Raw genomic sequence first — 57,671 nt, 5'->3', positions numbered from 1 at the left:
CTTGGATGCCTTTGTCGAGGAAACTCTCTACTTTGGCGCCGGTGAGGCCGCCGAGTCCCTTCAGAACAATTTGGAGGAAGACGCCATGGTCGCCTTTTTCGTTTTGCGGGGCGTCTTGACTGGTTTCGTCATAATCGACCCAGTAACGGTTGATCAGGCGCAGTTTCCAGCAGCAGTTGTCGTACTCGAAACCACCGAAGGCTTCCAGGGTACGGTTGCGGTTGTAGTCGTACTGCCAGCGGCTGATGACGTTCCATTGCGGCACGACCGGCCAGATCACCGAGAAGTCGTGCTGTACGATCTTGTAGTAGTCCTTCACGTAGCCAGGCTGGCCCGGGGTGCCGTAGTCACCGCCGCCCACTTGCCATGTACCGGAGTTCTGGTCATAACGAATCTGGTCATTGCGATAGCGATAGCCGGCGTTGATGACCTTGTTCGGGTTGTCTTCAGGCTGGTAATGGAACATCGCGCTGCCCGAACGGGGGCTGCGGGTGTCCGGGTCCCAGTTGTAATCGGCAGTGGTGCGCCAATCGCGGTTCCAGCGATATTCGTATTCCAGCGCGTAAGGAGAAACGTCAGAGTGCGCGTCTTCGCGGGTTTTTGCATCGATGCCCGGCAGCTGGACTTCGCGATCCTTGAAGTAGAAAGCCTGGCCGACGCTGATGCGTTGGCGCTCGAAGCCGTTTTCTTCGATCCAGCGGCTGGTCACGCCCAGGGACAGTTTGTTCTCGTCGCCGACACGGTCGGAACCAGAGAAACGGTTGTCGCGGAACAGCGATGCATAGCTGAATGTGTATTCGCTGGTGTCGAATACCGGAATGTCTTCCTGGTCCTTCTCGGGTACGTAGAGGTAGAACAGGCGTGGCTCAAGGGTCTGGTTATAGTCTTTGCCAAACCAGTTGGTCTTGCGGTCGAAATACAGGCCGCTGTCGATGCTTGCGATTGGCACGCCGCGGTTCTGGTTGCTGTCGAACGTGCCGTTGAGCCGGTCCTGTTCTGCAGTTTGCGCGGCAACCTGGCTTTTCCCGATGCTGTCCAGGTCCAGTTGGTACTGCGTGTACTGGTACTTGAGTTTTGGCGTCAGGAAACCGTAGCTTGCCTCCATCGGGTAGCTGACGGCTGGCGCCAGGTTGAGGCGATCGCCATTGGCGCGTGCCAGACCCTGAACGTTGGTGTCGAGGCGCGGCGATACATTGCCGTCTTCATCGGTGTAGGTGCCGTTCTTCAAGTCCCGGTCGAACCGCACGAGCTCAGTGTCATAGGTGAAACTCAGGCCGCCTGGACGCTCCGGCAACGCACCGTTGAAGGTGATCTGCGGCAAACGGTCGTACGGGGTGATGTTCGACACAGTCGCCAGTTGATACGCCTGGGCATTCACGCGGGCGGTGTAGCTGTCGCCACGGTAGGTAACGGCGCCCTGCTGGTTGACGTAGTCGGCACTCTTAACGCCAATCTGGTCGGTCTGCAGATCCTGGAAGTAATAGGGATCGCTGATCTTGGTGTAGTCGACCTGGGTCAGGACACGCGAGTCCAGACCACCCTTGTGCTGCCAGTTGTACATGTAGCGGGTTTTATCGTAGTCGCTCTGCTGCTTGCGATCGTCGTTCTCGTCGTTGAGGTACGCGGCGCCGAACTGACCTTCGCTGGACTTGGTCAGGTAGCGGAATTCGCCTTCCATCAACAGGCCGCGATCACTCATGTAGCGCGGGTACAACGTGGCATCGTAGTTTGGTGCCAGGTTGAAGTAGTACGGCGTGACCAGCAGGAAACCAGTGTCGCTGCCGCTGCCGATGGTCGGCGGCAGGAAGCCGGATTGACGACGGTCGTCGATCGGGAAGTAGATGTACGGCGTATACAGGATCGGAATGTCCTTGACCCGCAGTGTGACGTTGGTCGCCGTACCGAAGCCGGTAGCCGGGTTCAAGGTGATGTTGTTGCCCTTGAGCTGCCAGGCGTTGCTGTTCGGCTCGCACGTGGTGTACGTACCATCCTTGAGTCGAATGATGGCGTTCTCGGCACGCTTGGCGTACAGCGCGTTACCGCGGATGCGCGATTTGTGCATCACGTATTCGGCGTTGTCGACCTTGGCCTCACCGGTATCGAGCTGCACGTCGGCGTGGTCACCCACGATCAGTGCGCCGTTGTCGCGAATGCGCACGTTGCCGCTCAGCTCACCACGGCTCTCGGCCTGGTACAGGTTGGCTTCGTCGGCTTCGACCTGCATGCTGCCCTGGCGCATGACCACGTCACCGGCCAGGGTGGCGACTTGCTCATCCTGCTTGTAGCGGGAAGCTTTGGCGCCGATAAAGGTTGGGGCGTCACTTTTATTCGTCTTGTCATTCATGCCAGGACGAATCGGTTCGATATAGGAACCAGAGCAATAAGGACCGGTTTCGGCCAATTGTGCTGCAGTGAGCTGCTCGCGCGGAACCCAGTCGAGGTGGCTGTAGTCTGCGCTACGCGACTTGAGGCCACGGCCTTTGGATTCGGTGACCAGTGCTGGTTTGGCCCCCGTGTCTTCGCTGGCGCCCGTTTCGGCGGGTGCCTGGCCGGTGGTGCTGGCTGCGCTGCCCTCATGGACTGGGCGCGGAGGCAATGCAGCCGCCTGCGATTTTGGCGCACAATTCCAGGCACCCGAAGCAGAGACCGAGCAGTCATACTGTTCCGCGGCGACCACGAAAGGGCTGGCCAAGGGTTGCAGAGCCAGCAAACTGCCGGTCATCAACAACGGAAATTTTTTACGAAACGCGGGGGATTTCAATGCCATCTTAATAGTCCGGGCTTCCTGCGTGCCATCTGCCCGCGGTGTGGGCCGCACGCCTCTCGATGGTCTGAAAAAGATGCTGGATAATAAAGCATGACCCGCTTGACGGCTAGCGCCGTCGGAGACCCTTGCAATGCCTGACCAAGATCTACGTTTGCAACACCTGAAAGTTTGGCTCGATGAACAATTGGCAATCCTTTTCGCGCAACAGGGATGGGGTGCCGTACCCCCGGCCACGTTGACTGCGGCCAGCAGCGACGCGAGTTTTCGGCGCTATTTCCGTTGGGAAGGCGCCGGTAGGAGCTTGATCGTGATGGACGCCCCCCCGCCCCAGGAAAACTGCAAACCCTTCGTGGATATCGCTTTTCTGCTGGCGAAATCCGGAATAAATGTGCCGAAGATCTACGCCGAAGACCTTGAGCGCGGATTTCTTTTGCTTAATGACCTGGGCAACAAGACGTACCTGGACGTGATCGACAGCGCAAACGCCGACGATTTGTTCAAGGATGCCCTGCAAGCGCTGCTGGCATTCCAGCAGTTGCCGATGGTTGCGCCACTGCCGAGTTACGACGTGGCGTTGTTGCGACGTGAGCTGGAGTTGTTCCCCGAGTGGTACGTCAAGCATGAGCTGGGCATCGAGTTCGATGCGGCGCAGCAAGTCCTCTGGCAGCAGGTCAGCGATCTGCTGATCGACAGTGCTCTGGCTCAGCCGAAGGTCCTGGTGCACCGCGACTACATGCCGCGCAATCTGATGCTCAGCGAACCCAACCCCGGCGTGCTGGATTTCCAGGACGCCGTCTATGGCCCTGTCACCTACGACGTGACCTGCCTGTTCAAGGATGCCTTCCTCAGTTGGCCCGAGGAGCGCGTGCGCGGCTGGCTGGAAAATTACTGGCAGCAAGCAGCTGCGCTGGACATTCCGGTGCAGCCAGACTTCGAAGACTTCCTGCGCGCCAGCGACCTGATGGGCGTGCAGCGTCACCTCAAGGTGATCGGGATCTTCGCTCGTATTTGCCACCGCGACGGTAAGCCGCGTTACCTGGGCGATGTGCCACGCTTCTTTGCGTATATAGATGCAGTGATTGCGCGTCGTCCTGAGCTGGCTGAACTGGATGTATTGCTGGCCAGCCTGCGTGCTGGAGTGCCGGCATGAAGGCGATGATTCTGGCGGCAGGCAAGGGCGAACGCATGCGTCCCTTGACCCTGACCACGCCCAAGCCGCTGGTTCGTGCCGGTGGCGTGCCGTTGATCGAGTATCACCTGCGAGCCCTGGCGGCGGCGGGCTTTACCGAGATCGTGATCAATCATGCCTGGCTGGGTCAGCAGATCGAAGACTATCTGGGCGATGGCTCGCGCTACGGTGTGAGCATTCGCTACTCGGCCGAAGGTGAACCGCTGGAGACCGGTGGCGGAATCTTCCGCGCCTTGCCGTTGCTGGGTGACGAGGCTTTCCTGGTCGTCAACGGTGATATCTGGACCGACTACGACTTCAGTGTGCTGCATCAACCCATCACCGGGCTGGCGCATCTGGTGCTGGCCGACAACCCACCCCATCATCTCGCCGGAGACTTCAGCCTGGACGACGGCCAGGTCCGGGATGGCCAGCCGGACACCGCAACCCTGACCTACAGCGGTATCGCCGTGCTGCATCCACAGTTGTTCGATGGTTGCTCGGCAGGGGCGTTCAAGCTCGCGCCGTTGTTGCGCAAGGCCATGGCTGACGGGCAAGTGAGCGGCGAACGCCTGAAGGGGCTTTGGGTGGATGTCGGGACCCACGAGCGTCTGGCCGAAGCTGAAACCCTGATCGAAGCGAGCCGCTGACATGCTGTGGCCAGGGACTCTGATCGGAGCCGGAGCGGGCTTTGCCATCGCCAGCATTCCGGGAGCCATGCTCGGGGCCTTGCTGGGGCAGGTGCTGGATCGGCACCTGCACCTGCAAAGCTGGGCGCATTTGCGTGAAAAGCTCGGGGGTCGACCTGTCCTGCGCAACGACGAGTTGTTGTTTGTGTTACTGGGGCGCCTGGCCAAGTGTGACGGACGGGTAGTGGAGGGACATATCAAGCAGGCTCGCGCGGAGATGCGTGCCCTGGAAATGTCCGAATCGGCACAGCGCCGGGCGATTGCCGCGTTCAATCGTGGCAAGTCGGGCAGTGACCGGTTGCGTGGCCATCTGCTTCGGCTGAGAACTCAGCCATTTGCCGCAGAAGGGGTGTTGCGCGCTTGCTGGCGAATGGTTTGGGCCGATGGTCATGCGGGCATCCGCGAGCGTGAATTGCTGCTCCAGTGGGGCGGTTGGCTTGGGTGGAGCGAGCGGAAGGTCAAGGCGTTGGCGGCCGATTACGAGCCACAGCAGCGTCCGTTGGCCAACAGTGTTACTACCTATCAGGACGCCTTGCGATTGCTGGGTGTATCTGCCACCAGTGAGCCCGCCCAGATCAAGCGCGCCTATCGACGCCTGCTCAGTCGTCATCACCCGGACAAGATTGCCGGCAGTGGTGCAACCGCGTCGCAGGTTCGCGAGGCGACCGACAAGACGCGCGAGTTGCACAACGCCTATACGTTGATTCGACAGCGGCGGGATTTTCGCTAACAGCAAAGAGTTGCGTCGCCCAGGTGTGGATTTGCTGGAGAGCGGGGCGACTCAGTCCATCACTCCGGCGCATTCTGCGGATTTAGCCAACCCCGTACCCGGCGCACCAATTGTTCCTGTTGTGCCTTGTTATTGCCTGGCAAAGCCTTGAGCGAAACCTGGCTGAAGGCCGAAGTCTTCAAGCGTTTACTGGCTTGCAAGCGGGCCAGTGCCGCGTTGCGGTCCAGCGGCTTGTCCATATAGAAGAGGTCGGCGGTGGGCAGCTTTAGGGTTGGCGCGAGTTCGTCCAGTTCAGGTGCCGCCTTGGCCGGCGTCTGCGCGGCGACCATGACGAAGCGCTCGACTTGCGCCGTCTGCTTCTCGCTCAGATACCGCGCGGCCCAATAGGCACCGGTGCCATGCCCCAGCAGCACGATGCTGCGAGCGCTCTGCTGTTCGGCAAAAGCGATGGCCGCGTCGATGCGGGCGAAGATTCGCTCGGCGTCAGCCTTGCTTTGCTCGTCGGCGGTTTCGGCGACTGCCTTGTCCACCACCTCGGCTTCGCCGCCCGCCGCCTGTTCGATGGGGGCCGCGGTGGTTGAGTCTTTGCTGCCGACGTCTGGCGCCTTGGCTGCTGGAGCGGCCTCCACAACGCGCGGTGCTATGGCATCACTTTGCAGATCAGGCAAGGTGATACTCAGGCTGCTCCATTGGGCATCCGGCAATTGGCGGCGCAATGGGCCGATTGCTTGCGGCCAGTCAACGGTTTCGCCAGCGCCGGGGATGATAATGACTGCGCCTTTGGGGTCGGCGGAGTTGGCCGGCTTCCACAGGGCCAGGAACGTATCGCTGCCCGCTTGCAGTTGTTGCTGTTCCTGGCGCGCAATTGTTCGCTCCAGTGCAATCGCTTCTTCCTGACTACGCTCAGGCAACGGCTGGCGTTCGAGTGGTTTTTCTTCGGCGGGTTTTTCTGCTGCGGCAGGCGTCGGGTCAGCCGCCTCAACGGAAAAAGCCCATGGCAGGATCAGCGACAGGCACAATGCTGGCAGTGCCAGGCGGTAGACAGGGAGCATTGGATATTCCAGGCCAGAAGTAATTCCGGCAGCCTAATGGGTTGGTCAGTTTTTGTCAGTGTGTGAGAGTTCGATGATGCGTTTTCGCTGCCTGTGGGTTATCGGCTGTTTGTGGTTGCCCTTGATGGGCTGGGCGGCGGTCGCGCCACCAGCGCATGTCGCTCCATTGTCCGCAGGCCAGCAACAATGGCTGGCGCAGCAGGGCGATTTGCGGGTGGGTCTGGTGTTGCAAGCGCCCTATGCCCAGTACGACCGCCGCTTGCAGCGCCTGTCGGGGGTCAATGTCGAGCTGATGAAGTGGCTGGCCAGGTCGCTCAAGGTCGAACTGAGCTGGCGCAACTTTCCCGATCTCGAGCAATTGGAAGCGGCCGCGCGCGCCGGGGAAATCGACCTCGCCCCGGGGCTGACCCAGACCCCTGGCGGCCTGCGCCTCTGGCAGTTTTCCGATCCGTACATGCGGGTGCCGCAACTGGTGGTCAGCGACCAGAAAAGCACCGGTGCGGTGGAGCTGGAAAAACTCGACAGCCAAACCCGCGTCGCCGTGCGCATGCCCAGTGCTACCGCAGACTACTTGCGCGGCAACTATCCACATTTGAATCTGCAGGGCGTACCGGTCGAGCGCCAGGCGTTGCAACTGTTGCTGAGCCAGCAAGCCGCCTTTGCTGTGGTCGACGAGGCGCAATTGGGGCGCCTGTCCATCGAGCCTGAGTTCTCCGGGCTGGTGGTGGTCGGTGATATCGGCTTGCCACAGCTGCTGCGGGTGGCTACACGGCGCGACCTGCCGGAGTTGGCCGGTATTGTCGAAAGCGCGCTTCGGGCGATCCCGGCCAAGGACCTGGAGGCGCTGCACAACCAGTGGCTGCAACCCAAGTACCCACGGCTCAGCGAGTCCCCGGGGTTCTGGCAAAACCTCTGCCTGCTGTTGATGGTGCTGGCGCTCAGCGCTATGGCCATCGTGTTCTGGCAACGGCGTCAGCAGCACAGCCTGGAGCAACGACTGGCGGCGGCGCAGGCAGACATTGCCTTGCGCGCCGCCAGCGAAGAGGCCCTGAGACTCACGCAGTTTTCCATCGACCAGAGCACCGTCGGCATTCTCTGGGTGAATTGGGACAGCCACGTGCGCTACGCCAACCGCGCCGCCGAAACCATGTTGGGCTATCCGCCCGGTGGGATTATCGACCGGCCGTTGATCGAGTTCGAGCCCGACCTGCACATGGATCGCTGGTTGAACCTGTGGAGGCGCGCCAGGGCCAGCGACGACGCTCCGCAAAGTTTCGAAACCAATTGCCTGCGGGCCGATGGCAGCATCCTGCCGACCGATGTCTCCTTGAGCTTCCTGCGTTTTCGCGAGAGCGAGTACCTGGTGGTCTACCTGACCGATGTCACCGAACGTCGGCGCGCCCTGGCGGCGTTGCAGGAAAGTGAAGCGCGCTTGCAAGGGATTGCGGCGAATGTACCGGGCCTGGTCTTTCGCCTGGAGCGGGCGCCGGTGACAGGCCAGATCGACTTTGCCTACATCAGTGAAGGCAGCGAGAGTCTGGTGGGTTACTCGCCGGCGACCCTGGCCCATCGTGACAAAGGCCTGCGCAGCCTGGTGCATCCGGACGACAAGGCCAGTTATCACCAGACCCAGGACCATGCGCTGGACACTGACAGCGACTGGTCCTGGCAAGGCAGGATTCTCACACGCCAGGGCGAACAACGCTGGGCGGAAATCAAGGCGATTACCCGTCGACTCGAGGGCGGTGCCTACGTCTGGGATGGCATTGTTTGGGACATCAGCGAGAGCAAGCGCATCGAACTGGAATTGGCCAGCTCCCGTGAGCAATTGCGCGAATTGTCCGCGCACCTGGAGAGCGTGCGCGAAGAGGAAAAGGCGCGCATTGCCCGGGAAGTTCACGACGAGTTGGGCCAGATGTTGACGGTGCTCAAGCTGGAAACTTCCATGTGCGAGCTGGCGTATGCGCAGCTCGACCCCGGATTGAACGAGCGTCTGAACAGCATGAAGCGTTTGATCGCCCAGCTGTTCCAGCTGGTACGCGATGTGGCGACGGCGTTGCGGCCACCGATTCTCGATGCCGGGATAGCCTCGGCCATCGAATGGCAGGCGCGCCGCTTCGAGGCGCGCACGCAGATTCCGTGTCTGGTGCAGGTGCCGGAAAACTTGCCGGTGCTCAGTGATGCCAAGGCCATCGGCCTGTTTCGTATCCTTCAGGAAGCGCTGACCAATGTCATGCGCCACGCCCAGGCGCATACTGTCGAACTGACACTGGCCCTTGAAGGTGACGACCTGTGTCTGACCGTCAGCGATGATGGCGTAGGATTTGTCGCCGCGAGCGGCAGGCCAACATCCTTTGGGGTGGTCGGCATGCGCGAGCGGGTGTTGATCATGGGCGGGCAACTGTCCCTTGAGAGCGAACCGGGTGAGGGCACGACCCTGACTGTGCGAGTACCCCTGGATAAGGAGACGTAAGTGATCCGTGTACTGGTTGCCGAAGACCACACCATCGTCCGCGAGGGCATCAAGCAATTGATCGGCCTGGCCAAGGACTTGCTGGTGGTGGGGGAGGCGAGCAATGGCGAACAGCTGCTCGAGACCTTGCGGCATGTGCCCTGCGAAGTGGTGTTGCTGGATATCTCCATGCCGGGTGTCAACGGCCTTGAGGCGATCCCGCGGATTCGTGCCTTGAACAACCCACCGGTGATCCTGGTGTTGTCGATGCACGACGAGGCACAGATGGCGGCACGCGCCTTGAAGGTTGGCGCGGCGGGCTATGCCACCAAGGACAGTGATCCGGCGCTGTTGCTGACGGCCATTCGCCGGGTAGCGGCGGGAGGGCGTTACATCGACCCGGACCTTGCCGACCGCATGGTCTTCGAAGTCGGCCTGACCGATTCTCGGCCGTTGCACTCATTGCTTTCGGAGCGTGAGTTTTCCGTGTTCGAGCGCCTGGCCCAGGGCGCCAACGTCAACGAGATCGCCCAGCAACTGGCGTTGAGCAGCAAAACCATCAGCACCCACAAGGCGCGGTTGATGCAGAAACTCAACATCACCTCGCTGGCCGAGCTGGTGAAATACGCGATGGAGCACAAGCTCCTCTGAAGAACACCGCCGTCCTCCTGTAGAGCCAGGCTTGCCGGCGAAGAACGATGACGCGGTGTGTCGGATACACAGAGGTGCCCCGTTCGCCGGCAAGTCGGATCGCCGCACCGCTGGCCCCTACAGGGGATTCGCGCCGCCATATCCATTTGCGACATTCATGAGCAACCGTTTTTGCTTGTTCTTGCGGCTTGTAGCTGAAAGCTTGCCGCTGCCTCTATCCAAACGCGCCATCCTTGTAGGGCAATCCCTACCCCCAACCTTCCATCTGGCTGAGGCGAATCTCTCTTGCCCCCCGATTTGCGCAGGTTCCAGCGTCCACTAGGCTTAGTCCACAGCAGTCATCAACAACAAAGGTGTGGGTATGAGCCAGGTCGATTCAAGCGCAGGGGCCAATGATGTTCTGGTCAGCTTTCGTGGAGTGCAGAAGAGCTACGATGGCGAGAACCTGATCGTCAAGGACCTCAACCTGGACATTCGCAAAGGCGAATTCCTCACCTTGCTCGGGCCGTCCGGCTCCGGCAAGACCACCAGCCTGATGATGCTCGCCGGTTTCGAAACACCGACGGCGGGCGAAATCCTGCTGGCGGGCCGCGCCATCAACAACGTGCCGCCGCACAAGCGTGACATAGGCATGGTGTTCCAGAACTACGCGTTGTTCCCGCATATGACGGTCGCCGAGAACCTGGCGTTCCCGCTGACCGTGCGCGGTTTGAACAAGAGCGACGTCAGCGACAAAGTCAAAAAAGTCTTGAGCATGGTGCAGCTCGATGCGTTCGCCCAGCGTTATCCGGCACAGCTGTCCGGTGGCCAGCAGCAGCGCGTGGCACTGGCCCGCGCACTGGTGTTCGAGCCGCAACTGGTGCTGATGGACGAACCCCTCGGTGCACTGGATAAACAGCTGCGCGAACACATGCAGATGGAAATCAAGCACCTGCACCAGCGTCTGGGCGTGACCGTGGTCTACGTGACCCACGACCAGGGCGAAGCCTTGACCATGTCCGACCGCGTGGCCGTTTTCCATCAGGGTGAAATCCAGCAGATCGCACCGCCGCGCACTCTTTATGAAGAGCCGAAAAACACCTTCGTCGCCAACTTCATTGGCGAAAACAACCGCCTTAATGGCCGTCTGCACAGCCAGACCGGCGATCGTTGCGTGGTCGAACTGGGCCGTGGTGAAAAAGTTGAAGCCCTGGCGGTGAATGTCGGCAAGACCGGCGAACCCGTCACATTGTCGATTCGTCCGGAACGCGTGAGCCTCAATGGCTCCAGCGAGTCCTGCATCAACCGCTTCTCGGGACGGGTAGCGGAATTCATCTATCTGGGCGACCACGTCCGGGTTCGCCTGGAAGTCTGTGGCAAGACCGACTTCTTCGTGAAACAACCGATTGCCGAGCTCGATCCTGCGCTCGCTGTCGGCGACGTGGTTCCGCTTGGCTGGCAGGTCGAACACGTTCGCGCGCTCGATCCAATTCTAGAGGCGAACTGATCGCCCCGGCTTCAACAACACAAACCCTGCACGTGGAGAGAACAATAAATGTTGAGATCCCTGAAATTCACCGCTCTGGCACTGGGCATGATGGGGGCAGCAAGCGCAATGGCGGCTGGCCCGGACCTGACCGTGGTGTCCTTTGGCGGGGCGAACAAGGCGGCGCAGGTCAAGGCCTTCTACGCACCGTGGGAAGCGGCAGGCAACGGCAAGATCGTCGCAGGCGAATACAACGGTGAGATGGCCAAGGTCAAGGCCATGGTCGACACCAAGAGCGTGTCCTGGGATCTGGTAGAAGTCGAATCGCCAGAACTGTCCCGTGGTTGCGACGAAGACATGTTCGAGCAACTCGACCCAGCCCTGTTCGGCAAGACCGAGGACTACGTCAAAGGCGCCATCCAGCCATGCGGCGTGGGTTTCTTCGTGTGGTCGACCGTGTTGGCCTACAACGCCGACAAGCTGAAAACCGCACCGACCAGCTGGGCGGATTTCTGGGACACCAAGCAATTCCCGGGCAAGCGCGGCCTGCGTAAAGGCGCGAAGTACACCCTGGAGTTCGCACTGATGGCTGACGGCGTTGCGCCGAAAGACGTCTACAAAGTGCTGGCCGGCAAAGACGGTCAGGACCGCGCGTTCAAGAAACTCGACGAACTCAAGCCGAACATCCAGTGGTGGGAAGCCGGCGCACAACCACCGCAATACCTCGCTTCCGGTGACGTGGTCATGAGTTCGGCCTACAACGGCCGCATCGCTGCCGTGCAGAAAGAAAGCAACCTGAAAGTGGTGTGGAACGGCGGCATCTACGACTTTGACGCATGGGCCATTCCAAAAGGTCTGGATAAAGCACGTGCTGACGCGGCGAAGAAATTCATCGCCTTCTCGGTGCAGCCGCAACAGCAGAAGACCTACTCGGAAAACATCGCCTACGGCCCGGCCAACACCCAAGCCGTACCGTTGCTGGCCAAGGATGTCCTGAAGGACATGCCGACCACCCCGGAAAACATCGCCAACCAGGTGCAGATCGACGTCAGCTTCTGGGCTGACAACGGCGAGCAACTGGAACAGCGCTTCAATTCCTGGGCTGCGAAGTAACCACCACCCTTGTGGGAGCGGGCTTGCCCGCGATGGCGTCATCACCTTCAACATCCATGTTGACTGATACACCGTCATCGCTGGCAAGCCAGCTCCCACAGGTTGTTCGTATTAGAAAGATCGATTTCCGGAGTACGCCATGGCTATCGCCGTTCCCGTGAACGCGGGCACTGACCCCACCTTGAAGCAGCGGCTCAAGCATGCCGAGCGGGTCAACCGCTGGAAGGCCCAGGCGTTGATCGCGCCGCTGGTGCTGTTCCTGTTGCTGGTGTTCCTGGTGCCAATCGTGGCGCTGCTCTACAAAAGCGTGGGTAACCCGGAAGTGGTCGGCGGCATGCCGCGCACCGTGGCGGCCATTGCCAGTTGGGACGGCCGAGGCCTGCCTGCCGAACCTGTCTACAAGGCGGCCAGCGAAGACCTCGCCGAAGCGCGCAAGAATCAGACCCTGGGCGATTTGTCCAAACGCCTGAACATGGAGTTGGCCGGCTATCGCAGCCTGCTGACCAAAACCGCCCGCGCCTTGCCGTTCGCCACTGAACCGGCTTCTTATAAAGAAGCGCTGGAGGGCCTCGACGAGCGCTGGGGCGATCCGGCCTACTGGCAAGCCGTACGCCGCAACACCAGCAGCATTACGCCATACTATCTGCTGGCAGCGGTCGATCACCGCATCGATGATCTCGGTGAAATCGCCCCGGCCACCCCGGATCAGGCGATCTACCTCGACATCTTTGCCCGCACCTTCTGGATGGGCCTGATCATCACCGTGATCTGCCTGGTGCTCGCGTATCCCCTGGCTTACCTGCTGGCGAACCTGCCGTCGCGCCAAAGTAATTTGCTGATGATTCTGGTGCTGCTGCCGTTCTGGACCTCGATCCTGGTACGTGTCGCCGCGTGGATCGTCTTGCTGCAATCGGGTGGCTTGATCAACAGCGGCCTGATGGCCCTGGGCATCATCGATAAACCGGTGGAACTGGTGTTCAACCGTATCGGTGTCTACATCTCCATGGTGCACATCCTGCTGCCGTTCATGATCCTACCGATCTACAGCGTGATGAAAGGCATCTCGCCGACCTACATGCGTGCGGCGATTTCCCTGGGTTGCCACCCATTCGCCAGCTTCTGGCGGGTGTACTTCCCGCAAACCTATGCCGGTGTCGGCGCCGGTTGCCTGTTGGTGTTCATCCTCGCCATCGGCTACTACATCACCCCGGCGTTGCTGGGGAGCCCGAACGATCAGATGGTCAGCTACTTCGTCGCCTTCTACACCAACACCAGCATCAACTGGGGCATGGCGACCGCACTCGGCGGCCTGTTGCTTCTGGCGACCGTGGTGCTTTATCTGATTTACAGCTGGCTGGTGGGCGCGAGCCGCCTGCGCCTGAGCTAAGGGGAGAATGAAATGCTGAGTCCTTATATGTCGCCCATCGAGCGGGTGTGGTTCTACAGCTTGCGGATTCTCTGCGGCTTGATCCTGTTGTTCCTGATCCTGCCGGTGCTGGTGATCATCCCGTTGTCGTTCAACTCCGGCAGTTTCCTGGTGTACCCGCTGCAAGGTTTCTCGCTGCAGTGGTACCACGACTTTTTCGCCTCGGCGGAATGGATGCGCGCCCTGAAGAACAGCATCATCGTCGCCCCGGCCGCTACGGTGCTGGCCATGGTGTTCGGTACGCTGGCGGCCATCGGCCTGACCCGTGGCGACTTCCCCGGCAAGCCCCTGGTGATGGCGCTGGTCATTTCACCAATGGTGGTGCCCGTGGTGATCATTGGTGTGGCCAGCTATCTGTTCTTTGCGCCGTTGGGCCTGGGCAATAGCTTCTTCTCGTTGATCGTGGTGCATGCGGTGCTGGGCGTGCCGTTCGTGATCATCACCGTGTCGGCGACATTGCAGGGGTTCAACCAGAACCTGGTGCGTGCCGCGGCCAGCCTCGGTGCTTCGCCGCTGACGGCGTTCCGTCGGGTGACCTTGCCGTTGATCGCGCCCGGGGTGATTTCCGGTGCCTTGTTCGCCTTCGCCACTTCGTTCGATGAGGTGGTGGTAACGCTGTTTCTTGCCGGTCCTGAGCAAGCGACCTTGCCACGGCAGATGTTCAGCGGCATCCGCGAAAACCTCAGCCCGACCATCGCCGCCGCCGCGACGCTGCTGATCGCCTTCTCGGTGATCCTGCTGCTGACCCTGGAATGGCTGCGTGGGCGTAGCGAGAAACTGCGTACCGCGCAGGTCTAACGCCAAACACCGATTCACTGTGGGAGCGAGCCTGCTCGCGAAAGCGGAGTGTCAGTCGACTCAAATGTCGAATGTTCAGCCGTCTTCGCGAGCAGGCTCGCTCCCACAGTTGTTTTGTGTGGTTTTTTGGGGGGGCGTGGGTCATTCACGACCTGAATACCAGACAACACCCGATCCCCGACTACTCTATGTGCCCAGCTCCCACATCCATAAGAGGCTGCGCACATGGGTCTTTCCTCCTTCAAAATCGCTCACAAACTGATCACCGGTGCAGAGGCCATCGAGCAGCTATCGGCGGAATTGACGCGCCTGGACATCGACAATCCGCTGATCGTCACGGACGCCGCGCTGGTCAAGTCCGGCACGGTAGAGCTGGCGCTGGCACAGCTTGGCGGGCGCACCTATGAAATCTTCGACCGGGTGCTGCCGGACCCGGAAATCGCCATCGTCGAAGACTGCATGCGGGTTTATCGCGACGGTGGGCATGACGGTTTGATCGGCCTGGGCGGCGGCAGTGCCATCGACATCGCCAAAAGCGTGGCGGCCTACGCCGGTTACCACGGTGCGCTTGAAGATTTGTTCGGGATCGACCAGGTGCCGCGCAAGGGCCCACCGCTGATCGCGATTCCAACCACCGCTGGCACCGGCTCGGAAGTCACCAACGTGGCGATCCTTTCCGACAAGGTCGCGCAATTGAAGAAGGGCATCGTCAGCGACTACCTGCTGCCGGACGTGGCGCTGGTCAGCCCGCAAATGACTTTGACCTGCCCACGCAGTGTCACCGCCGCCAGCGGCGTCGATGCGCTGGTGCATGCCATCGAATCCTATCTTTCTGTCAATGCCTCGCCGATTACCGACGCCCTGGCCATCGGCGCCATCAAACTGATAGCCAAGGCGCTGCCCAAGGCCTACGCCAATCCGTCCAACCTGCAGGCCCGTGAAGACATGGCCACCGCCAGCCTGATGGCCGGCATGGCATTCGGCAATGCCGGGGTGGGTGCGGTGCATGCGCTGGCGTATCCGCTGGGCGGGCGCTTCAACATTGCCCATGGCGTGAGCAATGCCTTGCTGCTGCCCCATGTCATGACCTGGAACAAGATGGCCTGCGTTGAACGCATGCAAGATATCGCCGAAGCCATGGGGGTGAAGACCGCTCATCTGAGCGCCAATGAAGCGGCCGACAAAGCCGTGGAGGCCATGACCGCGTTGTGCGCGGCGGTGGAAATCCCCCAGGGACTGCGCAGTTTCGAGGTGCCCGAGGATGCCCTTGCGGCGATGGCCGTGGAGGCGGCGGGGATCGAGCGCCTGATGCGCAACAATCCGCGCCGGCTGAGTGCTATCGATATCGAGAAAATCTACCGGGCGGCCTACTGATCATCGCGCTTTCGGTGCGCCGGCCAAAGCAGGCGGTATACAATGCGCGCCATCGTGATTCTGCTCAGAAAAGGTGCGTCATGCAGCCCTTCGTAATTGCTCCGTCGATTCTTTCCGCCGACTTCGCCCGCCTGGGCGAAGAAGTGGACAACGTCCTGGCCGCTGGCGCCGACTTCGTGCACTTCGATGTCATGGACAACCACTACGTACCGAACCTGACCATCGGCCCGATGGTCTGCTCGGCGCTGCGCAAGTACGGCGTGACCGCGCCGATCGACGCGCACCTGATGGTCAGCCCGGTGGATCGCATCGTCGGTGACTTCATCGAAGCCGGCGCGACCTACATCACCTTCCACCCGGAAGCTACCCAGCACGTCGACCGTTCCTTGCAGCTGATCCGTGAAGGCGGCTGCAAGTCGGGCCTGGTGTTCAACCCGGCGACGCCGCTGGACGTGCTCAAGTACGTGATGGACAAGGTCGACATGATCCTGCTGATGAGCGTCAACCCGGGCTTCGGCGGGCAGAAGTTCATCCCCGGCACCCTCGACAAGCTGCGTGAGGCGCGGGCGCTGATCGACGCGTCGGGTCGTGACATTCGCCTGGAAATCGACGGCGGCGTCAACGTGAACAACATTCGTGAAATCGCTGCTGCGGGCGCCGATACCTTCGTTGCCGGTTCGGCGATCTTCAATGCGCCGAACTACCAGGAAGTGATTGAAAAAATGCGTTCCGAACTGGCGCTGGCTCGCCCATGAGTGGCTTTGAGCAGCTGTTCCCGGGGCGCCTGCCACGGCTGGTGATGTTCGATCTGGATGGCACCTTGGTCGACTCGGTCCCGGACCTGGCGGTGGCTGTGGACAAGATGCTGCTCAAGCTCGGTCGCGCACCGGCAGGTATAGACGCGGTGCGTGAATGGGTGGGTAATGGCGCGCCGGTGCTGGTGCGCCGTGCCCTGGCCGGCGGTATCGACCATTCGACGGTCGATGGCGCCGAGGCCGACAGTGCGCTGGAGATTTTCATGCAGGCCTATGCCGATAGCCATGGCTTGACCGTGGTCTACCCCGGTGTGCGCGATACCCTGAAATGGCTGCAAAAGCAGGGCGTCGAGATGGCACTGATCACCAACAAGCCGGAGCGCTTCGTCGCGCCGCTGCTGGATCAGATGAAGATAGGCCGATATTTCAAGTGGATCATCGGCGGCGACACCCTGCCACAGAAAAAGCCTGACCCGGCTGCGCTGTTTTTCGTGATGAAAATGGCCAATATCCCGGCCTCGCAATCCTTGTTCGTCGGCGACTCGCGCAGCGATGTGCAGGCGGCGAAAGCGGCGGGGGTCAAGTGCGTGGCCTTGAGCTACGGCTATAACCACGGGCGTCCGATCGCCGAAGAGTTGCCTACCCTGGTAATCGACGACCTGCGCAAGCTAATTCCCGGTTGCCTGGACCCGGCCGCTGAGATAACGTTGGCCGACGCTGTTCAACCCCCTTCTGGAAACGCCATCGTGGTGGTCACTCGCAAACTCTGGATGAAAGTCATCAAGGCCCTGGCCCGCTGGCGTTGGCGCGCCTGACTGATCCTGGCCGGTTGTCCGGCGCGTTTGCATACCTGACTGTTTGACCCTCAAGCCACGAGGCACCTCATGATCCGCGAAGAATTCCTGCGTTTGGCCGCTGCCGGCTATAACCGCATCCCGCTTGCCTGCGAAACCCTGGCCGACTTCGACACGCCGCTGTCGATCTACCTGAAACTGGCCGACGAGCCCAACTCCTATTTGCTGGAGTCGGTGCAGGGCGGCGAGAAGTGGGGCCGTTACTCGATCATCGGCCTGCCGTGCCGCACCGTGCTGCGGGTGCATGACCATCACGTCAGCGTGACCATCGACGGTGTCGAGACTGAAAGCCACGATGTAGAAGACCCATTGGCCTTTGTCGAAGCCTTCAAGGCGCGTTACAACGTGCCGACCATCGCCGGCTTGCCGCGCTTCAACGGCGGTCTGGTGGGCTATTTCGGTTATGACTGCGTGCGTTATGTGGAAAAGCGTTTGGGCAAGTGCCCGAACCCGGATCCGCTGGGCGTACCGGACATCCTGTTGATGGTGTCCGACGCCGTGGTGGTGTTCGACAATCTGGCCGGCAAGATGCACGCCATCGTCCTGGCCGACCCGGCGCAGGAACACGCCTTCGAGCAAGGTCGCGCGCGTCTGGAAGAGCTGCTGGAAAAACTCCGTCAGCCAATCACCCCGCGCCGTGGCCTGGATTTCAGCAAGCAGCAGGCGGCTGACCCGGTGTTCCGCTCCAGCTTCACCCAGAACGATTACGAAAAAGCCGTCGACACCATCAAGGAGTACATCCTGGCCGGTGACTGCATGCAGGTCGTGCCGTCCCAGCGCATGTCGATCGATTTCAAGGCAGCACCCATCGATCTGTACCGGGCGTTGCGTTGCTTCAACCCGACGCCTTACATGTACTTCTTCAACTTCGGCGACTTCCACGTTGTCGGCAGTTCGCCGGAAGTGCTGGTGCGGGTCGAAGACAACCTGATCACCGTGCGCCCGATCGCTGGCACCCGTCCACGCGGGGCCAACGAAGAGGCCGATGTGGCACTGGAAAAAGACCTGCTGTCGGACGACAAGGAAATCGCCGAGCACCTGATGCTGATTGACCTGGGCCGTAACGACACCGGTCGGGTCTCGGAGATCGGTTCGGTGAAGCTCACCGAGAAAATGGTCATCGAGCGTTACTCCAACGTGATGCACATCGTGTCCAACGTCACCGGTCAACTGAAGGCCGGCCTGACGGCGATGGACGCACTGCGGGCGATCCTTCCAGCGGGCACCTTGTCCGGCGCACCGAAGATCCGCGCGATGGAAATCATCGACGAACTGGAACCGGTCAAGCGCGGTGTCTACGGCGGCGCCGTCGGCTACTTCGCCTGGAACGGCAACATGGACACCGCCATCGCGATCCGTACGGCGGTGATCAAGAACGGCGAACTGCATGTGCAGGCCGGTGGCGGCATCGTCGCCGACTCGGTGCCGGCGCTGGAATGGGAAGAAACCCTGAACAAACGCCGCGCGATGTTCCGTGCGGTGGCCCTGGCGGAACAAACCCCGAACGCCTGATCCAAAAAAAACGCGGCACCTGAGAAGGCGCCGCGTTTTTTTGTACCTGCGGTTTACCGTGGATCAGAAGTCCAGCGCGACCCCAGCGGTAATCCCTTGCTGGGTAAAGTCATCGTCCTTGCGCAAGGTGTACCCGCCACGCAACGCAAGATCAGCCGTCAAGTTGTGGCTGACTCCCAGGCTCACGCGATTCAAATGGCTCTGTGGTGTATAGCCAGCAAGCGTGAAGTCGAGGGACGGCAAGCTATTGAGGGCGATGTTTACCTTCTGCACGTCATCTTCATACTCACGCTCGTAGGCGTATTCGCCAAACACTCGGGTCTGCGAGGTGATCTGGTACTTACCCTGCAACCCGGCGCCGAGACGTTTCGAATCGCGTTTCTGATCATCAAAGGTCAGCGCCGTGGAGCGACTGGTGTTTTCCGAGTAACCGTCGACTTCCACTTTGGCGTAATCGGCGCTGATGAACGGCGACAAGTGCCACTCACTGTCTGGCTGTGCAATGTCATAGCCCAGGCGTGTGCTGAATGCCCAGAGGTAGCCGTCGGTGTCGCCTTTCTCCGCACCTTCACCCGCGCCTAGATCGAATTTGCGTTTGAGATCGTCGTAGTCCAGCTTGCCGCCGGTCAAGGCGGCATCGGCCCACCACCGGTTCTGCTGGAACTGGGCGAATGCCGTGGCCAGGTAGCTGTTGAGCTTGTAGTCCGAATCGTTGTTTCCCGCTTCCAGGTTCTGACGATAGAAGCCTGCCGCCACACCCACGCGCCAGGCTTCGTTGAGGCGATAGCTGCCGCCGATGTTCAAGCTGTAGCCGTTGCCATCGGCATCGGCACCGCTGCTTTGTTGGTCCACATCGATATGCTGGCCACCCCCGGCCACAATGGCCCGCCATTGGCCGACCGCCTGCCAGCTCTCCCAATCGGATTGCCATTGGCTGCGCAGTTCATCCTGATGCGCGCGTAGCGTGGCGTGGGCCATTTCCGGCAGCAGCGTCAGCTCCCAGGGCGCAGCAAGTAAGGAATAGGCGTAGTCGGCCACCAGTTTTTGCCCGGCTTCGGTCGGATGGACCCCATCGTTATAAACCAGCTGGCTGGGGTCCGGGGTGGCGCTGTTGATGCCAAAGGTAGCGTTTTCGGTGCAGCCGTCGCCACTGAAGCAAGTCGCGGTCAGGTTCTGGCCGGTAGCAAAACCGAATCGCGCCGGATCGGCGAAGGTTTCCTGCAACAACAGTGGAATGTTCAACGGAATGATTTGGGCATCGATGCCTGCCAGTCGAGTGACCAGTTGCCGATTGAAGGCCGCGCTCAATTGCGAGGTAGGTCCCTGTAGAGGAGTGCCATTGATGGCAGGTGTCAGGCCCAGGTCAGGCAACAGCCAGACCATGATGTAGCGGGCGCCGGCCGATTGCAGAACCTGAACGCTGTTGGCCAGTCGGTCCGCCGCGGCATTCGCCTGGGCGCCACTTTGCACACGTCCCTGAAGAAAGTCGTTACCGCCGCCGGAGAGGTAATAGAGCGCGTTCGGATCGGCACGGAAATTGTTGGCCGGCAGGTAGCCCGCTCGTGCACGTTCGCCCGTGGCGGACAACGTAGTGATTGAATCGAGGATCTGATCGGTGCGGTAGCCGCCGACGGCCCAGTTGTTACCATCGGGCAGGCCCTGGGCGGCGCGTGCGGCTGAAGTCGAAGCGGCGGTCTGGTCATCCGGGAAGCCAAGCCTGCCCCCAAGCAGCTGGGTTGAGTTGGCGGAATAGACTTCGCCGCTGCCGTCCTGATACGTCGGCCCGGTCCGGTTGGTAAAGCGCAAGGTCGAACCGGGAGGGCCGCCCGCGTCGGTAAACTGCCCCGCATCGTTGAGGCTGTCACCGAAGACGATGAAGTTCGAGTAAGGGTTGGGCGCCGCGATCGCCTGAGCGCAGGCCATGGCGAGCAGGCAACCGGCAAGCGGTGCAAACAGCGTCTGTCTGATCATGAGCAAGTCCGTTTGTTTATTGTTTTAGTGGGTGAAACGACAGTGCCAAAAAACTATAGAGCCTGATGCCATTCGGCGCGAACCTGCCGAATGTTGCACTTGCTTCGATCGCCCCATATTGCACGCTCTGCCCAGCTAAGTTACTGTGCCAGGACGTATAAATGAGACCTTCCCCGTGTTGATCGTCAGCAAACTCCTGGATCAAGTCATCAAGGCACACGCCCGCTGGCGTTGGCGCGCCTGAATCCTTCTGCCGGCCCGGCCGGATCTTTACCGCTTCGCCTTCTTTACTCGCAAGACATTGCCCTTTGCTTCGCGATTCCAGCGACCGCCAAAGTGCAGGACGCTGCGGGTAAATCATTCGAAGGCTGTATCAAGTCAGTGAATTCAAGAGGTTCTTAACGCCATGTTGCTGATGATCGATAACTACGACTCCTTTACCTACAACGTTGTGCAATACCTTGGTGAGCTGGGCTCCCAGGTCAAAGTCGTGCGCAACGATGAACTTACCGTTGCCGAAATCGAAGCCCTCAATCCTGAGCGCATCGTCGTCTCTCCCGGTCCCTGCACCCCGACCGAAGCCGGCGTCTCGATTGATGTCATCAAGCACTTCGCCGGCAAACTGCCGATTCTCGGTGTCTGCCTGGGGCATCAGTCCATCGGCCAGGCCTTTGGTGGCGATGTGGTTCGCGCGCGCCAGGTCATGCACGGCAAGACCAGCCCGGTGTTCCACGAAGACAAAGGTGTCTTCGAAGGCCTGAACAAGCCGCTGACGGTTACCCGCTATCATTCATTGATCGTCAAGCGCGAAACCCTGCCTGATTGCCTCGAGCTGACCGCCTGGACCCAATTGGAAGACGGCTCGGTCGACGAAATCATGGGCCTGCGCCACAAGACCCTGAACATCGAAGGCGTGCAGTTCCACCCTGAGTCGATCCTCACCGAACAGGGGCACGAGCTGTTTGCCAACTTCCTCAAACAAACCGGCGGCACGCGCTAAGGACTTTTCATGAATATCAAGACAGCCCTGGGCCGGATCGTCGAGCAACTCGACCTCAGCACCGATGAAATGCGCGACGTAATGCGCGAAATCATGACCGGCCAATGCACGGACGCGCAGATCGGCGCGTTCATGATGGCCATGCGCATGAAGAGCGAAAGCATCGACGAAATCGTCGGCGCGGTATCGGTCATGCGCGAGCTGGCGGACAAGGTCGAACTCAAGACCCTCGACGGTGTAGTCGATGTGGTCGGCACTGGCGGTGACGGTGCCAACATCTTCAACGTGTCGACCGCGTCGTCCTTCGTGGTCGCGGCGGCCGGTTGCACGGTGGCCAAGCACGGCAACCGCGCGGTCTCGGGCAAAAGCGGCAGTGCCGATTTGCTGGAGGCGGCCGGCATCTACCTGAACCTGACCCCGGTCCAGGTGGCGCGCTGCATCGATAACGTCGGCATCGGTTTCATGTTTGCCCAGACTCATCACAGTGCCATGAAATACGCCGCCGGCCCGCGCCGTGAGCTCGGTTTGCGTACCCTGTTCAACATGCTTGGCCCGCTTACGAATCCGGCTGGCGTGAAACATCAGGTGGTGGGGGTGTTCACTCAAACACTTTGCCGGCCATTGGCCGAAGTCCTGCAGCGTCTGGGCAGCAAGCACGTGCTGGTGGTGCATTCTAAGGATGGCCTGGACGAGTTCAGCCTGGCGGCACCGACCTTTGTCGCGGAATTGAAAAACAACCAGATCACCGAGTATTGGGTCGAGCCGGAAGATCTGGGTATGAAGAGCCAGAGCCTGCATGGCCTGGCGGTGGAAAGCCCGGCAGCCTCCCTGGAGTTGATTCGCGATGCCTTGGGCAAGCGCAAGACCGAAAACGGTCAGAAAGCTGCCGAGATGATCATGCTCAATGCCGGTGCCGCGCTGTATGCGGCCGACCATGCCAGCAGCCTGAAAGAAGGCGTTGCCCTGGCGCACGATGCGCTGCACACCGGCCTCGCTCGGGAGAAACTCGAGGAGCTGGGTGCATTTACCGCGGTATTCAAAGTGGAGAATGAGGGATGAGTGTACCGACGGTTCTGGAAAACATTCTGGCCCGCAAAGTTCAGGAAGTCGCCGAGCGTAGCGCCCGTGTGAGCCTGAGCGAGCTGGAAAGTCTGGCCAAGGCGGCCGATGCACCCCGTGGTTTTGCCAAGGCTTTGCTGGCTCAGGCCAAGCTGAAAGAGCCGGCAGTCATTGCTGAAATCAAGAAAGCTTCGCCGAGCAAAGGCGTGATCCGCGAGAACTTCGTTCCCGCCGATATTGCCAAGAGCTACGAGAAGGGCGGTGCGACCTGCCTGTCGGTGCTCACCGATATCGATTACTTCCAGGGCGCCGACCTGTACCTGCAGCAGGCCCGCGCGGCCTGCAAGCTGCCGGTGATCCGCAAGGACTTCATGATCGATCCGTACCAGATCGTCGAAGCCCGTGCCCTCGGCGCCGACTGCGTGCTGTTGATCGTCTCCGCCCTGGACGACGTGAAAATGGCCGAGCTGGCGGCCGTGGCCAAAAGCGTCAACCTCGATGTGCTGGTGGAAGTCCACGATGGCGATGAGCTGGAGCGGGCCTTGAAAACCCTCGACACGCCGCTGGTTGGCATCAACAACCGCAACCTGCACACCTTCGAAGTCAGCCTGGAAACCACCCTCGACCTGTTGCCGCGTATCCCGCGCGATCGTTTGGTGATCACCGAAAGCGGCATCCTCAATCGTGCCGATGTCGAGTTGATGGAAATCAGCGACGTCTACGCGTTCCTGGTTGGCGAGGCGTTCATGCGCGCCGAAACCCCGGGCACTGAACTGCAACGTCTGTTCTTCCCTGAGCGCGGCATTCCTGTCAGCGGTTCTACGCTCGACTGATCCGCCATTGCAGGCAGCCCTGTTCCCCAGTGGGAGCGGGCTTGCCCGCGATGAGGCCATCAAATTCCCCAAAGACGTGATGTCTGCCGGAGTCGCCCCATGTCGCTGCCTACCTCTTTGACCATCGAAGCCGGCCTACAGGCCGAACAGGATCTGTTGGCATCAGTCTGTGCCGGCGACGCGGAGTTCGGCCTGCTGTTCTGGCAGCCGAGCGATCGGGCGTTGGTCATGCCACGCCGTTCGAGTCGCTTACCGGGGTTCGAACAGGCCTGCGAAGTCTCCGCCGCTGCCGGCTGGCCGGTATTATTGCGTGAGACCGGCGGCGAACCGGTGCCGCAGTCCGCCTCGACGATCAACATCGCCCTGGTTTACGCGCCGCCGCGCAGCGAAGGGGATCTGAACCGCATCGAGACCGGCTACCGACGTCTGTGCGATCCGATCTGCCAGTTGCTGGATGAGCTGGGGGGCACTTCGTCCCTGGGCGAAATCGACGGTGCGTTCTGTGATGGCCGCTTCAACGTCAATCTGGATGGGCGCAAGATGGTCGGTACGGCCCAGCGCTGGCGCCAGAGCCAGGGTGGTCAGCGTCCAGTCGGGCTGGTGCATGGTGCGATGTTGCTGGATAACGAGCGCGAATCGATGGTCGCGGCGGTCAATCGCTTCAATGAGGCCTGCGGTCTGGAGCAGCGGGTGCGTGCTGAAAGCCACATCGCCTTGCATGAGAAGTTCACCGCGCCGGATGCGCTGGAACGTCTTGATGAACTCTTTCGGCAAATGCTCACCCAGATGTTCAACGGCTGAGTTTACGAACTTAGCGCGTACCGAAGACCACCATGGTCTTGCCTTTGACATCCACCAGGTTGCGCTCTTCCAGATCCTTGAGCACACGTCCGACCATCTCCCGGGAACAGCCGACGATCCGTCCGATTTCCTGGCGCGTCACCTTGATCTGCATGCCATCAGGATGGGTCATGGCGTCTGGCTGCTTGCACAGTTCAAGCAGGCAGCGGGCGACGCGACCGGTGACGTCGAAAAATGCCAGGTCACCAACCTTGCGGGTGGTGTTACGCAGGCGTTGTGCGATTTGTCCGCTTAGTACGTAAAGAATGTCCGGGTCCTGCTGCGACAGTTCGCGGAATTTCGCGTAGCTGATTTCCGCCACTTCGCATTCGACCTTGGCCCGCACCCAGGCGCTGCGCTCCTGTTCGTGGCCAGCCTGCTCAAACAGACCCAGCTCACCAAAAAAATCCCCGGCGTTCAGGTAGGCGATGATCATTTCCCGACCGTCGTCGTCTTCGATCAGGATGGTGACCGAACCCTTGATGATGAAGAACAGCGTCTCCGAGCGGTCACCAGCACAAATGATGTTGCTCTTGGCCTGATAGCGACGGCGCTGGCAATGCATCAGCAGCTTGTCGAGGTTTTTCATCTTGGGGGTGGGGGCAATAGCAACCATGGTTGTATCCCGAAAAGACTGCACGGAGTGTTGGGTTTGTTATGAATTGCGGAAATCGCGGCACAGCTGGCCAGGCGCCAGCGAATTGGCGCCAGCTTACCAGACACTTCTTGCAGTATTCGAGATTTTACCTACAGCGCTGATGGTTATGTCCTAGGACGCCAATCACTGTCAACCAAGGGGCCTGTGCTAAGCTGGCGACCCTTTTTTAGACAGTGGAGTCTTGGCGATGAAGGCACGCATCCAATGGGCTGGCGAAGCCATGTTCCTCGGCGAATCCGGCAGCGGTCATGTCGTGGTCATGGACGGTCCGCCCGATGCCGGCGGCCGTAACCTGGGTGTCCGGCCGATGGAAATGCTCCTGCTGGGTGTAGGCGGTTGCAGCAATTTCGATGTGGTCAGCATCCTCAAGAAGTCCCGTCAGGCGGTCGAGAGCTGCGAGGCGTTCCTGGAAGCCGAGCGCGCGACCGAAGATCCGAAGGTTTTCACCAAGATCCACATGCATTTTGTGGTCAAGGGCCGTGCCCTGAAGGAAGCGCAGGTCAAGCGCGCTATCGAACTGTCCGCTGAAAAGTATTGCTCGGCTTCGATCATGCTGGGTGCGGCAGGTGTAGAGATCACTCACGACTACGAGATTATCGAGCTGGGTTGAATCGACATCAAAAAAAAGGCGACTACCTCACGGTAGTCGCCTTTTTTTGTTTCTGGTGCAGCACCCGATGTGGGCGCTCGCCAGCTTGCGAAGACGTCAGATTCGATAAGTGCTCTTGGTCATGACCTTGGCCATCAAGCTCATGCCGAACTTCACCGGTGCCGGAAAGCGGAAACCGCCAGCTTCCAGTGCGCTTTCGGCATGCTGTTCTTCATCGATGCGCATCTGTTCGAGAATCGCCCGGGACTTTTCATCCTCGGCCGGCAATTTCTCCAGGTGTTCATTCAAGTGCTTGCATACCTGATCTTCCGTCGCTGCGACAAAACCCAGGCTGACTTTGTCGCTGATCAGGCCTGCAACAGCGCCTATGCCGAAGGACATGCCATAGAACAGCGGATTGAGAATGCTGGTGTGGCTGCCCAACTGATGGATGCGTTGCTCACACCACGCCAGATGGTCGACTTCTTCTTCGGCGGCGTGCTCCATCGCGATGCGCACTTGAGGCAGCTTGGCGGTCAGCGCTTGTCCCTGGTACAGCGCCTGTGCGCAGACTTCACCGGTATGGTTGATGCGCATCAGCCCGGCAACGTGGCGGGTGTCTTCATCGCTCAATTTCGCATCGGGCTGCACGATGGCGGGCGACGGACGGTAGGGCTGGCCGCTGAAGGGCAGCAGGGTTCGCATCGCGGCATCGGCTTGCAGCAGAAGGCGGTCAATCGGCGAGTAGTGACGTTGGGTAGTCATGCTGACCTCCGGAGGAATCTCGGCGGCCAGTTTAACCCAATCGGCCGGGGAAGGTTTGCGTTGGGTCATTCTCTTGAGACACCAGCGCCCCCGTAGGAGCGAGGCTTGCCCGCGAACCTGGCGACTCCATGTGTCAGACAAACCGAGTCGCCAGGTTCGCGGGCAAGCCTCGCTCCTACGGGAGCGTGTATTGAATCAGCCCGGCGGCCAGTGCATCTGGCGCTGACCCAGTACATGCATATGAATGTGATAGACAGTCTGCCCACCTTCTTCATTGCAGTTCATGACAACGCGGAAACCTTTTTCGCAACCCAGTTCCAGGGCCAGGCGCTGGGCGGTGAACAGGATGTGTCCAGCCAGCGCCTTGTCGTCCTCGGTCAGGTCGTTCAAGGTGCGTACCGGCTTCTTCGGAACCACCAGGAAGTGCACCGGTGCCTGTGGGGCGATGTCGTGGAAGGCCAGTACCTGGTCGTCCTCGTAAATGATCTTCGCCGGGATTTCCCGGTTGATGATCTTGGTGAACAGAGTATCCACAGCTGTTTTCTCCGTTGTTTGGGCTGGCCCGAGTGTACCCATGCCGGGTGTACCCGCCCAGTGTTTTACTGTAGGACCCTTCAGCGCGGGCAGTGAGCCTTGATGACCATGCCGGTGATTGTCCTGATCAGCCAGCGCGAGCCGAACCGGGGCAGGGTGGCGAACCAGCGGTTGCGCCGCCCGGGGATGATGATTGCGCGATTTTTCTCCAGGGCTCGCACCGTATAAAGCGCGACTTCCTCCGGACTCATCAGCATTTTACTGTTGGCCAGTTTGTCGCTGTTCAGTTGCGCGGTGCGGAAAAACGCCGTGCGAGTCGGGCCGGGGCAGAGCACCGAGACCTTGACCGCGCATTTTTTCAGCTCGACCCGCAGGGCTTCGGAAAAGTGCAGCACATAGGCCTTGCTGGCGTAATAAGTACTCATCCACGGGCCGGGCTGGAACGCCGCGACCGAAGCGACGTTCAGAATTTGACCGCCACCCTGCAACGCCATGCTGTTACCGATGGCATGGCACAGGCGAGTGAGTGCCAGGATGTTCACTTCGATCAGATCCTGCTCGGTCATCCAGTCCTGGGCCAGGAACGGGCCGCAAGTGCCGATGCCGGCGCAGTTGACCAGCAGGTCGATCTGCCGGTCACCTTCCTCCAGCTCCAGCAGGAAGCCCGACAGGCGCAGCGGCTCGCCCAGATCGCAGGCACGGAACAACACTTCCACGCCAAAACGTTGGGTCAGTTCAATCGCAATGCTTTCCAGCTGATCACGCTGTCGAGCCACCAGAATCAGGCTTCGGCCGCGCCGGGCCAGCGCTTCGGCCATCGCCAGGCCGATGCCGCTGGAAGCGCCAGTGATCAGAGCGTAACGGGTCATGCCAATCTCCATCGCAACAGCTCCGCGCCGCGACGCAGGTGTCACGGGCGGGGAGCGCTGTTCATTCTTTCGCAGAGTCTACAGGGGGCGGGGCTTGTTCGGCTGCCTCGGCTGGCGAATTTGCTTGCGATTGGACTTCGACATCGATTTCGTCGATGGTCACCGAGCCACTTTGGTAACTGCTCTCAAGGGAATCTTCATACCCTTGCTGGATTGTCGAGATTCCACCCACCATCGCACCGACGGCAAATAACCCGATAAACACAATCCACAATGCGCACAGAACCTTGACCGCCGTGCTGTTGGGCGGGGGAGGCGGGCCATAGCGGTTAGCGCCGGCGTTGCCCGGCATGACCATGATCACCAGCGGGAAGAAACTGCCTACGAACGGAACCAGGTTGAGGAGCCAGAGCCAGCCCGACCAGCCTATATCGTGCAAACGCTGAATGCTGAACAGGACACTGACCACCAGGAACGCCATGAATAGGAGGAAGGCGAAGATGCCGCCGATGATCAGCCCGTTGGTGGAATTGCCACTGACCAGCCCCAGGCCGATGAGCGCAAACACGCCGACAATGGGCAGGGTCACCAGGCTCAGCACCATCGTCCACGCCAGAAAGCGCAGGCGACCGATGCGACCTTCGACGCCGAAGGGCTTGAGTACGGCGAACTCAGGCAGTTTTTCGCCGACGCGGGTCTGTGGCGGTGAATAAGGGGATTGTGGTTCTGATGCAGCGACAGGATCGTGAACATCCGCCAGGTCGAGCTCGATCGGAGGTTCCATCTCGATCCGGGCATCGATGCCAGTGTTCTTCAGGGCTTGAAGATAGGTCTGCGCATCAGCCTGTGTCAGGTCGCGCTTGAGTGCTACCGGTCGACCATTGAACAGGCGCTCGATGGCGCTGACATCGCTCTTGAACAGCGCCGCGAGATTGAGTTTGGCGTTGTTGATATCAACACCCGGCAACAGTGTGCCGTCGAACACGATCTTGTAACGGTTTTCGCTCATAGCCCAGGCATCCTTGGCGCGAGTCATTGATACGAATGGCCAGCCGCGGCTGGCCCGGTTTTTCAGCGCGGCCAGCGTTGGCGCAGTTGCGCTGCTTGTTCCTGTGCCTTGCGGTACTCGTCGTCGAGGCGTGCGACCAACTGGTCCACGCTCGGCAAGTCATCGATTTCACCGACGCCCTGGCCCGCGGACCACACGGTTTTCCAGGCTTTGGCTTCATCGCTGATGGGTTTGAGTTTGGAGCCGAAATTCACCTCTCCCTTGTTTTGCAGCGCTGCCATGTCGAATCCTGCGGCCTCCAGGCTCTGGCGCATGAAACTTGCCGGTACACCCGACACCGCTGGAGTATGGATGATGTCTGCGGCTCTGGATGTCAGCAGCATCTCCTTGTAGGCGTCAGGCGCATGACTTTCAGTGGTGCCGATAAATCGTGTGCCGAAGTAGGCCAGGTCCGCACCGAGCAATTGCGCGGCGAGAATTTCGTGGCCGTGGTTCAGGCAACCGGCCAGCAGTAGCGTCTTGTCGAAGAACTGGCGGATCTCGGCGATCAGCGAGAACGGACTCCAGGTCCCGGCATGTCCGCCGGCCCCCGCCGCAACGGCAATCAGCCCGTCCACGCCCGCCTCGGCGGCTTTCTCGGCATGGCGACGGGTCGTCACATCATGGAACACCAGGCCGCCGTAGCTGTGGACCGCATCGACCACTTCCTTGACTGCGCCGAGACTGGTGATCACGATCGGCACTTTGTGTTCGATACAGATTTCAAGATCCGCCTGCAATCGCGGATTGCTGTTGTGAACGATCAGGTTCACTGCATAGGGAGCGGGATTCTCCAATGTCGCCAACCCGGCTTCGATTTCTTCCAGCCAGGCCCTGAAACCGCTGCTCTCGCGCTGGTTCAGCGCCGGAAAGCTGCCGACCACGCCATTGCGGCAGCAGGCAAGCACCAGTTGCGGGTTGGAAATCAGGAACATCGGCGCGGCCACTACGGGCAAACGCAAGCGTTGTTCAAGCAGAGCGGGCAGCGACATTGGAAGTACCCCGGTGAGTGGTAACTATTGGGTTTAGAACGGCCGAACGACGACCAGAATTACGATCGCCAGCAATATCAGAACCGGCACTTCATTGAACCAGCGATAAAAGACATGGCTGCGGGTGTTTTCGCCACGGGCAAAGCGCTTTACCTGCGCACCACACATATGGTGGTAGCCGATCAGCAACACGACCAGGGTCAATTTGGCGTGTATCCAGCCACCTTGGCTGAAGATGCCTGGGTTGAGGTAGATGAGCCAGCCACCGAAGATGAGCGTAGCGATCATCGAGGGTCCCATGATGCCCCGGTACAGCTTGCGCTCCATGATGCTGAAGCGCTCCTTGCTGACGGTGTCTTCGCTTTGGGCATGGTAGACGAACAGGCGCGGCAGGTAGAACAGGCCGGCAAACCAGCAGACGACGCTGATGATGTGGAAAGCTTTGAGCCACAGATAAAGCATTTTTGGTTATTCCCAGGTTCACGGTAGCCGGATAGTAGAGGCTTGAGGCTCCGCACGTCACCTTGCCGGTTGTCGCAGGACGATACGGGCCCTATTATCGACGGCTTTCCAGTGGGTTCGTTGAGGGCAGGTTTATGGTCAAGGTCGGTATCGTCGGCGGCACGGGTTACACCGGTGTCGAACTGTTGCGTCTGTTGGCACAACATCCGCAAGCTGAAGTGGTGGTGATCACTTCCCGATCCGAGGCCGGCCTGGCCGTGGCCGACATGTACCCGAACCTGCGAGGCCACTACGACGGCCTGGCGTTCAGTGTTCCGGACATCAAGACCCTGGGCGCCTGCGACGTGGTGTTCTTCGCAACCCCTCACGGCGTTGCACATGCCCTGGCGGGTGAACTGCTGGCGGCCGGCACCAAGGTCATCGACCTGTCTGCGGATTTCCGCCTGCAGGATGCCGAGGAATGGGCCAAGTGGTACGGCCAACCGCACGGCGCACCGGAGTTGCTGGACGAAGCGGTCTACGGCCTGCCGGAAGTCAATCGCGAGCAGATCAAGAAAGCGCGCCTGATTGCGGTACCGGGTTGCTACCCGACCGCCACGCAGTTGGGTTTCCTGCCATTGCTCGAAGCGGGCCTGGCTGATGCTTCGCGCCTGATCGCCGACTGCAAGTCCGGCGTCAGCGGTGCTGGTCGTGGTGCTGCCGTCGGTTCGTTGTACTCCGAGACGTCGGAAAGCATGAAGGCTTACGCCGTCAAAGGGCATCGCCACCTGCCGGAAATTCGCCAGGGCCTGCGTCGCGCCGCGGGCAAGGACGTTGGCCTGACCTTCGTGCCGCACCTGACCCCGATGATCCGTGGCATTCACTCCACGCTCTACGCAACCGTCGTGGATCGCTCGGTGGATCTGCAGGCGCTGTTTGAAAAACGTTATGCCAACGAACCGTTCGTCGACGTGATGCCAGCCGGCAGCCACCCGGAAACCCGCAGCGTGCGCGGCGCCAACGTGTGCCGTATTGCCGTGCACCGCCCTCAGGACGGTGACCTGGTGGTCGTGTTGTCGGTGATCGACAACTTGGTCAAGGGTGCGTCCGGTCAGGCCGTGCAGAACATGAACATCCTGTTTGGCCTGGATGAACGCCTGGGGCTGTCCCACGCGGGCATGCTGCCGTAAGACTGTATCGCGCACAGCAAAAGGCCCGTTGAACGGGCCTTTTTGCATTCAGGGCGGGCGACTGGGTTGGTTGATATACCATAACAATAGTTGACCGCTTTTCTAGGAGAAGCGGATAATGCGCGTCATCACGCAATATGACGGCGTAACGCCGGGAGATAGTCAGCATGAGCGTCGAATCCTTCACCCCCACGGCTTTGCAATTCACCCACGGTGCCGCGCACAAGGTGAAGAGCCTGGTCGATGAAGAGGGGAATGATCGCTTGAAGCTGCGCGTATTCGTTACGGGCGGCGGTTGTTCAGGTTTTCAGTACGGCTTCACTTTCGATGAAGAAGTGGCCGATGACGACACCATCGTTGAGCGCGAAGGTGTGAGTCTGGTTGTCGATCCGATGAGCTTCCAGTACCTGGCAGGCGCCGAGGTGGATTACCAGGAAGGTCTGGAAGGCTCGCGTTTCGTCATCAAGAACCCGAACGCTACCACCACCTGTGGTTGTGGCTCTTCGTTCTCGATCTGATCAGCGCGTCTGTATCATCAAAACGCCGCATGGCCTCAGGGCCCTGCGGCGTTTTGCTGTCCGGCATTCAGGCGGGGTAGATGGCGCCGAGTACGCGCAGTCCACGGGCGCCGGTGACACTCGGGCGATTGGCCGCGATACCTTCCAGGCAGCAATGGGCCAGCCAGGCGAAGGCCATGGCCTCGACCCAGTCCGGGTCTACACCGTGAGTGGCGGTACTGCTGACCATCGCATTCGGTAGCAGGCCGGCCAGGCGCTTCATCAGTGCGCCGTTGTGCGCGCCACCGCCGCAGACCAGCAGCTCCCGAGTATCTGCCTGGGCACTGCGCAGCGATTCGACGATGGTCAATGCCGTCAGTTCCAGCAGCGTTGCCTGAACATCCTCGGCGGCGAAGGCCGGCAGGGCTGCCAGATGCCGGGTCAGCCATGGCAGGTTGAATACTTCCCGACCGGTACTCTTCGGGCCTTTTGTCACAAAGAACGGGTCGCTGAGCAGTGCCTTCAACAGTACCGGTTCGATCTTGCCGCTGGCAGCCCATTGGCCATCACGGTCAAAGTTGTCACCGCGCTGTTGGTGAATCCAGGCATCCAGCAATACGTTGCCCGGGCCGCAGTCGAAACCTGCGACGGGCTTGCCGGGTTCAATCAGGCTGAGGTTGCTGAAGCCACCTACGTTCAGCACGGCGCGGTTGCCGGACTGTTCTTCAAAAAGCGCTTCGTGAAAGGCTGGAACCAGTGGCGCGCCCTGCCCACCGGCAGCGACGTCGCGGCTGCGGAAATCACTGACCACCGTGATGCCGGTGAGCTCGGTCAGTAGGGCCGGATTACCGATTTGCACCGTGAAGCCGCGCGCGGGTTCATGGCGAATGGTTTGACCATGGCTGCCAATCGCGCGAATGTCTTCAGGCTTGAGGTGCTGTTGGGCAAGGAGGGCATTAACCCCCTGCGCCGCCAGCTTCACCCAGTTCTGTTGGGCGATGGCGGAGCGGGCGATTTCGTCCAGACCGCTGGCGCACAAGCCAAGCAGCTCGGCGCGCAGGGAGTCGGGCATCGGGATGTAGTGGGTGGCGATCAGCCTGATCGCCGGAGCTTGTTCGATCAGCGCTATGTCCAGGCCATCGAGGCTGGTCCCGGACATCACACCTATATAGAGCGCCATGGCCTAGCGCTTGGCCGAAGCCAGCTGGGTGGCTTTTTCCTGATCCATGCGGGCCATCAGGGGCTGGCTCTGCGCCAGGAAGCGTGCGCGTTCGGCTTTGGAAATCGGGTCGGCCATCGCTACTTTCTGGCCCAGCGGATCGACGTGTACGCCATTGACCTGGAACTCGTAATGCAAGTGCGGGCCGGTGGAAAGGCCGGTAGTGCCAATGTAGCCGATGACCTGGCCTTGTTTGACAGTGCCTCCAGTCTTGACGCCCTTGGCGAAGCCTTGCATGTGGCCGTACAGCGTGCGGTAGGTATTACCGTGCTGCAGAATCACGGTGTTGCCGTAACCGCCGCGGCGACCTGCCAGCAATACTTTGCCGTCACCGGCCGCCTTGATTGGCGTACCGCGCGGCGCTGCGTAGTCCACGCCTTTGTGGGCGCGGATTTTGTTCAGGATCGGGTGCTTGCGGCCCATGGAGAATTTCGAGCTGATGCGGGCGAAGTCCACCGGTGTACGGATGAATGCCTTGCGCATGCTGTTGCCATCAGCCGTGTAATAGCTGCTGTTGCCTTGCTTGTCGGTGTAGCGCACGGCGGTGTAGGTCTTGCCGCGGTTGGTGAAGCGTGCGGACAGGATCGGGCCGTCGCCGACCGCTTTGCCATTGACCACTTTCTGTTCATAGATCACATCGAACTGGTCGCCCTGGCGAATATCCTGGGCAAAGTCGACGTCGTAGCCAAACACGCTGGCCATGTCCATGGTCAGTCGATGCGACAGGCCGGCGCGCGCGGCGGACTGTGACAGCGAGCTGTTGATCACGCCATGCACGTAGGCAGAGCGCACGGTGGGCTTGGCGGTAACGCGGTTGAAGCTGTAGCCCTTGACGTTCTTGGTCAGGGTGATGGTTTCGAGGTCGCTGACCTTGCTGTGCAGGCTGGTCAGCTGGCCGTCCGGACCCAGTTCGAATTCGAGTTTTTGTCCATGCTTGAGCTGGCTGAATTGCTTGGCCTGTTTGTCGCTGGCCAGCAAGTCATGCACCGAAGTGGCTGGAAGGCCGACTTTTTCGAACAGCGTGGAGAGCGTATCGCCTTTGCTGACGATCACCTCCCTGTGATTTGGCGCCTTCTTTTCTTCGGCAACCGGTACAGGCACTGCTACAGGAGCCGGTGTGGCTTGAGCGGTTTCCTGGGGTTCTGGCGCGCTCTCCTCTATTTGCGCGAAAGGAGGTGCGACAGCCTCATTTGTGGCTTGGACGGCGTCTGCAGCGTCTTGTTCTTGTGTCAGTTGTTCAGCAGGGCTTTCCAGTTCAAGACTCAGGGTTGTCTTTTTGGCTTCGACATCACTGGAAGGAAATACCAGAAGCGCCAGGCTCAGCAGGGCGGCGATGCCGCTCGCTGCGAGCAGGTGGGTTTTCGGGTAAAGCGGTGGCGCTTTAGACGATTCTTTGGTCATAAGTAGTGTTTTGACTTTGAAAAAGATGAATTGGAAAAGATGAATGACATGATGAAGATGAAATAACTGTATAAAATATAACCAAATCATCCCTGAAGCAAGTCCGTGGACACCCTTGTCAGCGGATTGGCGTCATTGTGCCGGCCAAACTTTGTATTTGACGCGCGATCTTGTATGGTTGGTCCCCTTTGAATTCGAGCCTTGCGGGTCTGTTATGAAGTCGGTTGAAGAGCAGCTAGCGCTGATTAAACGTGGTGCGGAAGAACTGTTGGTCGAGTCCGAGCTGATCGAAAAGCTCAAGCGTGGCCAGCCGCTGCGTATCAAGGCCGGCTTCGACCCGACCGCCCCGGATTTGCACCTGGGCCACACCGTGCTCATCAACAAGCTGCGCCAGTTCCAGGAGCTGGGTCACCAGGTGATCTTCCTGATTGGCGACTTCACCGGGATGATCGGCGATCCGAGCGGCAAGAGTGCAACACGCCCTCCGCTGACCCGTGAGCAGGTGCTCGACAACGCCGAGACCTACAAGACCCAGGTGTTCAAGATTCTCGATCCGGCCAAGACCGAAGTGGCATTCAACTCCACCTGGATGGATCAGATGGGGCCGGCCGACTTCATCCGCCTGACTTCGCAGTACACCGTGGCTCGCATGCTCGAGCGCGATGATTTCGACAAGCGCTACACGACCAATCAACCGATTGCCATTCACGAGTTCCTGTATCCGCTGGTTCAGGGTTACGACTCGGTCGCCTTGCGCGCGGATGTCGAGCTCGGCGGCACCGACCAGAAGTTCAACCTGTTGATGGGGCGTGAACTGCAGCGTGGTTACGGCCAGGAAGCCCAGTGCATTCTGACCATGCCATTGCTCGAAGGTCTGGATGGCGTGAAGAAGATGTCCAAGTCCTTGGGCAACTATGTGGGTATCCAGGAAGCGCCGGGCGTGATGTACAGCAAGCTGGTCTCCATTCCGGATGCGCTGATGTGGCGTTACTTCGAGCTGCTCAGTTTCCGCTCCATGGATGAGATCAATGCTTTCCGCGCCGATGTCGAGGCGGGCGCCAATCCGCGTGACATCAAGATCAAGCTGGCTGAAGAGATCGTTGCCCGTTTCCATGGTGAGGAGGCTGCGGCCAATGCCCATCGCGCGGCAGGCAACCGTATGAAGGATGGCGAGCTGCCGGACGATCTGCCTGAGATCGAGTTGACTGCTGCTGAAGATATGCCGATCGCTGCCGTCCTTAATAAGGCGGGCCTGGTGAAGAACTCGGCTGTGGCGCGTGATCTGCTCGGTTCCGGTGGCGTGCGCATCGATGGCGAGGTTGTTGATCGCTCCTTTATATACGTACTGGGTGCGACCCACGTTTGCCAGGCAGGCAAGAAGGCATTTGCGCGCATTACGCTCAAATCCGAATAAACCTGAAACAAAGGGTTGACGGCGAATTTTAGAAGCCTATAATTCGCCCACTTCCGGCGCAGTCGAAACGGAAAACTCCTTGGTAAACAATGAGTTAAGAAGTTTTCGGCAGCAGGTTGCTTCAGGTTATAGAAGCGCCAAGGAAGTTGAAAAAGAGGTGTTGACAGCAGCGTGTAACGCTGTAGAATTCGCCTCCCGCTGATGAGAGATCTGAAGCGCAAGTGGTTGAAGTTGTTAAGGATTCCTTGAAAACTTCTGAAAAATACCACTTGACAGCAAATGAGGCTGCTGTAGAATGCGCGCCTCGGTTGAGATGAAAGATCTTAACCAACCGCTCTTTAACAACTGAATCAAGCAATTCGTGTGGGTGCTTGTGGAGTCAGACTGCTAGTCAACAGATTATCAGCATCACAAGTTACTCCGCGAGAAATCAAAGATGTAACCAACGATTGCTGAGCCAAGTTTAGGGTTTTCTCAAAACCCAAAGATGTTTGAACTGAAGAGTTTGATCATGGCTCAGATTGAACGCTGGCGGCAGGCCTAACACATGCAAGTCGAGCGGATGAAGAGAGCTTGCTCTCTGATTCAGCGGCGGACGGGTGAGTAATGCCTAGGAATCTGCCTGGTAGTGGGGGACAACGTTTCGAAAGGAACGCTAATACCGCATACGTCCTACGGGAGAAAGCAGGGGACCTTCGGGCCTTGCGCTATCAGATGAGCCTAGGTCGGATTAGCTAGTTGGTGAGGTAATGGCTCACCAAGGCGACGATCCGTAACTGGTCTGAGAGGATGATCAGTCACACTGGAACTGAGACACGGTCCAGACTCCTACGGGAGGCAGCAGTGGGGAATATTGGACAATGGGCGAAAGCCTGATCCAGCCATGCCGCGTGTGTGAAGAAGGTCTTCGGATTGTAAAGCACTTTAAGTTGGGAGGAAGGGTTGTAGATTAATACTCTGCAATTTTGACGTTACCGACAGAATAAGCACCGGCTAACTCTGTGCCAGCAGCCGCGGTAATACAGAGGGTGCAAGCGTTAATCGGAATTACTGGGCGTAAAGCGCGCGTAGGTGGTTTGTTAAGTTGGATGTGAAAGCCCCGGGCTCAACCTGGGAACTGCATTCAAAACTGACAAGCTAGAGTATGGTAGAGGGTGGTGGAATTTCCTGTGTAGCGGTGAAATGCGTAGATATAGGAAGGAACACCAGTGGCGAAGGCGACCACCTGGACTGATACTGACACTGAGGTGCGAAAGCGTGGGGAGCAAACAGGATTAGATACCCTGGTAGTCCACGCCGTAAACGATGTCAACTAGCCGTTGGGAGCCTTGAGCTCTTAGTGGCGCAGCTAACGCATTAAGTTGACCGCCTGGGGAGTACGGCCGCAAGGTTAAAACTCAAATGAATTGACGGGGGCCCGCACAAGCGGTGGAGCATGTGGTTTAATTCGAAGCAACGCGAAGAACCTTACCAGGCCTTGACATCCAATGAACTTTCCAGAGATGGATTGGTGCCTTCGGGAACATTGAGACAGGTGCTGCATGGCTGTCGTCAGCTCGTGTCGTGAGATGTTGGGTTAAGTCCCGTAACGAGCGCAACCCTTGTCCTTAGTTACCAGCACGTAATGGTGGGCACTCTAAGGAGACTGCCGGTGACAAACCGGAGGAAGGTGGGGATGACGTCAAGTCATCATGGCCCTTACGGCCTGGGCTACACACGTGCTACAATGGTCGGTACAGAGGGTTGCCAAGCCGCGAGGTGGAGCTAATCCCATAAAACCGATCGTAGTCCGGATCGCAGTCTGCAACTCGACTGCGTGAAGTCGGAATCGCTAGTAATCGCGAATCAGAATGTCGCGGTGAATACGTTCCCGGGCCTTGTACACACCGCCCGTCACACCATGGGAGTGGGTTGCACCAGAAGTAGCTAGTCTAACCTTCGGGGGGACGGTTACCACGGTGTGATTCATGACTGGGGTGAAGTCGTAACAAGGTAGCCGTAGGGGAACCTGCGGCTGGATCACCTCCTTAATCGACGACTCAGCTGCTTCATGAGCTCCCACACGAATTGCTTGATTCATTGAAGAAGACGAAAAGGTCGTTTCCATCTGGAAATGGCTGTTTTGTTTTAAAGCTTAGAAATGAGCATTCCATCGGTTCGATGGTGAATGTTGATTTCTAGTCTTTGACTAGTTCGTTCTTTAAAAATTTGGGTATGTGATAGAAAGATAGACTGAACGTTACTTTCACTGGTAACGGATCAGGCTAAGGTAAAATTTGTGAGTTCTCTTAATTGAGAAATTCGAATTTTCGGCGAATGTCGTCTTCATAGTATAACCAGATTGCTTGGGGTTATATGGTCAAGTGAAGAAGCGCATACGGTGGATGCCTTGGCAGTCAGAGGCGATGAAAGACGTGGTAGCCTGCGAAAAGCTTCGGGGAGTCGGCAAACAGACTTTGATCCGGAGATGTCTGAATGGGGGAACCCAGCCATCATAAGATGGTTATCTTGTACTGAATACATAGGTGCAAGAGGCGAACCAGGGGAACTGAAACATCTAAGTACCCTGAGGAAAAGAAATCAACCGAGATTCCCTTAGTAGTGGCGAGCGAACGGGGACTAGCCCTTAAGTGGCTTTGAGATTAGCGGAACGCTCTGGAAAGTGCGGCCATAGTGGGTGATAGCCCTGTACGCGAAAATCTCTTAGTCATGAAATCGAGTAGGACGGAGCACGAGAAACTTTGTCTGAATATGGGGGGACCATCCTCCAAGGCTAAATACTACTGACTGACCGATAGTGAACTAGTACCGTGAGGGAAAGGCGAAAAGAACCCCGGAGAGGGGAGTGAAATAGATCCTGAAACCGTATGCGTACAAGCAGTGGGAGCCTACTTTGTTAGGTGACTGCGTACCTTTTGTATAATGGGTCAGCGACTTATTTTCAGTGGCGAGCTTAACCGAATAGGGGAGGCGTAGCGAAAGCGAGTCTTAATAGGGCGTCTAGTCGCTGGGAATAGACCCGAAACCGGGCGATCTATCCATGGGCAGGTTGAAGGTTAGGTAACACTGACTGGAGGACCGAACCGACTACCGTTGAAAAGTTAGCGGATGACCTGTGGATCGGAGTGAAAGGCTAATCAAGCTCGGAGATAGCTGGTTCTCCTCGAAAGCTATTTAGGTAGCGCCTCATGTATCACTGTAGGGGGTAGAGCACTGTTTCGGCTAGGGGGTCATCCCGACTTACCAAACCGATGCAAACTCCGAATACCTACAAGTGCCGAGCATGGGAGACACACGGCGGGTGCTAACGTCCGTCGTGAAAAGGGAAACAACCCAGACCGTCAGCTAAGGTCCCAAAGTTATGGTTAAGTGGGAAACGATGTGGGAAGGCTTAGACAGCTAGGAGGTTGGCTTAGAAGCAGCCACCCTTTAAAGAAAGCGTAATAGCTCACTAGTCGAGTCGGCCTGCGCGGAAGATGTAACGGGGCTCAAACCATACACCGAAGCTACGGGTATCATCTTCGGATGATGCGGTAGAGGAGCGTTCTGTAAGCCTGTGAAGGTGAGTTGAGAAGCTTGCTGGAGGTATCAGAAGTGCGAATGCTGACATGAGTAACGACAATGGGTGTGAAAAACACCCACGCCGAAAGACCAAGGTTTCCTGCGCAACGTTAATCGACGCAGGGTTAGTCGGTCCCTAAGGCGAGGCTGAAAAGCGTAGTCGATGGAAAACAGGTTAATATTCCTGTACTTCTGGTTATTGCGATGGAGGGACGGAGAAGGCTAGGCCAGCTTGGCGTTGGTTGTCCAAGTTTAAGGTGGTAGGCTGGAATCTTAGGTAAATCCGGGATTCTAAGGCCGAGAGCTGATGACGAGTTACCTTTTAGGTGACGAAGTGGTTGATGCCATGCTTCCAAGAAAAGCTTCTAAGCTTCAGGTAACCAGGAACCGTACCCCAAACCGACACAGGTGGTTGGGTAGAGAATACCAAGGCGCTTGAGAGAACTCGGGTGAAGGAACTAGGCAAAATGGCACCGTAACTTCGGGAGAAGGTGCGCCGGTGAGGGTGAAGCACTTGCTGCGTAAGCCCACGCCGGTCGAAGATACCAGGCCGCTGCGACTGTTTATTAAAAACACAGCACTCTGCAAACACGAAAGTGGACGTATAGGGTGTGACGCCTGCCCGGTGCCGGAAGGTTAATTGATGGGGTTAGCTAACGCGAAGCTCTTGATCGAAGCCCCGGTAAACGGCGGCCGTAACTATAACGGTCCTAAGGTAGCGAAATTCCTTGTCGGGTAAGTTCCGACCTGCACGAATGGCGTAACGATGGCGGCGCTGTCTCCACCCGAGACTCAGTGAAATTGAAATCGCTGTGAAGATGCAGTGTATCCGCGGCTAGACGGAAAGACCCCGTGAACCTTTACTATAGCTTTGCACTGGACTTTGAATTTGCTTGTGTAGGATAGGTGGGAGGCTTTGAAGCGTGGACGCCAGTTCGCGTGGAGCCATCCTTGAAATACCACCCTGGCAACTTTGAGGTTCTAACTCAGGTCCGTTATCCGGATCGAGGACAGTGTATGGTGGGTAGTTTGACTGGGGCGGTCTCCTCCTAAAGAGTAACGGAGGAGTACGAAGGTGCGCTCAGACCGGTCGGAAATCGGTCGTAGAGTATAAAGGCAAAAGCGCGCTTGACTGCGAGACAGACACGTCGAGCAGGTACGAAAGTAGGTCTTAGTGATCCGGTGGTTCTGTATGGAAGGGCCATCGCTCAACGGATAAAAGGTACTCCGGGGATAACAGGCTGATACCGCCCAAGAGTTCATATCGACGGCGGTGTTTGGCACCTCGATGTCGGCTCATCACATCCTGGGGCTGAAGCCGGTCCCAAGGGTATGGCTGTTCGCCATTTAAAGTGGTACGCGAGCTGGGTTTAGAACGTCGTGAGACAGTTCGGTCCCTATCTGCCGTGGACGTTTGAGATTTGAGAGGGGCTGCTCCTAGTACGAGAGGACCGGAGTGGACGAACCTCTGGTGTTCCGGTTGTCACGCCAGTGGCATTGCCGGGTAGCTATGTTCGGAATAGATAACCGCTGAAAGCATCTAAGCGGGAAACTAGCCTCAAGATGAGATCTCACTGGGACCTTGAGTCCCCTGAAGGGCCGTCGAAGACTACGACGTTGATAGGTTGGGTGTGTAAGCGCTGTGAGGCGTTGAGCTAACCAATACTAATTGCCCGTGAGGCTTGACCATATAACACCCAAGCAATTTGACTACTCGAAAGAGCATCAGATTGCGGTGTGTGAAGACGAAACGAACCGAAAGTTCGAATCTCACAAAACACCGAGCTATCACATACCCAATTTGCTGAAGCGAGGCCCTCTGGCCACGACTCAGTACCCGAATTTCTTGACGACCATAGAGCGTTGGAACCACCTGATCCCATCCCGAACTCAGAAGTGAAACGATGCATCGCCGATGGTAGTGTGGGGTTTCCCCATGTGAGAGTAGGTCATCGTCAAGATTAAATTCCAAAACCCCTATCTGCGCATGCAGGTAGGGGTTTTGTCTTTGTGCCCAGGAAAATCTGTCTGTTCGGGTTTCTATGCAACGGCTCGGGGCGTGGCTATCATGCGGGCCTCATTGTGAGGCGAGACTTGCATGCTGACGTTGTTAAAGCTTCTTAAGGATGGCCGATTCCATTCGGGTCAGGCACTGGGCGCGGCCCTGGGCATCAGTCGCAGTGCTGTGTGGAAGCAGCTTCAGCATCTTGAGGCTGAGTTGGGGTTGTCCATCCACAAGGTTCGCGGGCGCGGCTATCAATTGGCTGCACCGTTGACGCTGCTTGATCCTGTGGAGATAGGGCGACTGGCTCCCTCTTGCAATTGGCCGGTCCTGGTCTTCGACTCTATTGACTCCACCAATGCCGAAGCCCTGCGCGCCATCGAGCGGCACCAAGTCGCGCCTTTTCTGGTGCTTGCCGAGCGGCAAACTGCCGGGCGCGGGCGACGAGGGCGCAAGTGGGTCAGTCCATTCGCGGAGAATATCTATTACAGCCTGGTTTTGCGGGTTGAAGGTGGTATGCGCCAGCTGGAGGGCTTGAGCCTTGTTGTGGGGCTCGCCGTCATGCAGGCCTTGCGCGAGCTTGGGGTTCCTGGGGTGGGCTTGAAATGGCCCAATGATGTCCTGGTAGGGCAGAAGAAGATTGCCGGAATCCTGCTTGAGCTGGTGGGGGATCCAGCTGACGTCTGTCACGTGGTGCTGGGTGTCGGAATTAATGTAAACATGCAGATGACCGATGAGGTCGACCAGCAATGGACGTCCATGCGCCTGGAGTCGGGCAAGGCGTTTGATCGCAATCGCCTGGTAGCGGAGCTGGGGGAGATGCTGCAGAAGTATCTGGCTCGCCACCAGGCTGAAGGTTTCTCGGCGATCCAGGCTGAGTGGGAGCAGCACCACCTGTGGCAGGGGCGTGCGGTGTCGTTGATCGCGGGTGCAAACCAAATAGATGGCGAAGTGCTGGGCATCGATGGTCAGGGTGCGCTGCGCTTGAAGGTGGATGGTGTGGAGAAAGTCTTTAGTGGCGGTGAGCTGAGTCTGAGGTTGCGTCATGATTCTTGAGCTCGACTGCGGAAATAGTTTCATCAAGTGGCGTGTGCTCAAGGCGGACGCCCGTCAGGTGGTGGGGGAGGGGGTTGTCGATTCCGACCTGGCGTTACTTGAGGGTGTGAAAGGGATTGAAGGCCTTGCGCTGCGGTTCTGTCGGTTGGTGAGTGTCAGGACTGCCGAAGAAACCGACGAATTGATTGCCCGGCTGAAGGCGGCCTTCGATATTTCAGTGGTCTGTGCGGCTCCCTCCAAGGAAATGGCCGGTGTTCGTAACGGCTATGAAGAATTCGAGCGGCTCGGCCTTGATCGCTGGCTGGCGCTGCTAGGAGGCTTTCACCTGGCTTCTGGTGCGTGCCTGGTGCTTGATTTCGGTACTGCGGTGACCGCGGACTTCGTTTCCGGGGATGGTGAGCATCTCGGTGGGTTCATATGCCCTGGGATGCCATTGATGCGAAATCAGCTGCGCACCCATACCCGCAAGATTCGTTATGGAGATCTTGCGGCTGAGCGCGCTTTGGAGCGCCTTGTTCCGGGTCGCACAACGGTCGAGGCGGTTGAGCGCGGGTGCCTGCTGATGCTTCGGGGATTTGTGCTGACGCAGCTGGAGATGGCGCGGGGTTATTGGGGGGAGAACTTTACGGTATTCCTCACCGGTGGCGATGCGGCGTTGGTTTCCGAGATGGTGCCTGAGGCTCGGGTGGTTCCCGATCTGGTGTTTGTCGGCTTGGCGATGGCATGCCCTTTGTCCTGAGGTTTTTATGCGTTGGTTGTTTCTGCTGCTGCTCGTTCTCAATGTGTTTTATTACATCTGGCATCAACAGGAGGCGCCCCTGCGTGCCAAGGACGTAACGCCCTTGAGCTTGTATCGCGGTTCCCAGCAGGACATACGTCTCTTGAGCGAGGCGACGGATGCGGCCAAGGACAAAGGAAAGGTGGCGCAGGCAGAGGCTGAATGCCTTTATCTGGGTGGATTTGTTAGTCAGGATGTCGAGAAGGCCCTTGAGCGCAGGTTGACCGGCATGGGCGTTAAGTATCAGCCGCTGCCTGCAAGTCCGGCCGAACCCCCGGTTTACTGGGTTCGCGTAGCCCCTGAAAGCAAGCGTTGGCTGGATGACTTGCAGCTGATAAACCTTTCTAGGGAATTCAATGAGTTAAAACATAAAATAATGCCTTGTGGGGGGGTTGCACCCACCGAATAGTTTGCATAGAATGGCGCCCGCTCCACAGCGAAGACCTAAAGCGGTCAACGAGGTGAAGCGAGGTCAACGCAGATAAGCTCAGGATTTTAATGAGAAAAATGCTTGACAGAAGGCTGGCATGATGTAGAATGCCGGCTCGCTTAGGAGGGGTTCCCGAGCGGCCAAAGGGATCAGACTGTAAATCTGACGTCTACGACTTCGAAGGTTCGAATCCTTCCCCCTCCACCATTTTTAGCGAGAGCTGCAAGCCTCGCGGGTATAGTTTAGTGGTAGAACCTCAGCCTTCCAAGCTGATGATGCGGGTTCGATTCCCGCTACCCGCTCCAAGTTTGCAGGTTTTGCACAGTGTTACGCTCTTGTAGCTCAGTTGGTAGAGCACACCCTTGGTAAGGGTGAGGTCAGCGGTTCAAATCCGCTCAAGAGCTCCATATAACAAGGCAGATATGAAAATATCTGCCTTTGTTTTAATGGTCTGGTTGTGTTTCGTTGTTCTGGGGTTGACCCCTGGTGCTGGTGAGGCGCAAAGGCCATTGAGTAAAATGTTGTAAAGTCTTTTTCGGGCCGGCATAATGGTCGGCCTGATTTTGTTTTAGGTCAGTAGCTCAATTGGCAGAGCGACGGTCTCCAAAACCGTAGGTTGGGGGTTCGATTCCCTCCTGACCTGCCAGATTCACCAGGTGTGTCTGGCTTTCTTTTCACAGGATCTTCATAGATGACTCCTAAAGCTGAAGCTCAAGGCTCGCGCTTCGATCTGCTCAAGTGGCTAGTAGTAGTCGCTTTGGTGGTTGTTGGCGTTGTTGGCAATCAGTATTACTCTGCTTCGCCGATCCTGTACCGCGTGCTTGCTTTGCTTGTGATTGCTGCTGTAGCTGCCTTTGTAGGCCTGCAGACGGTCAAGGGCAAGTCTTTCTTTGTACTGGTTAAGGAAGCGCGCACCGAGATTCGTAAAGTCGTATGGCCAACTCGCCAAGAAACCACGCAGACCACGTTGATCGTTGTGGCTGTTGTCCTGGTTATGGCGTTGCTGTTGTGGGGGCTTGATTCCCTGCTCGGCTGGCTTGTTTCCTTGATTGTCGGCTAAGGGTGTCCCGTGGCTAAGCGTTGGTACGTTGTGCATGCTTACTCCGGTTACGAGAAGCATGTCATGCGCTCGCTGATCGAGCGCGTAAAGCTGGCTGGCATGGAAGATGGCTTCGGCGAGATTCTGGTTCCCACTGAAGAAGTGGTTGAAATGCGTAATGGCCAGAAGCGCAAGAGCGAGCGTAAGTTCTTCCCTGGTTATGTGCTGGTCCAGATGGACATGAACGAGGGTACTTGGCACTTGGTCAAGGATACTCCTCGTGTGATGGGTTTCATCGGCGGTACTGCCGATAAGCCTGCACCGATTACAGATAAAGAAGCAGAAGCGATTCTGCGTCGCGTTGCTGATGGTAGCGACAAGCCGAAGCCGAAGACCTTGTTCGAGCCGGGCGAGTCGGTACGTGTCAACGACGGTCCGTTTGCCGATTTCACCGGCACGGTCGAAGAGGTCAACTACGAAAAGAGCCGGATTCAGGTCGCGGTGCTCATTTTCGGACGCTCTACCCCGGTAGAGTTGGAGTTCAGTCAGGTCGAAAAGGTCTAGCTGAGCAAGCATCCCAACCCCGCAGCCTTAGGCTGTGGGGTTTTGTCGTCACTGGGATAAACGCGCAAGTAACCGGGGAGCCTTTCGAGGCGTTTGAACCCGTAATTGGAGTGCCTCATGGCCAAGAAGATTACCGCTTACATCAAGCTGCAAGTGAAGGCCGCTCAGGCTAACCCAAGCCCACCTGTTGGTCCTGCACTGGGTCAGCACGGCGTGAACATCATGGAATTCTGCAAGGCTTTCAACGCCCGTACTCAGGGTCTTGAGCCAGGTCTGCCGACTCCAGTGATCATCACTGTCTACAGCGACCGTAGCTTCACGTTCGAAACCAAATCCACCCCTGCTTCGGTTCTGCTGAAGAAGGCGGCCGGTCTGACCAGCGGTTCCGCTCGTCCGAACACCGTTAAGGTTGGCACTGTAACCCGTGCTCAGCTGGAAGAAATCGCGAAAACCAAAAACGCGGATCTGACTGCAGCTGATATGGAAGCAGCCGTGCGTACTATCGCCGGTTCTGCTCGTAGCATGGGCCTTAACGTGGAGGGTGTGTAATGGCTAAGCTGACCAAGCGTCAAAAGGCTATCGCCGGCAAAATCGAAGCAGGCAAGGCCTACAACTTTGTAGACGCTGCTGCTCTGCTGGCTGAGCTGTCGACTGTCAAGTTCAGCGAGTCGTTCGACGTTGCTGTAAACCTGGGTGTTGACCCGCGTAAATCCGACCAGGTCGTTCGTAGCGCTACTGTGCTGCCACACGGCACTGGCAAGACCGTTCGCGTTGCTGTGTTCACCCAAGGTCCAGCTGCTGAAGCCGCTCTGGCTGCCGGCGCTGACCGTGTAGGTATGGACGACCTGGCTGCCGAAATGAAAGGCGGCGACCTGAACTACGACGTAGTGATCGCATCCCCGGATGCCATGCGCGTTGTAGGTCAACTGGGTCAGATCCTCGGTCCACGTGGCCTGATGCCTAACCCTAAAGTCGGCACCGTAACTCCAGACGTAGCCACCGCGGTTAAAAACGCCAAGGCTGGTCAGGTTCGTTATCGCACCGACAAAAACGGCATCATCCACACTTCCGTTGGCAAGATCGGCTTCGACGCCGTCAAGCTGAAGGAAAACGTTGAAGCCCTGATCGCTGACCTGAAGCGTATCAAGCCAGCTTCCTCGAAAGGCATCTACGTCAAGCGCGTTACCCTGAGCACCACTATGGGCCCAGGTCTGGTCATCGACCAAAGCTCGCTCGACGCGTAAGACACAAATTGGCGCAAGCGATTGCGCCAATTGAAAAATTGGGGTCCCTGCCTGGCGGGGGCTATCCAAGACCGTAGGCGGCGCAAGTCTTAAACCACAAGCCTACGCAGATGGTGCTCCCGGTTCCTTACCGAATCAGACACCAAAACGACATTCGGTTTCGATCGAATGAAACGGTAACAAGCAGGAGTTAAACCCGTGGCAATTAAACTCGAAGACAAGAAGGCCATCGTCGCTGAAGTCAACGAGGCTGCCAAAGTCGCTCTGTCCGCTGTCGTGGCTGATGCCCGTGGCGTAACAGTAGGCGCAATGACCGGACTCCGTAAAGAGGCTCGTGAAGCTGGCGTTTACGTACGTGTTGTACGTAACACCCTGCTCAAGCGCGCCGTTGCTGACACTGAATTCAGTGTTCTCAACGACGTGTTCAGCGGCCCTACCCTGATTGCATTCTCCAAGGAACATCCAGGCGCTGCTGCCCGGATTTTCAAAGAGTTCGCAAAGGGTCAGAACAAGTTCGAGATCAAGGCAGCTGCGTTCGAGGGCAAGTTCCTCGCAGCTAACCAAATCGACGTACTGGCAACCTTGCCGACCCGTGACGAAGCAATTTCTCAGCTGATGAGCGTGATTCAAGGCGCTACCAGCAAATTGGCTCGTACTCTGGCGGCAATTCGCGACCAGAAAGAAGCTGCTGCAGCCTAAGGCTCGTCAACTTCTCGCGTTTTTTGTTTTTTTCGATGGTCGCGTAGGCCGTCCCCAATATCAGGAATTAGATTCATGTCTATCTCTCAGAACGATATCCTTGAAGCAGTTGGCAACATGTCCGTAATGGAAGTTGTTGAGCTGATCAAAGCTTTCGAAGAAAAATTCGGCGTTACCGCTGCTGCTGCATCGGCTGGTCCAGCTGTTGCTGCTGCCGTTGCTGAAGAGCAAACCGAATTCAACGTCATGCTGACCGAAGCTGGCGAGAAGAAAGTTAACGTGATCAAGGCTGTACGTGAACTGACCGGTCTGGGCTTGAAAGAAGCCAAGGCTGTAGTTGACGGCGCTCCTGCCATGGTTCTGGAAGCTGTTGCCAAAGACGCAGCTGACAAAGCCAAAGCAGTACTGGAAGAAGCAGGCGCTAAAGTCGAGCTGAAGTAAGCTTCGACTTTGCGTCTCCAGCCCGAGCGTTAAGCGACAGGCTGATGGCTGGTGGCTCTTGCCACCGGCCTTTTTCCGTTATTGGCAGTCGACTGGGTCGGTGCCGGTAACGAGCTGTAACCACCCGATGCGGTGGCGCAAACCATGGGGTTTGCACGATTTTCTGGCTGCTCCCGTCGGGAGGGGCCAAACAAGCAGGTGACCAAGCTGGGGAACGCTGATGGCTTACTCATATACTGAGAAAAAACGTATCCGCAAGGACTTTAGCAAGTTGCCGGACGTCATGGATGTGCCTTACCTCCTGGCCATCCAGCTGGATTCGTATCGTGAATTCTTGCAAGCGGGAGCGACTAAAGATCAGTTCCGCGACGTGGGCCTGCATGCGGCCTTCAAATCCGTTTTCCCGATCATCAGCTACTCCGGCAATGCTGCGCTGGAGTACGTCGGTTATCGCCTGGGCGAACCGGCATTTGATGTCAAAGAATGCGTATTGCGCGGTGTAACTTACGCCGTACCTTTGCGGGTAAAAGTGCGCCTGATCATTTTCGACAAAGAATCGTCGAACAAAGCGATCAAGGACATCAAAGAGCAAGAAGTCTACATGGGTGAAATCCCCCTGATGACTGAGAACGGTACCTTCGTAATCAACGGTACCGAGCGTGTAATCGTTTCCCAGCTGCACCGTTCCCCTGGCGTGTTCTTCGACCACGACCGTGGCAAGACGCACAGCTCCGGTAAACTGCTGTACTCCGCGCGCATCATTCCTTACCGCGGTTCGTGGCTGGACTTCGAGTTCGACCCGAAAGACTGCGTATTCGTGCGTATCGACCGTCGTCGCAAGCTGCCTGCATCGGTACTGCTGCGCGCGCTCGGCTATACCACTGAAGAAGTGCTGGACGCGTTCTACACCACCAACGTATTCCACGTTAAGGGCGAGACCCTGAGCCTGGAGCTGGTGCCTCAGCGCCTGCGCGGTGAAATCGCTGTCCTCGATATCCAGGACGACAAAGGCAAGGTTATTGTCGAGCAGGGTCGTCGTATCACCGCTCGCCACATCAACCAGCTGGAAAAAGCCGGGATCAAAGAGCTGGATGTGCCTCTGGACTACGTCCTGGGTCGCACAACCGCCAAGGTCATCGTGCACCCGGCAACCGGCGAAATCCTGGCAGAGTGCAACACCGAGCTGAACACCGAGATCCTGGCGAAAATCGCCAAGGCCGGCGTTGTTCGCATCGAAACTCTGTACACCAACGATATCGACTGCGGTCCGTTCGTCTCCGACACACTGAAGATCGACTCCACCAGCAACCAACTGGAAGCGCTGGTCGAGATCTATCGCATGATGCGTCCTGGCGAGCCGCCAACCAAAGACGCTGCCGAGACCCTGTTCAACAACCTGTTCTTCAGCCCTGAGCGCTACGACCTGTCTGCGGTCGGCCGGATGAAGTTCAACCGTCGTATCGGTCGTACCGAGATCGAAGGTTCGGGCGTGCTGTGCAAGGAAGACATCGTCGCGGTATTGAAGACCCTGGTCGACATCCGTAACGGTAAAGGCATCGTCGATGACATCGACCACCTGGGTAACCGTCGTGTTCGCTGCGTAGGCGAAATGGCCGAGAACCAGTTCCGCGTTGGCCTGGTACGTGTTGAGCGTGCGGTCAAAGAGCGTCTGTCGATGGCGGAAAGCGAAGGCCTGATGCCGCAAGACCTGATCAACGCCAAGCCAGTGGCTGCGGCGGTGAAAGAGTTCTTCGGTTCCAGCCAGCTGTCCCAGTTCATGGACCAGAACAACCCGCTGTCCGAGATCACCCACAAGCGTCGTGTCTCTGCACTCGGCCCTGGTGGTCTGACTCGTGAGCGCGCCGGCTTTGAAGTTCGTGACGTACACCCGACGCACTACGGTCGTGTTTGCCCGATCGAAACGCCGGAAGGTCCGAACATCGGTCTGATCAACTCCCTGGCCGCCTATGCGCGCACTAACCAGTACGGCTTCCTCGAGAGTCCGTACCGTGTGGTGAAAGACGCTCTGGTCACCGACGAGATCGTGTTCCTGTCCGCCATCGAAGAAGCTGATCACGTGATCGCCCAGGCTTCGGCCACGATGAACGACAAGAAAGTCCTGATCGACGAGCTGGTAGCTGTTCGTCACTTGAACGAGTTCACCGTCAAGGCGCCGGAAGACGTCACCTTGATGGACGTATCGCCGAAGCAGGTAGTTTCGGTTGCAGCGTCGCTGATCCCGTTCCTCGAGCACGACGACGCCAACCGTGCGTTGATGGGTTCGAACATGCAGCGTCAAGCTGTACCAACCCTGCGCGCTGACAAGCCGCTGGTAGGTACCGGCATGGAGCGTAACGTAGCCCGTGACTCCGGCGTTTGCGTCGTGGCTCGTCGTGGCGGCGTGATCGACTCCGTCGACGCCAGCCGTATCGTGGTTCGTGTTGCCGATGACGAAGTTGAAACCGGTGAAGCCGGTGTCGACATCTACAACCTGACCAAATACACCCGCTCCAACCAGAACACCTGCATCAACCAGCGTCCGCTGGTGCGTAAAGGTGATCGGGTTCAGCGTAGCGACATCATGGCCGACGGTCCGTCCACCGACATGGGTGAGCTGGCACTGGGTCAGAACATGCGCATCGCCTTCATGGCATGGAACGGCTTCAACTTCGAAGACTCCATCTGCCTGTCGGAACGCGTTGTTCAAGAAGACCGTTTCACCACGATCCACATCCAGGAACTGACCTGTGTGGCCCGTGACACCAAGCTTGGCCCAGAGGAAATCACTGCGGACATCCCGAACGTGGGTGAAGCTGCACTGAACAAGCTGGACGAAGCCGGTATCGTTTACGTAGGTGCTGAAGTTGGCGCAGGCGACATCCTGGTCGGTAAGGTCACTCCGAAAGGCGAGACCCAACTGACTCCGGAAGAAAAACTGCTGCGTGCGATCTTCGGTGAAAAAGCCAGCGACGTTAAAGACACCTCCCTGCGTGTGCCTACCGGTACCAAAGGTACTGTCATCGACGTACAGGTCTTCACCCGCGACGGCGTTGAGCGTGATGCTCGTGCACTGTCGATCGAGAAGTCCCAGTTGGACGAGATCCGCAAGGATCTGAACGAAGAGTTCCGCATCGTTGAAGGCGCTACTTTCGAACGTCTGCGTTCCGCTCTGGTCGGCCACAAGGCCGAAGGTGGCGCCGGTCTGAAGAAAGGCCAGGACATCACCGACGAAGTGCTGGACGGTCTTGAGCATGGCCAGTGGTTCAAACTGCGCATGGCTGAAGATGCTCTGAACGAGCAGCTCGAGAAGGCCCAGGCCTACATCGTTGATCGTCGCCGTCTGCTGGACGACAAGTTCGAAGACAAGAAGCGCAAACTGCAGCAGGGCGATGACCTGGCTCCAGGCGTGCTGAAAATCGTCAAGGTTTACCTGGCAATCCGTCGTCGCATCCAGCCGGGCGACAAGATGGCCGGTCGTCACGGTAACAAGGGTGTGGTCTCCGTGATCATGCCGGTTGAAGACATGCCGCACGATGCCAATGGCACCCCGGTAGACGTTGTCCTCAACCCGTTGGGCGTACCTTCGCGTATGAACGTCGGTCAGATCCTTGAAACCCACCTGGGCCTCGCGGCCAAAGGTCTGGGCGAGAAGATCAACCGCATGGTTGAAGAGCAGCGCAAGGTTGCCGAGCTGCGTAAGTTCCTGCACGAGATCTACAACGAGATCGGCGGTCGTCAGGAAAGCCTCGATGACTTCTCGGACCAGGAAATCCTGGACCTGGCTCAAAACCTGCGTGGCGGCGTTCCAATGGCCACTCCAGTGTTCGACGGCGCCAAGGAAAGCGAAATCAAGGCCATGCTGAAACTGGCTGACCTGCCAGAAAGCGGCCAGATGCAGCTGACCGACGGCCGTACCGGCAACAAGTTCGAGCGCCCGGTTACCGTTGGCTACATGTACATGCTGAAGCTGAACCACTTGGTAGACGACAAGATGCACGCGCGTTCTACCGGTTCGTACAGCCTGGTTACCCAGCAGCCGCTGGGTGGTAAGGCGCAGTTCGGTGGTCAGCGTTTCGGGGAGATGGAGGTCTGGGCACTGGAAGCATACGGTGCCGCTTACACTCTGCAAGAAATGCTCACAGTGAAGTCGGACGATGTGAACGGCCGTACCAAGATGTACAAGAACATCGTGGATGGCGATCACCGTATGGAGCCGGGCATGCCCGAGTCCTTCAACGTGTTGATCAAGGAAATTCGTTCCCTCGGCATCGATATCGATCTGGAAACCGAATAACACGTGACGCGAATCGAGAGCGGGGCAGCACTGCCCGCTCTCTGCTCCGCCAGGAGGAAAGGCCTTGAAAGACCTACTGAATTTGCTGAAAAACCAGGGTCAAGTCGAAGAGTTCGACGCCATCCGTATCGGATTGGCATCGCCTGAGATGATCCGTTCGTGGTCGTTCGGTGAAGTTAAAAAGCCGGAAACCATCAACTACCGTACGTTCAAACCCGAGCGTGACGGCCTGTTCTGCGCCAAGATCTTTGGCCCGGTAAAGGATTACGAGTGCCTGTGCGGTAAGTACAAGCGCTTGAAGCACCGTGGCGTAATCTGCGAGAAGTGCGGCGTTGAAGTCGCGCTGGCAAAAGTTCGTCGTGAGCGCATGGCGCACATCGAACTGGCCTCGCCAGTTGCCCACATCTGGTTCCTGAAATCGCTGCCGTCCCGTATCGGCTTGCTGATGGACATGACCCTGCGTGATATCGAACGCGTTCTCTACTTTGAGAGCTACGTCGTTATCGATCCAGGCATGACCACCCTTGAAAAAGGTCAGCTGCTCAACGACGAGCAGTACTTCGAAGCGCTGGAAGAGTTCGGCGACGATTTCGATGCCCGCATGGGTGCCGAAGCTGTCCGCGAACTGCTGCACGCTATCGACCTGGAACACGAGATTGGCCGTCTGCGTGAAGAGATTCCGCAAACCAACTCCGAAACCAAGATCAAGAAGCTGTCCAAGCGTCTGAAGTTGATGGAAGCCTTCCAGGGTTCCGGCAACCTGCCAGAGTGGATGGTGCTGACCGTTCTGCCGGTTCTGCCGCCAGATCTGCGTCCACTGGTCCCGCTGGATGGCGGTCGCTTCGCGACTTCCGACCTCAACGATCTGTATCGTCGAGTGATCAACCGTAACAACCGTTTGAAGCGCCTGCTGGATCTGTCCGCTCCGGACATCATCGTGCGCAACGAAAAGCGTATGTTGCAGGAAGCTGTCGACGCACTGCTCGACAACGGTCGTCGTGGCCGCGCTATCACTGGTTCCAACAAGCGTCCTCTGAAATCCCTGGCTGACATGATCAAGGGTAAGCAGGGTCGTTTCCGTCAGAACTTGCTCGGTAAGCGTGTTGACTACTCCGGTCGTTCGGTAATTACCGTAGGTCCGACCCTGCGTCTGCACCAGTGCGGTCTGCCGAAGAAGATGGCTCTGGAACTGTTCAAGCCGTTCATTTTCGGCAAGCTGGAAATGCGTGGTCTCGCTACCACCATCAAAGCGGCTAAGAAAATGGTCGAGCGCGAACTGCCAGAGGTTTGGGACGTTCTCGCTGAAGTGATTCGCGAACACCCGGTTCTCCTCAACCGTGCACCGACCCTTCACCGTCTGGGTATCCAGGCGTTTGAACCGGTACTGATCGAAGGTAAGGCTATCCAGCTGCACCCTCTGGTCTGCGCCGCGTACAACGCCGACTTCGACGGCGACCAAATGGCCGTGCACGTACCGCTGACGCTGGAAGCCCAGCTCGAAGCGCGTGCGTTGATGATGTCGACCAACAACATTCTGTCGCCAGCCAACGGTGAGCCAATCATCGTTCCGTCGCAGGACGTTGTATTGGGTCTGTACTACATGACGCGTGAAGCGATCAACGCCAAGGGCGAAGGTCGTGTGTTCGCGGATCTGCAGGAAGTTGACCGTGTGTTCCGTGCCGGCGAAGCCGCACTGCACGCCAAGGTTAAAGTGCGGATCAACGAAACCGTCAACGACCGTGATGGCGGCAGCGTGACCAACACCCGTATCGTCGACACCACTGTCGGCCGTGCGCTGTTGTTCCAGGTTGTGCCAAAAGGTCTGTCGTACGACGTCGTCAACCTGCCGATGAAGAAAAAGGCGATCTCCAAGCTCATCAACCAGTGCTACCGCGTGGTTGGTTTGAAAGAGACCGTGATCTTCGCTGACCAGTTGATGTACACCGGTTTTGCCTATTCGACCATTTCCGGCGTTTCCATCGGCGTTAACGACTTCGTTATCCCGGATGAAAAAGCCCGCATCATCGGTGCTGCCACCGACGAAGTGAAAGAGATCGAAAGTCAGTACGCCTCCGGCCTGGTAACCCAGGGCGAGAAGTACAACAAAGTGATCGACCTTTGGTCCAAGGCGAACGACGAAGTTTCCAAGGCGATGATGGCCAACCTCTCGAAAGAGAAAGTCATCGACCGCCATGGCGTCGAAGTCGACCAAGAGTCCTTCAACTCGATGTACATGATGGCTGACTCGGGTGCGCGGGGTTCCGCAGCACAGATTCGTCAGCTGGCCGGTATGCGTGGCCTGATGGCCAAGCCGGACGGTTCCATCATCGAAACGCCGATTACTGCGAACTTCCGTGAAGGTTTGAGCGTACTCCAGTACTTCATCTCCACTCACGGTGCTCGTAAAGGTCTGGCGGATACCGCGTTGAAAACGGCGAACTCGGGTTACCTGACCCGTCGTCTGGTAGACGTGGCGCAAGACCTGGTTGTAACCGAGATCGATTGCGGCACCGAACACGGTCTGCTGATGACTCCGCACATTGAAGGCGGTGACGTTGTAGAGCCGTTGGGTGAGCGCGTATTGGGTCGTGTTATCGCCCGTGACGTATTCAAGCCAGGTACCGAGGACGTCATCGTTCCTGCCGGCACCCTGGTCGACGAGAAGTGGGTCGAGTTCATCGAACTCAACAGCATCGACGAAGTGATCGTACGTTCGCCGATCAGCTGCGAAACCCGTTTCGGTATCTGCGCCAAGTGCTACGGTCGCGACCTGGCTCGTGGTCACCAGGTGAACATCGGTGAAGCGGTCGGCGTTATCGCTGCCCAGTCCATCGGTGAGCCGGGTACCCAGCTGACGATGCGTACGTTCCACATCGGTGGTGCGGCAAGCCGGACCTCCGCAGCCGACAGCGTTCAGGTGAAGAATGGCGGTACCGTCCGTCTGCACAACCTGAAACACGTTGAGCGAGTGGATGGTCACCTGGTTGCCGTGTCCCGTTCCGGTGAGCTGGCCATCGCTGATGACTTCGGTCGTGAGCGTGAGCGTTACAAGCTGCCGTACGGTGCCGTGATTTCGGTTAAAGAAGGTGACAAGGTCGACGCTGGCGCTATCGTGGCCAAGTGGGATCCGCACACTCACCCGATCGTTACCGAAATGAAAGGTACCGTGACCTACGTGGGCATGGAAGAAGGCATCACGATCAAGCGTCAGACTGACGAATTGACCGGTATGACCAACATTGAAGTACTCGACGCCAAAGACCGTCCAGCTGCCGGTAAGGATATCCGTCCTGCTGTGAAGATGGTTGATGACAACGGCAAGGATCTGTTGCTGCCAGGCACTGACGTTATCGCTCAGTACTTCCTGCCAGCCAACGCCCTGGTCGGTGTGGCGGACGGCGCGAAGATCGCGATCGGTGATGTTATCGCTCGTATCCCGCAAGAAACTTCGAAGACCCGTGACATCACCGGTGGTCTGCCGCGTGTTGCCGACTTGTTCGAAGCTCGTCGTCCGAAAGAAGCCTCGATTCTGGCTGAAGTCAGCGGCACCATCGCGTTCGGTAAAGAAACCAAGGGCAAGCGCCGTCTGGTTATTACCCCGAACGACGGTAGCGATCCGTACGAAGAGCTGATTCCGAAGTGGCGTCACCTGAACGTGTTCGAAGGCGAACAGGTAAACCGCGGCGAAGTTATCTCCGACGGTCCAAGCGATCCACACGACATCCTGCGTCTGCTGGGTGTGAGTGCGCTGGCCAAGTACATTGTTAACGAGATCCAGGACGTTTACCGTCTGCAAGGCGTGAAGATCAACGACAAGCACATCGAGACCATCCTGCGTCAGATGCTGCGTAAAGTTGAAATCGCTGAATCCGGCGATTCCAGTTTCATCAAGGGCGACCAGATGGAATTGACTCACGTTCTGGTAGAGAACGAGCGTTTGAGCGGCGAAGACAAGTTCGTCTCCAAGTTCACTCGCGTTCTGCTGGGTATCACCAAGGCGTCGTTGTCCACCGAATCGTTCATCTCGGCGGCTTCCTTCCAGGAAACCACCCGTGTACTGACCGAGGCGGCGGTTACCGGCAAGCGCGACTACCTGCGCGGCCTGAAAGAAAACGTGGTCGTGGGTCGTCTGATCCCGGCTGGTACCGGTCTGGCTTATCACAGCGAGCGTAAGCGCCGCCGTGATGCAGACAAACCGTTGCGCGTGAGCGCCAGTGAAGTGGAAGCTGCACTGACCGAAGCGCTGAACTCGAGCGGTAACTGAGTTCTGCGGTAAATGAGCAGGGGCCCTGGTCACTCCGTTCATCGAATCGAGACAATTTGTCGATGTTTGACGGGCGGGGAGGTCGGGGCCTTGCCTTGACTGGGGACAAGATCCTCTTTAGACTCTTGTACCCCTAAATTTGGCGGGAATTCGTTCCTGCCATTTTGCTTTTCTTGCAAGACAATAGCGTCGCAAGACAACAGTGGAGCTAGTAGATGGCAACTATCAACCAGCTGGTACGTCAGCCGCGTAAGCGTATCGTCGAGAAATCCGACGTGCCTGCGCTGCAGAACTGCCCGCAACGCCGTGGCGTGTGCACCCGTGTGTACACCACCACGCCGAAAAAACCTAACTCGGCACTGCGTAAAGTATGCCGTGTGCGCCTGACCAACGGTTTCGAGGTTTCCTCGTACATCGGCGGTGAAGGCCACAACCTGCAAGAGCACAGCGTGGTACTGATCCGCGGCGGTCGTGTAAAAGACTTGCCAGGTGTTCGTTACCACACCGTTCGCGGTTCGTTGGATACTTCCGGCGTTAAAGGTCGTAACCAGGGTCGTTCGAAGTACGGTACCAAGCGTCCGAAGTAATGGTCGCTTGCTGCAAAAAACTGATTTCTATTTTTCTGAGTCGATAAGAGTAAGGTCGGAGGCGTCCCGTAGTAATGGGCACCGATTCCGAGCGAACCTGAAGACCGTTTGAGGGCTTATCCATGCCAAGAAGACGCGTAGCAGCCAAGCGCGAAGTGCTTGACGATCCAAAATACGGAAGCCAAATCCTGGCCAAGTTCATGAACCACGTGATGGAAAGCGGCAAGAAAGCCGTTGCCGAGCGTATCGTTTATGGCGCGCTGGAAAAGGTTAAAGAACGCAAGAACAGCGACCCCCTGGAAATCTTCGAGAAAGCTCTCGACGCCATCGCTCCGCTGGTCGAAGTAAAGTCGCGCCGTGTAGGCGGTGCTACTTACCAGGTTCCGGTTGAAGTTCGTCCGTCCCGTCGTAACGCTCTGGCAATGCGCTGGTTGGTAGACTTCGCCCGTAAGCGCGGCGAGAAGTCTATGGCTCTGCGTTTGGCTGGCGAACTGTTGGACGCTGCCGAAGGTAAAGGTGCTGCAGTTAAGAAGCGTGAAGACGTGCACCGTATGGCTGAAGCTAACAAAGCTTTCTCGCACTACCG

Annotated in this window: 46 protein-coding genes, 4 tRNA genes and 3 rRNA genes (2 of these 53 running past the window's edge); 41 read left to right on the top strand and 12 right to left on the bottom strand. The window is 58.2% G+C overall.

Annotated features, from left to right (window positions below; translation table 11 throughout):
- On the bottom strand, window positions 1-2,767 hold the 5' portion of the coding sequence (locus OH720_RS29020; RefSeq protein ID WP_272603762.1) for an LPS-assembly protein LptD. It extends 32 nt beyond the left edge of the window; the window shows 2,767 of its 2,799 coding nt (coding positions 1-2,767); it begins with the start codon at window positions 2,765-2,767; its stop codon lies beyond the left edge, outside the window.
- A 130-nt stretch (window positions 2,768-2,897) separates the two neighbouring features.
- On the opposite strand from OH720_RS29020, the gene OH720_RS29015 reads away from it, so the two are divergent.
- From OH720_RS29015 to OH720_RS29005, 3 genes are read left to right on the top strand one after another with little or no spacing between them, the layout of a single operon-like run.
- The gene (locus OH720_RS29015) at window positions 2,898-3,917 is read left to right on the top strand and encodes an aminoglycoside phosphotransferase family protein (RefSeq protein ID WP_272603761.1); all 1,020 of its coding nucleotides are present in this window, start codon (window positions 2,898-2,900) and stop codon (window positions 3,915-3,917) included.
- Entirely contained in the window at window positions 3,914-4,585 is a 672-nt protein-coding gene (murU, locus tag OH720_RS29010; RefSeq protein ID WP_272603760.1) for an N-acetylmuramate alpha-1-phosphate uridylyltransferase MurU, read from the top strand. Before OH720_RS29015 ends, murU begins: the two co-directional genes overlap by 4 nt.
- Window position 4,586: 1 nt before the next feature.
- Window positions 4,587-5,354 carry a DnaJ domain-containing protein gene (locus tag OH720_RS29005; protein WP_272603759.1) on the top strand — a complete coding sequence of 256 codons (768 nt, stop codon included), beginning with the start codon at window positions 4,587-4,589 and terminating at the stop codon, window positions 5,352-5,354.
- A 59-nt stretch (window positions 5,355-5,413) separates the two neighbouring features.
- Here the strand turns inward: OH720_RS29005 and OH720_RS29000 are convergent, their stop codons facing one another.
- A complete protein-coding gene (locus OH720_RS29000) occupies window positions 5,414-6,406 on the bottom strand; it encodes an alpha/beta hydrolase family protein (RefSeq protein WP_272603758.1) in 993 nt (330 codons plus the stop codon).
- 73 nt (window positions 6,407-6,479) lie between these two features.
- Here OH720_RS29000 and OH720_RS28995 point away from each other — a divergent pair, with 73 nt between their 5' ends.
- From OH720_RS28995 to trpE, 10 genes are all read left to right on the top strand, one after another.
- Window positions 6,480-8,879 carry a PAS domain-containing sensor histidine kinase gene (locus tag OH720_RS28995; protein ID WP_272603757.1) on the top strand — a complete coding sequence of 800 codons (2,400 nt, stop codon included), beginning with the start codon at window positions 6,480-6,482 and terminating at the stop codon, window positions 8,877-8,879.
- Window positions 8,880-9,509, top strand: a complete 630-nt coding sequence (locus OH720_RS28990; RefSeq protein ID WP_008061576.1) for a response regulator — start codon at window positions 8,880-8,882, stop codon at window positions 9,507-9,509.
- A 361-nt stretch (window positions 9,510-9,870) separates the two neighbouring features.
- The gene (locus OH720_RS28985) at window positions 9,871-10,995 is read left to right on the top strand and encodes an ABC transporter ATP-binding protein (RefSeq protein ID WP_008061578.1); all 1,125 of its coding nucleotides are present in this window, start codon (window positions 9,871-9,873) and stop codon (window positions 10,993-10,995) included.
- A gap of 48 nt (window positions 10,996-11,043) precedes the next feature.
- Window positions 11,044-12,087 carry an ABC transporter substrate-binding protein gene (locus tag OH720_RS28980; protein ID WP_008061579.1) on the top strand — a complete coding sequence of 348 codons (1,044 nt, stop codon included), beginning with the start codon at window positions 11,044-11,046 and terminating at the stop codon, window positions 12,085-12,087.
- Between the two features lie 139 nt (window positions 12,088-12,226).
- Window positions 12,227-13,474, top strand: a complete 1,248-nt coding sequence (locus tag OH720_RS28975; RefSeq protein ID WP_008061580.1) for an ABC transporter permease — start codon at window positions 12,227-12,229, stop codon at window positions 13,472-13,474.
- 12 nt (window positions 13,475-13,486) lie between these two features.
- Window positions 13,487-14,311 carry an ABC transporter permease gene (locus OH720_RS28970; protein WP_008061581.1) on the top strand — a complete coding sequence of 275 codons (825 nt, stop codon included), beginning with the start codon at window positions 13,487-13,489 and terminating at the stop codon, window positions 14,309-14,311.
- Window positions 14,312-14,536: 225 nt separating this feature from the next.
- Window positions 14,537-15,685 carry an iron-containing alcohol dehydrogenase gene (locus OH720_RS28965; RefSeq protein WP_272603756.1) on the top strand — a complete coding sequence of 383 codons (1,149 nt, stop codon included), beginning with the start codon at window positions 14,537-14,539 and terminating at the stop codon, window positions 15,683-15,685.
- 80 nt (window positions 15,686-15,765) lie between these two features.
- Window positions 15,766-16,440, top strand: coding sequence for a ribulose-phosphate 3-epimerase (gene rpe / locus OH720_RS28960; RefSeq protein ID WP_008061583.1), 675 nt, complete (start codon window positions 15,766-15,768; stop codon window positions 16,438-16,440).
- A complete protein-coding gene (locus OH720_RS28955) occupies window positions 16,437-17,255 on the top strand; it encodes a phosphoglycolate phosphatase (protein ID WP_272603755.1) in 819 nt (272 codons plus the stop codon). Before rpe ends, OH720_RS28955 begins: the two co-directional genes overlap by 4 nt.
- A 69-nt stretch (window positions 17,256-17,324) precedes the next feature.
- Window positions 17,325-18,806, top strand: coding sequence for an anthranilate synthase component I (trpE, locus tag OH720_RS28950; protein ID WP_272603754.1), 1,482 nt, complete (start codon window positions 17,325-17,327; stop codon window positions 18,804-18,806).
- A 63-nt stretch (window positions 18,807-18,869) separates the two neighbouring features.
- On the opposite strand, the gene estP is transcribed toward trpE, so the two are convergent.
- Window positions 18,870-20,777, bottom strand: coding sequence for an esterase EstP (gene estP / locus OH720_RS28945; protein WP_272603753.1), 1,908 nt, complete (start codon window positions 20,775-20,777; stop codon window positions 18,870-18,872).
- Between the two features lie 406 nt (window positions 20,778-21,183).
- Here estP and OH720_RS28940 point away from each other — a divergent pair, with 406 nt between their 5' ends.
- From OH720_RS28940 to OH720_RS28925, 4 genes are all read left to right on the top strand, one after another.
- The gene (locus OH720_RS28940; protein WP_033038788.1) at window positions 21,184-21,777 is read left to right on the top strand and encodes an aminodeoxychorismate/anthranilate synthase component II; all 594 of its coding nucleotides are present in this window, start codon (window positions 21,184-21,186) and stop codon (window positions 21,775-21,777) included.
- Window positions 21,778-21,786: 9 nt separating this feature from the next.
- Window positions 21,787-22,836 (top strand): anthranilate phosphoribosyltransferase, encoded by a 1,050-nt coding sequence (trpD, locus tag OH720_RS28935; RefSeq protein ID WP_272603752.1) that lies wholly within the window; start codon window positions 21,787-21,789, stop codon window positions 22,834-22,836.
- On the top strand, window positions 22,833-23,669 hold the full coding sequence (trpC, locus tag OH720_RS28930) for an indole-3-glycerol phosphate synthase TrpC (protein ID WP_272603751.1): 837 nt from the start codon (window positions 22,833-22,835) through the stop codon (window positions 23,667-23,669). The genes trpD and trpC overlap by 4 nt, the downstream gene beginning before the upstream one ends.
- A gap of 99 nt (window positions 23,670-23,768) precedes the next feature.
- Window positions 23,769-24,470: a lipoate--protein ligase family protein gene (locus OH720_RS28925; RefSeq protein WP_272603750.1), complete on the top strand. Its 702-nt coding sequence runs from the start codon at window positions 23,769-23,771 to the stop codon at window positions 24,468-24,470.
- A 10-nt stretch (window positions 24,471-24,480) separates the two neighbouring features.
- Here the strand turns inward: OH720_RS28925 and crp are convergent, their stop codons facing one another.
- Window positions 24,481-25,125 carry a cAMP-activated global transcriptional regulator CRP gene (crp, locus tag OH720_RS28920; RefSeq protein ID WP_008061599.1) on the bottom strand — a complete coding sequence of 215 codons (645 nt, stop codon included), beginning with the start codon at window positions 25,123-25,125 and terminating at the stop codon, window positions 24,481-24,483.
- A gap of 229 nt (window positions 25,126-25,354) precedes the next feature.
- Between crp and OH720_RS28915 the strand changes: the two genes are divergently transcribed.
- Window positions 25,355-25,777, top strand: coding sequence for an OsmC family protein (locus tag OH720_RS28915; RefSeq protein WP_042730268.1), 423 nt, complete (start codon window positions 25,355-25,357; stop codon window positions 25,775-25,777).
- A 96-nt stretch (window positions 25,778-25,873) separates the two neighbouring features.
- On the opposite strand, the gene coq7 is transcribed toward OH720_RS28915, so the two are convergent.
- The 6 genes from coq7 to hemJ form a co-directional block, all read right to left on the bottom strand.
- Window positions 25,874-26,521, bottom strand: a complete 648-nt coding sequence (gene coq7 / locus OH720_RS28910; RefSeq protein ID WP_272603749.1) for a 2-polyprenyl-3-methyl-6-methoxy-1,4-benzoquinone monooxygenase — start codon at window positions 26,519-26,521, stop codon at window positions 25,874-25,876.
- 195 nt (window positions 26,522-26,716) lie between these two features.
- Window positions 26,717-27,055: a histidine triad nucleotide-binding protein gene (locus OH720_RS28905; protein ID WP_007986008.1), complete on the bottom strand. Its 339-nt coding sequence runs from the start codon at window positions 27,053-27,055 to the stop codon at window positions 26,717-26,719.
- Between the two features lie 80 nt (window positions 27,056-27,135).
- A complete protein-coding gene (locus OH720_RS28900) occupies window positions 27,136-27,924 on the bottom strand; it encodes an SDR family NAD(P)-dependent oxidoreductase (RefSeq protein ID WP_032831774.1) in 789 nt (262 codons plus the stop codon).
- A gap of 61 nt (window positions 27,925-27,985) precedes the next feature.
- Window positions 27,986-28,933 (bottom strand): DUF805 domain-containing protein, encoded by a 948-nt coding sequence (locus OH720_RS28895; RefSeq protein WP_272603748.1) that lies wholly within the window; start codon window positions 28,931-28,933, stop codon window positions 27,986-27,988.
- 62 nt (window positions 28,934-28,995) lie between these two features.
- The gene (locus OH720_RS28890) at window positions 28,996-29,964 is read right to left on the bottom strand and encodes an NAD(P)H-dependent flavin oxidoreductase (protein WP_272603747.1); all 969 of its coding nucleotides are present in this window, start codon (window positions 29,962-29,964) and stop codon (window positions 28,996-28,998) included.
- A 33-nt stretch (window positions 29,965-29,997) separates the two neighbouring features.
- Window positions 29,998-30,426 (bottom strand): protoporphyrinogen oxidase HemJ, encoded by a 429-nt coding sequence (hemJ, locus tag OH720_RS28885; protein ID WP_180202462.1) that lies wholly within the window; start codon window positions 30,424-30,426, stop codon window positions 29,998-30,000.
- Window positions 30,427-30,560: 134 nt separating this feature from the next.
- Here hemJ and argC point away from each other — a divergent pair, with 134 nt between their 5' ends.
- Entirely contained in the window at window positions 30,561-31,595 is a 1,035-nt protein-coding gene (argC, locus tag OH720_RS28880) for an N-acetyl-gamma-glutamyl-phosphate reductase (protein WP_180202463.1), read from the top strand.
- A 167-nt stretch (window positions 31,596-31,762) separates the two neighbouring features.
- Window positions 31,763-32,113: an iron-sulfur cluster insertion protein ErpA gene (erpA, locus tag OH720_RS28875; protein WP_007906865.1), complete on the top strand. Its 351-nt coding sequence runs from the start codon at window positions 31,763-31,765 to the stop codon at window positions 32,111-32,113.
- A 67-nt stretch (window positions 32,114-32,180) separates the two neighbouring features.
- On the opposite strand, the gene OH720_RS28870 is transcribed toward erpA, so the two are convergent.
- Both OH720_RS28870 and OH720_RS28865 read right to left on the bottom strand, forming a co-directional pair.
- Complete coding sequence (locus OH720_RS28870; protein WP_272603746.1) at window positions 32,181-33,272, bottom strand: anhydro-N-acetylmuramic acid kinase; 1,092 nt, start codon at window positions 33,270-33,272, stop codon at window positions 32,181-32,183.
- Between the two features lie 3 nt (window positions 33,273-33,275).
- Window positions 33,276-34,712: a peptidoglycan DD-metalloendopeptidase family protein gene (locus tag OH720_RS28865; protein WP_272603745.1), complete on the bottom strand. Its 1,437-nt coding sequence runs from the start codon at window positions 34,710-34,712 to the stop codon at window positions 33,276-33,278.
- Window positions 34,713-34,926: 214 nt separating this feature from the next.
- Between OH720_RS28865 and tyrS the strand changes: the two genes are divergently transcribed.
- The 21 genes from tyrS to rpsG all read left to right on the top strand — a co-directional run.
- Entirely contained in the window at window positions 34,927-36,126 is a 1,200-nt protein-coding gene (tyrS, locus tag OH720_RS28860; RefSeq protein WP_180202466.1) for a tyrosine--tRNA ligase, read from the top strand.
- Between the two features lie 493 nt (window positions 36,127-36,619).
- A 16S ribosomal RNA gene (locus tag OH720_RS28855) occupies window positions 36,620-38,156 on the top strand.
- 327 nt (window positions 38,157-38,483) lie between these two features.
- Window positions 38,484-41,377: ribosomal RNA gene (locus OH720_RS28850) — 23S ribosomal RNA — on the top strand.
- Window positions 41,378-41,532: 155 nt separating this feature from the next.
- Window positions 41,533-41,648 (top strand): 5S ribosomal RNA (gene rrf / locus OH720_RS28845).
- Together the 16S, 23S and 5S rRNA genes form the textbook arrangement of a ribosomal RNA operon.
- Before the next feature lie 137 nt (window positions 41,649-41,785).
- Window positions 41,786-42,745, top strand: a complete 960-nt coding sequence (gene birA / locus OH720_RS28840; RefSeq protein WP_272603744.1) for a bifunctional biotin--[acetyl-CoA-carboxylase] ligase/biotin operon repressor BirA — start codon at window positions 41,786-41,788, stop codon at window positions 42,743-42,745.
- A complete protein-coding gene (locus OH720_RS28835; RefSeq protein WP_272603743.1) occupies window positions 42,735-43,484 on the top strand; it encodes a pantothenate kinase in 750 nt (249 codons plus the stop codon). The genes birA and OH720_RS28835 overlap by 11 nt, the downstream gene beginning before the upstream one ends.
- A gap of 7 nt (window positions 43,485-43,491) precedes the next feature.
- The gene (locus tag OH720_RS28830; protein ID WP_272603742.1) at window positions 43,492-43,932 is read left to right on the top strand and encodes a hypothetical protein; all 441 of its coding nucleotides are present in this window, start codon (window positions 43,492-43,494) and stop codon (window positions 43,930-43,932) included.
- Between the two features lie 143 nt (window positions 43,933-44,075).
- Window positions 44,076-44,160, top strand: a tRNA-Tyr gene (locus tag OH720_RS28825).
- Window positions 44,161-44,184: 24 nt separating this feature from the next.
- A tRNA-Gly gene (locus tag OH720_RS28820) sits at window positions 44,185-44,258 on the top strand.
- 26 nt (window positions 44,259-44,284) lie between these two features.
- Window positions 44,285-44,360: transfer RNA gene (locus OH720_RS28815), tRNA-Thr, on the top strand.
- Window positions 44,361-44,523: 163 nt separating this feature from the next.
- Window positions 44,524-44,599, top strand: a tRNA-Trp gene (locus tag OH720_RS28810).
- Window positions 44,600-44,644: 45 nt separating this feature from the next.
- Window positions 44,645-45,013, top strand: a complete 369-nt coding sequence (gene secE / locus OH720_RS28805) for a preprotein translocase subunit SecE (RefSeq protein WP_007896620.1) — start codon at window positions 44,645-44,647, stop codon at window positions 45,011-45,013.
- 9 nt (window positions 45,014-45,022) lie between these two features.
- The gene (gene nusG, locus OH720_RS28800; RefSeq protein ID WP_007933727.1) at window positions 45,023-45,556 is read left to right on the top strand and encodes a transcription termination/antitermination protein NusG; all 534 of its coding nucleotides are present in this window, start codon (window positions 45,023-45,025) and stop codon (window positions 45,554-45,556) included.
- A 117-nt stretch (window positions 45,557-45,673) separates the two neighbouring features.
- Window positions 45,674-46,105 carry a 50S ribosomal protein L11 gene (gene rplK / locus OH720_RS28795; protein ID WP_007933726.1) on the top strand — a complete coding sequence of 144 codons (432 nt, stop codon included), beginning with the start codon at window positions 45,674-45,676 and terminating at the stop codon, window positions 46,103-46,105.
- On the top strand, window positions 46,105-46,800 hold the full coding sequence (gene rplA, locus OH720_RS28790; RefSeq protein WP_003186095.1) for a 50S ribosomal protein L1: 696 nt from the start codon (window positions 46,105-46,107) through the stop codon (window positions 46,798-46,800). The genes rplK and rplA overlap by 1 nt, the downstream gene beginning before the upstream one ends.
- 198 nt (window positions 46,801-46,998) lie before the next feature.
- Window positions 46,999-47,499 (top strand): 50S ribosomal protein L10, encoded by a 501-nt coding sequence (gene rplJ / locus OH720_RS28785; protein WP_008065701.1) that lies wholly within the window; start codon window positions 46,999-47,001, stop codon window positions 47,497-47,499.
- A 75-nt stretch (window positions 47,500-47,574) separates the two neighbouring features.
- Window positions 47,575-47,940: a 50S ribosomal protein L7/L12 gene (gene rplL, locus OH720_RS28780; RefSeq protein WP_003206098.1), complete on the top strand. Its 366-nt coding sequence runs from the start codon at window positions 47,575-47,577 to the stop codon at window positions 47,938-47,940.
- A gap of 220 nt (window positions 47,941-48,160) precedes the next feature.
- Window positions 48,161-52,234, top strand: a complete 4,074-nt coding sequence (gene rpoB / locus OH720_RS28775) for a DNA-directed RNA polymerase subunit beta (RefSeq protein WP_008018199.1) — start codon at window positions 48,161-48,163, stop codon at window positions 52,232-52,234.
- Window positions 52,235-52,298: 64 nt separating this feature from the next.
- Window positions 52,299-56,498 carry a DNA-directed RNA polymerase subunit beta' gene (rpoC, locus tag OH720_RS28770; RefSeq protein ID WP_008065703.1) on the top strand — a complete coding sequence of 1,400 codons (4,200 nt, stop codon included), beginning with the start codon at window positions 52,299-52,301 and terminating at the stop codon, window positions 56,496-56,498.
- A 215-nt stretch (window positions 56,499-56,713) separates the two neighbouring features.
- Window positions 56,714-57,085: a 30S ribosomal protein S12 gene (gene rpsL / locus OH720_RS28765; protein ID WP_003186084.1), complete on the top strand. Its 372-nt coding sequence runs from the start codon at window positions 56,714-56,716 to the stop codon at window positions 57,083-57,085.
- A 122-nt stretch (window positions 57,086-57,207) separates the two neighbouring features.
- Window positions 57,208-57,671, top strand: partial view of a 30S ribosomal protein S7 gene (gene rpsG / locus OH720_RS28760; RefSeq protein ID WP_002555493.1) — the 5' portion only. The gene runs 7 nt beyond the window's last position; 464 of the gene's 471 nt are visible here — the first part of the coding sequence; the start codon lies at window positions 57,208-57,210; its stop codon lies beyond the right edge, outside the window.

The sequence above is a fragment of the Pseudomonas sp. WJP1 genome (genome assembly GCF_028471945.1).
Classification (GTDB): domain Bacteria; phylum Pseudomonadota; class Gammaproteobacteria; order Pseudomonadales; family Pseudomonadaceae; genus Aquipseudomonas.
The sequence above is the reverse complement of the archived record's forward strand: the minus strand, read 5'-3'. Positions and strand labels throughout refer to the sequence as shown.

Coding starts and splice junctions, on each gene's coding strand:
- murU (WP_272603760.1), top strand. CDS start 3,914: ATGAAGGCGATGATTCTGGCGGCAGGCAAGGGCGAACGCATGCGTCCC.
- rpe (WP_008061583.1), top strand. CDS start 15,766: ATGCAGCCCTTCGTAATTGCTCCGTCGATTCTTTCCGCCGACTTCGCC.
- argC (WP_180202463.1), top strand. CDS start 30,561: ATGGTCAAGGTCGGTATCGTCGGCGGCACGGGTTACACCGGTGTCGAA.
- OH720_RS28975 (WP_008061580.1), top strand. CDS start 12,227: ATGGCTATCGCCGTTCCCGTGAACGCGGGCACTGACCCCACCTTGAAG.
- rplK (WP_007933726.1), top strand. CDS start 45,674: ATGGCCAAGAAGATTACCGCTTACATCAAGCTGCAAGTGAAGGCCGCT.
- OH720_RS29005 (WP_272603759.1), top strand. CDS start 4,587: ATGCTGTGGCCAGGGACTCTGATCGGAGCCGGAGCGGGCTTTGCCATC.
- rplA (WP_003186095.1), top strand. CDS start 46,105: ATGGCTAAGCTGACCAAGCGTCAAAAGGCTATCGCCGGCAAAATCGAA.
- OH720_RS28955 (WP_272603755.1), top strand. CDS start 16,437: ATGAGTGGCTTTGAGCAGCTGTTCCCGGGGCGCCTGCCACGGCTGGTG.
- OH720_RS28970 (WP_008061581.1), top strand. CDS start 13,487: ATGCTGAGTCCTTATATGTCGCCCATCGAGCGGGTGTGGTTCTACAGC.
- rplL (WP_003206098.1), top strand. CDS start 47,575: ATGTCTATCTCTCAGAACGATATCCTTGAAGCAGTTGGCAACATGTCC.
- OH720_RS28985 (WP_008061578.1), top strand. CDS start 9,871: ATGAGCCAGGTCGATTCAAGCGCAGGGGCCAATGATGTTCTGGTCAGC.
- OH720_RS28865 (WP_272603745.1), bottom strand. CDS start 34,712: ATGACCAAAGAATCGTCTAAAGCGCCACCGCTTTACCCGAAAACCCAC.
- hemJ (WP_180202462.1), bottom strand. CDS start 30,426: ATGCTTTATCTGTGGCTCAAAGCTTTCCACATCATCAGCGTCGTCTGC.
- tyrS (WP_180202466.1), top strand. CDS start 34,927: ATGAAGTCGGTTGAAGAGCAGCTAGCGCTGATTAAACGTGGTGCGGAA.
- OH720_RS28925 (WP_272603750.1), top strand. CDS start 23,769: ATGTCGCTGCCTACCTCTTTGACCATCGAAGCCGGCCTACAGGCCGAA.
- trpE (WP_272603754.1), top strand. CDS start 17,325: ATGATCCGCGAAGAATTCCTGCGTTTGGCCGCTGCCGGCTATAACCGC.
- OH720_RS29000 (WP_272603758.1), bottom strand. CDS start 6,406: ATGCTCCCTGTCTACCGCCTGGCACTGCCAGCATTGTGCCTGTCGCTG.
- OH720_RS28890 (WP_272603747.1), bottom strand. CDS start 29,964: ATGTCGCTGCCCGCTCTGCTTGAACAACGCTTGCGTTTGCCCGTAGTG.
- OH720_RS28835 (WP_272603743.1), top strand. CDS start 42,735: ATGATTCTTGAGCTCGACTGCGGAAATAGTTTCATCAAGTGGCGTGTG.
- birA (WP_272603744.1), top strand. CDS start 41,786: ATGCTGACGTTGTTAAAGCTTCTTAAGGATGGCCGATTCCATTCGGGT.
- erpA (WP_007906865.1), top strand. CDS start 31,763: ATGAGCGTCGAATCCTTCACCCCCACGGCTTTGCAATTCACCCACGGT.
- OH720_RS28830 (WP_272603742.1), top strand. CDS start 43,492: ATGCGTTGGTTGTTTCTGCTGCTGCTCGTTCTCAATGTGTTTTATTAC.
- rpoB (WP_008018199.1), top strand. CDS start 48,161: ATGGCTTACTCATATACTGAGAAAAAACGTATCCGCAAGGACTTTAGC.
- OH720_RS28995 (WP_272603757.1), top strand. CDS start 6,480: ATGATGCGTTTTCGCTGCCTGTGGGTTATCGGCTGTTTGTGGTTGCCC.
- secE (WP_007896620.1), top strand. CDS start 44,645: ATGACTCCTAAAGCTGAAGCTCAAGGCTCGCGCTTCGATCTGCTCAAG.
- OH720_RS28915 (WP_042730268.1), top strand. CDS start 25,355: ATGAAGGCACGCATCCAATGGGCTGGCGAAGCCATGTTCCTCGGCGAA.
- rpsL (WP_003186084.1), top strand. CDS start 56,714: ATGGCAACTATCAACCAGCTGGTACGTCAGCCGCGTAAGCGTATCGTC.
- OH720_RS28900 (WP_032831774.1), bottom strand. CDS start 27,924: ATGACCCGTTACGCTCTGATCACTGGCGCTTCCAGCGGCATCGGCCTG.
- OH720_RS29015 (WP_272603761.1), top strand. CDS start 2,898: ATGCCTGACCAAGATCTACGTTTGCAACACCTGAAAGTTTGGCTCGAT.
- trpD (WP_272603752.1), top strand. CDS start 21,787: ATGAATATCAAGACAGCCCTGGGCCGGATCGTCGAGCAACTCGACCTC.
- OH720_RS28980 (WP_008061579.1), top strand. CDS start 11,044: ATGTTGAGATCCCTGAAATTCACCGCTCTGGCACTGGGCATGATGGGG.
- OH720_RS28895 (WP_272603748.1), bottom strand. CDS start 28,933: ATGAGCGAAAACCGTTACAAGATCGTGTTCGACGGCACACTGTTGCCG.
- OH720_RS28940 (WP_033038788.1), top strand. CDS start 21,184: ATGTTGCTGATGATCGATAACTACGACTCCTTTACCTACAACGTTGTG.
- OH720_RS28965 (WP_272603756.1), top strand. CDS start 14,537: ATGGGTCTTTCCTCCTTCAAAATCGCTCACAAACTGATCACCGGTGCA.
- estP (WP_272603753.1), bottom strand. CDS start 20,777: ATGATCAGACAGACGCTGTTTGCACCGCTTGCCGGTTGCCTGCTCGCC.
- coq7 (WP_272603749.1), bottom strand. CDS start 26,521: ATGACTACCCAACGTCACTACTCGCCGATTGACCGCCTTCTGCTGCAA.
- crp (WP_008061599.1), bottom strand. CDS start 25,125: ATGGTTGCTATTGCCCCCACCCCCAAGATGAAAAACCTCGACAAGCTG.
- OH720_RS28870 (WP_272603746.1), bottom strand. CDS start 33,272: ATGGCGCTCTATATAGGTGTGATGTCCGGGACCAGCCTCGATGGCCTG.
- trpC (WP_272603751.1), top strand. CDS start 22,833: ATGAGTGTACCGACGGTTCTGGAAAACATTCTGGCCCGCAAAGTTCAG.